The organism is Streptomyces bluensis, assembly GCF_014650715.1.
GTDB classification, from domain to species: Bacteria; Actinomycetota; Actinomycetes; order Streptomycetales; family Streptomycetaceae; genus Streptomyces; species Streptomyces bluensis.
Map to the genome: position 1 here is coordinate 172,081 of NZ_BMVM01000013.1, position 57,671 is coordinate 229,751.

Sequence of the window (57,671 nt, forward strand, 5' to 3'; positions counted from 1 at the left end):
CGGACCGTGCTCGGCAAGCTCTCCGACATCGGCGGCCGGATCATCTCCAAGGCCGCGCTGGACAAGTACGGCGCCGACATCGGCAAGCATCTGGTGGGCACCGGGCCGTTCGCGTTCTCGGCCGCCACCTCCGGGCAGTCCATCACGCTGAAGGCGTTCGACGGCTTCCGGCTCGGCAAGCCGCCCATCGACCGGCTGGTGCTCCGCCAGGTCCAGGACCCCTCCACCATCGTCAGCTCCCTGCTCAGCGGCGATGTCTCGGCAACCCAGTTCGCCCCCTACTCGGCGGTCTCGCAGCTGCGCAAGGACAGCTCGGTGAAGGTGTACGACACCCCGCACAACGCCGACGCGATCATGATGATCGACGCCCGCCGGGTCCCCGAGCTGAAGGTCCGCAAGGCCATCAACCTGGCCGTCAACCGCAAGGCGATCCTCCAGCAGGCGTTCTACGGCATCGGCGCCGAGCCCAAGGGCTACGCCATCCCGCCCGCCCAGACCGGCTACGACACCGCCCTCGCCGACCTCAGCACCCAGGACACCGCGAAGGCGAAGCGGCTCGTCGAGGAGGCCGGGGCGAAGGGGCGCACCCTCCGGCTCATGGCGGCCAGCGACTCCTGGCACCCCAAGGCGGCCCAGATCATCGCCCAGAACCTCAGCGACGTCGGCTTCAAGGTCGAGACCACCTCGGTGGACCCGGCGACGTACTTCAGCCGGCTCCTCGACGCGAACGACGACTACCACGACCTGATGATCTGGGAGCGCAACACCTACGTGCCGGACCCCGACGACATGGTCGGCGCGATGGCCAACCCCACCAGCATCTACGGCTCCAAGCTCTCCGGCATGGACACCCTGAAGGGCTCCGCCTCTCTGGCCGACGACCTCTTCGCGGCGAAGAACCTCACCGACGCCAAGAAGCGCGCCGCCGCCTACACGAGGATCCAGCGCAGATGGGCCGAGGAGTACATGGTCCTGTCGATGCTGGCCTGCTTCAGCAACCTGGTGGTCAGCGGCTCGAACGTGAAGGGTATGAACACCGACGCCCTGGCCAACCACCGCTGTTACCTGGAGAAGGCCGGTGTCTGAGACGGGGGCCGCGGTGGACGCCGCACCGGCACGGGCTGCGGCACCCGCGCCCGCGGCCCGCGCGTCGGGCCCGCCGCCCGGCGCGTCCCGCCGACGAATCCTCGGGGCGCTGCGCGGGCGCAGGGTGGCCCGGTCCTGGCCCGCGCTGCTGGCCTGGCTGCTGCTGGCGGGGCTGCTGCTGGTCGCTCTGCTCGGGCCGCTGCTCGTCCAGGCCGATCCGCTGCGGCAGACCTCCTCAGAGCTGCTGGCGCCCGGCTCGCCGGGACATCCTCTGGGTACCGACGACCTTGGCCGGGACGAGCTGGCCAGGCTGGTGCACGGTGCCCGGCCGCTGCTGCTGGTGTCCTTCACGGCCACCGCGCTCGCGGCCTGCGTCGGCGCGCTGGTAGGGCTGGTCGCCGGGTACGCGGGCGGCGTCGTGGAGCAGGTGCTGATGCGGCTGGTCGACCTGGCGCTGGCCTTCCCCTCCGTCCTGCTGGTGATCCTCCTGGTGGCGGCGGCCGGGCCGGGCACGGTCAGTCTGATCCTGGGCATCGGGATCTCCCTCGCGCCGGGGCTCGCCCGGCTGGCCCGCACCCTCACCGCGCGGGAGGCCGCCAAGGACTACGTCGTCGCCTGCCGGCTCGGCGGCACGGGCGCGCCGCGCATCCTGGTCCGCGAGGTGCTGCCCAACATCGGCGGTCCGCTGCTCGCCCAGGTCGTCATGACGCTGTCGATCGCGGCCGGCTTCGCGGCGGGCCTGTCCTACCTCGGTCTGGGCATCCAGCCGCCGCAACCGGACTGGGGGTACATGGTGCAGGCCGGGCAGGAGTTCCTGTTCTCGGCTCCTCGGCTGGTGGTGCTGCCGGCCACGCTCACCCTGCTGTTCGTCGTGGCGTGCAACTTCGTCGGCGACGACCTGCGCGACGCCCTCGATCCCAGGGGGACGGCATGAGTGCGGTCACCGGCGTCCTGACCCGGTTGCGGCTGCCCCGGCCGCCGGGTGCGGCCGGGGTGTTCCTGCGCCGGCTGGCCGTGATCCCCGTGGTGCTGTTCGCGCTGGCCTCCCTGGTGTTCGTGGCGATACGGCTGCTGCCGGGCTCCCCCGCGACCTCCCTCGCGGGAGGCGGCAACACCGCCTCGGCCGAGGAGTTCAGCGCCAACGAGGAGCGGGTCGCCAAGGCGCTCGGGCTCGACGAGCCGCTGCTCACCCAGTACGGGGACTTCCTGAACGACCTGGTGCATCTGCGGCTCGGCACCTCGTTCTACGGCTCCAACAGCGTCCTCGGCCTGCTGGGCGACGCGCTGCCCGCGACCGTGGAACTCACCCTCGCGGCCATGACGGTCGCCGTGCTGCTCGGCGTCGTCACCGGCGTGGTCGCCGCGCTACGCAGGGGCAGTTGGGTCGACACCTCCACGCGGGCCGTGGCCACCGTCAGCTTCTCGCTGCCCTGGTTCGCGCTCGGGGTACTGGCCATCGTCGTGTTCGGCGTGTGGCTGCGCTGGCTGCCCGTGCTGGGCCGGCTGCCCAGTGCCCTGGACTACCGGCCCACGACCGGCTTCGTCCTGCTGGACGCGATCCTTCAGGACCGGCCCGAGCTGGTCTGGCCGTGGATCCAGCACCTGATCCTGCCCACCGTCACGCTCGCGCTGTCGATGGCCGGCTTCATCACCCGGATCGTGCGCGCCTCCGTGCTGGAGGTTCTCGGCGACGACTTCGTGCGGACCGCCCGGATGAAGGGCCTCGGCGAGGGCGCCGTGGTGCGCCGGCACGTGCTGCGCAACGCGTGGCTGCCGATCGTCACCGTCCTGGGCCTCCAGTTCGGCTCCCTGCTGGGCGGCTCGGTGGTCTCCGAGACGGTCTTCTCCTACCCGGGCGTGGGACGCCTGCTCGTGCAGGCCGTGCTCCAGCGCGACTACCCCGTCGTGCAGGGCGCGGCACTCGCCATCGCCCTGCTGTTCACCCTCGTCAACCACGCGGTCGACCTGCTGTGCACGGTCCTCGACCCGCGCCTACGCAAAGGATGATCCGGATGGACATCGTGCTGGTCCACGGTGCCGGCGGACGGCCCACGACGTGGTCGGCGGTGCAGCCGCTGCTCGCCGCCCGCGGCCACCGGCTGTTCACGGTCACCAACCCGATGACCTCCCTCGCGGACGACATCGCCCAGACCGCCGCCGCGCTTCAGGAGACGAGCGGTCCTGTGCTACTCGCCGGTCACTCGTACGGCGGCGCGGTCATCAGCAACGTGGGGCGCGACCCGCGGGTCAAGGGGCTGGTGTACATCGCCGCGTTCGGTCCCGACGAGGGCGAGACCGTCAACGAGATCGTCGAGCGCTACGAGCCCGCGGAGATCTCCAAGTACATGCGGCGCGGCCCGAACGGCGACTGGAAGTCCGAGCCGAGCCCGGAGTTCTGGGCGGAGATCGGCCCGGACCTGTCGGCCGAGCAGCGGGCGGTCGTCGAGGCCGAGGGCCGGCGCGCCGAGAACCTGATCTTCACCCAGGCGACCGGTGTCCCGGCGTGGCGGTCCCTGCCCAGCTGGTACCTGGTCGCCGACGACGACCGCACCCTGCGCCCGGAGGTCCAGAACTTCATGGCGGAGCGGATGAAGGCCACCGTCGAGCATGTGCCGGGCAGCCACTACACCACGCTGGTGTGGCCGGAGCGGGTCGCCGACCTGATCCACCGGGCCGCGCTGGCGGTGGGCGGTGCCGTATGACCGCGGCGGAGGCGGTGCTCGAAGTCCGCGACCTGACAGTGCAGTTCGACGTGCCCGCGGGGCGGCTGCCGGCCGTGGACGGGGTGGACCTGACGCTGCGCACGGGCGAGATCCTCGCCCTGGTCGGCGAGTCGGGGTCGGGCAAGTCGGCGCTGTCGATGAGCCTGGTCGGCCTCAACCGCGGGCCGCGTACCCATGTCGGCGGATCGGTGTCGTTCCGGGGCCGGGAGTTGGTGGGCGCGCCGGAGCGCGAGCTGCGCGAGGTGCGCGGCAAGGACGTGGCGGTCGTCTTCCAGGACGCGCTGGCCGCGCTCAATCCGCTGCACCGGGCGGGTGCGCAGGTCGCGGAGACGATCCGCGCCCACGCCGACGTGCCGCGCGCCACGGCCGCGAGCCGGGCGGTGGAGCTGCTCGGCGAGGTCGGGATCGCGGGCCCGGCGCGGGCTGCGCGCGCCTATCCGCACCAGCTCTCCGGCGGTATGCGCCAGCGGGTGATGATCGCGATGGGGCTGGCCAACGACCCGGCCGTGCTGATCGCCGACGAGCCGACCACGGCGCTCGACGTGACCATCCAGGCACAGGTGCTGACGCTGCTGAAGCAGGTGCAGCGCGAGCACGGCACGTCGGTGCTGCTGATCACCCACGACCTGGGGGTGGTGGCCGAGGTCGCGGACCGGGTGGCGGTGATGTACGCGGGCCGGATCGTGGAGCAGGGCACGCGCGACGAGGTGCTGTTCGACCCTCAGCACCCCTACACCATGGGCCTGCTGGGCTCGGTGCCCCCGCTGGACGGGCCGGTTCCCGAGCGGCTGCCGGCCATCCCGGGCAGCCCGCCGAGCGGCGTCGAACGTCCGTCCGGCTGTGGTTTCCAGCCGCGGTGCTCGTTCGCGCACGACGGCTGCGGGGAACGCCCCGCGCTGCGGCGGCGGTACGGCGGCACGGCCCACCTGGACGCCTGTGTGCTGCCGGAGAAGGCCAGGACGCGGGCCCGCGCGGCGGGAGCCGCCGTATGAGCGACGTACTGCTGAGCACGCGCGGACTGCGGGTCGAGTACAGCGGCCGGGCCGGCGGGCGGGTCCGGGCGCTGCGCGATGTCGACCTCGACATCGCGCAGGGCGAGACGCTGGGCCTGGTCGGCGAGTCGGGATGTGGCAAGTCGACGTTGGGGAGGGCACTGCTGCGGGTCGTGGAGCCGTCGGCGGGCCGGATCGACTTCCTCGGCGCCGACCTGACCCGGCTGCGCGGCCGGCGGCTGCGGCGGACCAGGGCCGAGCTGCAGATGGTGTTCCAGGACCCGTTCGGCTCGCTCAACCCGCGCCGCCGGGTCGCCGACATCGTCGCCGAGCCCCTGCTGCGCGCCCGGGGCGCGAGCCGGGCCGAGGCGGACCGTGCCGTGGCCGGGCTGCTCGACCTGGTCGGGCTCGGGGCGGAGGCGGGCGGGCGCAAGCCGCACGAGTTCTCCGGCGGGCAGCGCCAGCGCATCGGCATCGCACGGGCCCTGGCGTCCTCGCCGCGGTTCGTGGTGGCGGACGAGGCGGTCTCGGCGCTGGACGTGTCGATCCAGGCGCAGGTGCTGAACCTGCTGTCGGACCTGGTGCGCGACCGGGGGCTGACGATGCTGTTCATCTCGCACGACCTGGGCGTCGTACGGCACATCGCGGACCGGGTCGCCGTGATGTACCTCGGGGAGATCATCGAGATCGCCTCCCGGGACGACTTCTTCGCCGGACCCGCACATCCGTACAGCAGCGCCCTGCTGGCCAGCGTGCCGGCGCTGCGCCCCGGCCCGCCGAACGAACGGCAGCCGCCGCAGGGCGAGTTGCCCGATCCGGCGAACCCGCCGGAGGGGTGTCTGTTCCGCACCCGCTGCGCGTTCGCCACCGACCTGTGCCGCACCCGGCACCCCGAACTGCGCGAGACCGCCCCGGGCCGGAGCGTGCGCTGCCATCTGCCCCTCGACACCGTGAGTGAGGACCCGCATTGATCATCGACGCCTACAACACCACGCAGGACGTGCGCGGGCGCTCCGACTACCTGACCGGGGCGCGCAAGGGCGAGGCGCCGCCGCCGTACAAGCCCTTCGAGCCGCGCCGCATCCTCGACCGGATGGACGCCGCCGGGGTGGACATGGCGATGGTGTGTTCGCTCGCCCAGCGCATCGAGAACGACTTCATCGCCTCCCTGGTGGCCGCGCACCCCGACCGGTTCTTCGGCTTCGGTCAGGTGCTGCCGCAGGCCGACGACGCGATTGAGGAGATCGACCGGATCGCGGACGCTGGCCTGGTGGGGCTGAAGCTGCACCCGAGCCTGCACGGTTATCACGTGGCCGATCACGGGCTGCTGGACCCGGTGTTCGAGGCCTGCGCCAGGCGCGGGCTGATGGTGCTCGTCAACGCGCTCGACGACGCGTTCTGCGCGCCGCTGGCCATCGAGGAGATCGCCCGCGACCACCCGGGAGTGCCGACGATCATCGCGCACATGGGCGCCGTGTGGAACGTGCCCGAGGCGATCATCGTGGCCGAACGGCAGCCGCACGTCTACCTGGAGACGTCCGCGACGCTGATGAGCGATGTGAAACGGGCGTACGCGCGGCTCGGGCCCCGGCAGATCCTCATGGGCAGCGAGTGGCCGGGGTCGGACTTCGATCTGGAGCGCATGAAGATCGCCAAGGCGGTCGAGGACGAGAAGGACCGGGCACTGATCGAGGGCGGCAACATGGCCCGGCTGCTGGGGCTGAGCGCATGACCCCGGCATCCGTGGCCGTTCCGCCGGAGATGAGCGACGGCGACGCCGAACTGCTGTCGGTGGCACAGGCGTTGCTGGACCGGGTCGGGCAGGCCGAGCGGCACGAGGTCGCCACCGCGCTGCGCACCGCCGACGGCCGGATCCACACCGGCGTCCATGTCGAGGGCTCCTGCCGGCGCAGTTCGGTCTGCGCCGAAGGCGTCGCCCTGGGCACCGCGCGGGGCGCGCTCGCGCCCGGTGCGCCGCTGGAGGTGACGTCGGTGGTGTCCGTGCAGATCAAGCCCGCCGGACAGTTCCGGATCATCGCCCCGTGCGGGGTGTGCCGCGAACTCATCAGCGACTACTGCCCGGACGCCACCGTGTGGATCACGACCGTCGACGGCGACCGGCCCGTGGCGGCACGTGCCCTGGACCTGCTGCCGGAGAAGAGCCGGCGCCGCTGGTGACCGGCCCGAGCCCCACAGATCCCCCCGAGGAGAGGAGAGACATGTCATCCGTCATCACCGGGCCGAACGGCCTGCGCGTGCCCACCGGACTCGATGTGCCCGCGCTCGCGGCGCAGTTCGGCGGCACCGGTGCGCCGTTGCCGTGGGAGGAGCTGACCTGGCAGGAGGCCGAGGCCACAGTCACCGGACGGGACGCGGTCATCATCCCGGTGGGCGCCACCGAACAGCACGGCCCGCACCTGCCGCTCGCCGTGGACACCCGGATCTGTGAGGCGGTCGCCCTGGGCGTCTCCGCCCTCACCGGTGTGCCGGTCCTGCCGCCGCTGAGCTTCGGGGTGTCCGCCTCGCACGGCGGCTTCGCCGGGACGGTGGCGCTGCGCCCCGAGACGCTGATCGCCGTCGTCGAGGACGTGATCGACTCTCTGTACGACAGCGGAGTACGGCAGTTCGTCCTGCTCAACGGCCACATCTGGAACAACGGCGCTCTCGACGTGTCGGCCGAGAAGCTGAGGGTGCGTCACCGGGACGCCCGAGTAAGGGCGTTGGGGTACGTGACCATGTACCCGGGTCCGGAGGTCGACGGCCATGTCACCTACGGCCGCGCGCTGATGCACGCCAACTACTTCGAGACCTCGGTGATGCTGCACCTGGCGCCCGAACTGGTGCGGATGGAACGGGCCACCTCCCACGTCGACGTCGACTCCTTCTGGGACTACCGCATGGACCAGGTCAGCGAGACCGGTGTGTGGGGCAGGGACGTGACCGAGGCGAACGCCGCGCACGGCCGGGCGGAGTTCGACCGCTGTGTCCTCACCACCGCCCGCGCGGTCTCGGCGGCCGTGCGCGAGCCCTGGCCCAGCGCGGCCCACCGGCCCGGCACGCCCGCCTGACCCCTGACCCAACACGGCACACCGGCCCGACGCACCCGCCTGACCCCTGACCCGGCGCGGCCCACCGGTCCGGCACAGCCGCCGGTCCCCTCGCCCAGCACGGTCCACCCGGCCCAGGATCCCGCCCGGTCGGGGCGACCGCCGCGCTGCCGCCGCCGCCCTCGTTCCGGCCCGGCACCACGCCGGTTGCGGCCTGGTGGCGGAACGAACGACAAGGAGAACACCTTGGACCCCAGCATCACCCTCCCCCACCTGCCGGAGTGCGAGCCCATGCTCATCGGCGGCGACTGGACCACGGGCGCCTCGACCCCGCGGATCCCGGTCCTCGACCCCGCCACCGGCAAGCGGCTGACCACCGTCGCCCAGGCCGGCGCCGCGGACGTGGACGCCGCGGTGTCCGCCGCGGCAGCCGCGCACCGCGACGGCCGCTGGCGGAACCTGCCGCCGCGGCAGCGCCGGGACGTGCTGCTGCGGCTCGCGGACCTGGTGGAGCGGGACGCCGAGGCGCTGGCGGTGCTGGACACCGTGGACAACGGCAAGGCGATCGAGCGGGCCCGCGGTGACGTGGAGCTGGGCCTCCAGGCGATCCGGCACTTCGCGGGCACGCCCACCCGGCTGACCGGCACGGTGCACCCGGCCGGGCCCGGCCGGCACGTGTACAGCGTGCGGGAGCCGGTCGGCGTGGTGGCCGCCGTACTGCCCTGGAACTTCCCCTTCATGATCGCCGCCTGGAAGCTCGCCCCGGCCCTGGCGGCGGGCTGCACCGTCGTGGTCAAGCCCGCCGAGCAGACCCCGCTGACCGCGCTGCGGCTGGCCGCGCTGTGCCTGGAGGCAGGTGTACCGGAGGGCGTCGTCAACGTGCTGACGGGCGACGGGAGCACCGGGGCGGAGCTGGTCGCGCATCCCGGGGTCGCCAAGGTCTCGTTCACGGGGTCCACCGACGTCGGCCGGCTGATCATGGCCGCGGCGGCTCCGTCGGTGAAGCGGCTCACCCTCGAACTGGGCGGCAAGTCCGCCAACATCGTGTTCGCGGACGCCGACCTGGACGCGGCCGCACCGGCCGCCGTGCGGGCGGTGTTCGGGCACTCCGGGCAGATGTGCACGGCGGGCAGCAGGCTGCTGGTACAACGCTCGGTACTCAAGGACTTCCTCGACCGGATGCTGCCGGCCGTGGAGGCCCTGCGGATCGGCCCCGGTCTGTCGGGCGGGATCAACATCGGTCCACTCGTTTCGCAGGAGCAGTTCGACCGCGTCACCGGTTACGTGGAACTCGGCCGTGCCGAAGGCGCGCGGGTGGCCGTCGGCGGCGATCCCCTGCCCGGACCGGGTTGGTTCGTGCGGCCCACGGTGTTCACAGAGGTCGCCCCGGACATGCGGATCGCCCGGGAGGAGATCTTCGGCCCGGTCGCCGCCGTCATGCCCTTCGACACCGAGGAGGAGGCGATCGCGCTGGCCAACGACAGCGACTACGGGCTCGCGGCAGGCGTGTGGACCACCGATCTCGGCCGTGCGCACCGCGCGGCGTCGGCGCTCCAGGCGGGCACCGTGTGGGTCAACACCTACAACGAGTTCGACCCCGCCGTGGCATTCGGCGGTATCAAGCAGTCAGGTCTGGGCAGGGATCTCGGCGACGCGGCCGTCGACGGGTTCACCGAGCTCAAGAGCATCACGATCGCGCTGTGAGCGCCCCCGTGACGGCCACCTCGCCGCCCCCCACCGCCCTGGACGTGGCCGCCGAGCGGGCCCGTACCCCGGGCTGCGCCACCGGCCACCACTTCAACGCCGCCGGCGCCGCCCTGCTCGCCACCGACACGGTGGAGGCGGTCATCGGCCATCTGCGCGCCGAGAGTCTGCACGGCGGCTACGAGGCGGCCAAGCTCGCCGCCGACGACCTGACGGCCGTTTATGCGCGCACCGCCGCCCTGCTCGGCGTCCAGGCGGACGAGGTCGCCCTGGTCGAGAGCGCGACCGCGGGCTGGCAACGCGCCGTCGCGGCGCTGCGGCTGCGGCCCGGCGACCGGGTGCTCGCCGCCCGCTCCAGCTACGTGAGCAGCGCCCTGCACCTGCTGGCCGCCGAGCGCGAGACCGGCGTCCGGGTCGAGGTGCTGCCCAACGGTCCCGACGGAGCCACGGAGCTGGAGGCCCTGGAGCAGGCACTGCGCGCCGGACCGGCCGCCCTGGTCACCGCGGCACACGTGCCGACCTCCTCCGGACTGGTCGAGCCGGCCGCCGGCATCGGCGCGCTGGCCGGCGCCCACGGGGTGCCGTTCCTGCTCGACGCCACCCAGTCGCTGGGCCAGCTGCCCGTCGACATGGCCGCCCTGGGCTGCGATCTGCTGATCGGCACCGGGCGCAAGTTCCTGCGCGCCCCGCGCGGCACCGGCCTGCTGGCCGTGCGCCGCCCCCTGCTGGAGACTCTGGCCCCGCAGGCGCCGGACGTGCGCGGGGCCCGCTGGACGGCCGAGCGGAGCTGGGAACTGCACCCGGACGCCCGACGGTTCGAGCTGTGGGAGGCCGCCCACGCGCTGCGGCTCGGACTGGGCTCGGCGCTGGACGACCTGCACGCGCTCGGCCCCGGGACCGTCTACACGCACCTGGCCGCGCTCGCGGCGGCATTGCGTGAGCGTCTCGGCGCGCTCCCCGGCGTACGGGTCACCGATCCTCCGGCGGCGGGCGGCGCCATCGTCACCTTCGTGGTGGACGGCCTCGACGCGAGCGAGGTGCAACGGCAACTGGCCAAGCGGCGGGTCCATTTGGTCGCCGTACCGGCCGATCACGGCCGCTGGGACATGGACCCGCGCGGCCTGACGCAGGTGGTGCGGGCCTCGGTGCACGTCTACACCAACGACGCCGACCTGGAAGCCCTGGTCGAGGCCGTGGCGGAGATCGCGTCCGGCGCACACGGCACGGGGCAGGCGGCATCGGCACCGGCGCCCGTGTCGGCGGCGGCTCCGGCGGGCTCCCCGGCCCCCGGCCCGGCAGGGCGCCCCGCCGTACGCCGTCATGACGCGGTGGTCGTCGGGCTCGGTGTGCACGGCAGCGCGGCGCTGCGGCAGCTGGCCGAGCGCGGGCTCGATGTGCTGGGTCTCGATCAGTTCGCGGTGGGCCACGACCTCGGTTCCTCGCACGGCGCCACCCGGATGATCCGCCGCGCCTATCCGCACCCCGACTGGGACGGGCTGGTCGACACCGCCTACCGTGCCTGGGCCGAGCTGGAGGAGGCGTCGAGGACGCGGCTGGTCGAGGTGACCGGCGGCTTGTACGCCGCGCCGGACATACGCTCCGATCCGCTGCGGGGCCCCGGTTGCCGTGAAGTGGGTCCTGAGGAGGCGGCCCGGATCTTCCCCGGGCTGCGGCTGCCCGAGGGGTTCACGGCGGTCCACGACCCGGCCGCCGGGATCATCGACGCCCGCGCGACTCTGCGCGCCCAACTCGCCCTCGCCGAACGGGCCGGGGCCCGGATCGCCGACCGGACGCCGGTCACCGGCTGGCGGCCGGACGGCGACGGGGTCGTCATCCGCACGGCGGACTCGGAGGTGCGCGCCCGTCGGCTGGTCCTGTGCGCCGGGCCCTGGACGTCGTACCAAGTGCCGTCGCTGGCATCTCATCTGACGGTCACCCGGATCGTGAACGCCTACTTCGCCGCCGACTCGCGGGGGCCGCTGGGGCCGGGCGGACTGGGGAGTTTCTCGGTCGACCTGCCGGAGGGGCTGCTGTACGGCTTTCCGGCTGCCGACGGCCGTGGTCTCAAGGCAGGGCTCGACTCGGGCCCGGCATGGGACCCACAGGCCGCCAGGCCCCCCGCCACTGACGACGAACTCGCCCTGCTGGCGAGCGCGGTGGCGCGGGTGCTGCCCGGCGCGGGCCCGGTGACCGAGAGCCTGACGTGCCTGTACACGATGACCGCGGACCGGCGTTTCCTCGTCGGTGAGGTGCCCGGTGTGCCGCAGGCCCTGGTGGCCTCCGCCTGCTCGGGGCACGGCTTCAAGTTCGGTCCGGCGATCGGCGCGGCCCTGGCCGACCTGGTGTGCGGACTCCCCCGTCCGGATCTGGGCTTCCTGTCCCCGGCCCGGCCGGCCCCCGGTGGTGCCCGGTGAGAGCCGCCACCGGGGCGCCCGGGGGCGGTTCAGCCGCGGAACACGGTCTGGGAGCGCCTTTCGTACCAGGCCGTCAGGTGTTCGCCCGCGCTGACGACGTGCTCGCGCATCGCCTCCTGCGCCCGGTCCCCGTCCCGGTCGGTCAACGCGGCCACGATGGCGTCGTGCTGACGGATATTCAGCTGCCGGTGGCGTTCGTCGTCCGTCAGGGCCAGCGAGGACACGTTGCGCGGGAAACTCTCGTTGATCCGGTCGATCATGCGGCTGAGCCAGGGGTTGTCGGCCGCCCGGCAGACCACCGTGTGGAAGCAGTCGTTGGCCTCCGTCGTGGCGAACGGGCCGCCGGTCCGGGTGGCCGCCCCCTCGGCCGCCGCGCGCAGCACGTCGTTGTGGCGGCGCAGTTCGGCGAGTTGCCTCTCGGTGATCCGGTCGGCGGCGCGCCGGGCGGCCAGGCCCTCCAGCTCCGCGCGGACCTCGTACGCGTGCCGTACCTCCCACGGCGCCGGCACCCGGACCACCGCGCCGCGGTGCGGCTGCATCTCGATCAGTCCGCCGTTCTGGAGCTGGCGCAGCGCCTCGCGCACCGGGGTGCGGCTGACGCCGTACTCGGCGGCCAGCGCCGCCTGGCGCAGCGGTTGGCCGATGGGCAGCTCCCCGTTCATGATCCGGCTGCGGATGCGGGCAGCGATGCCGTCGACGAGGGCGCCTTGGTCGGTCTGGGGCGTCATCGGAGTGGGTCTCACCCTTCTCGGGGGCTGACGAGGGCCGCGCACGGGTGGAGCAGTCCGCCACGCGGCCGCCGTCCACCGTCCGGCGGAATTGGATCCATTCAAAAGATACCCGTATCCAATGGGAGTGTGTCATGAACCTGGACGTCACCAAGGCGATCGATGTCTCCGTACCCATCCACCCCGGCATGCTGCACTGGGGCCGCAGGCCCGAAGTGGAGGTCGTCGAGTCGCGCACGGCCGGCGACCCGTCCAACGTCAGCCGCTGGCGCATCGGCGCCCACACCGGGACCCACATCGACGCCCCGGCCCACTTCGTCGACGGCGGTAAAACCGTCGACCGGCTGGACCTGTCGGCCCTGAACGGAACCGCCCGGGTGCTCGACCTCACCCACGTCAAGGAGCAGATCACCGCCGCCGACCTGGACGCCGCCGGGCTCGGCACCGAGGAGCGGGTGCTGCTGCGTACCAGCAACTCTCAGGGCGTGCTGCGCAGCCCGTGGAAGGCACGGCAGTGGGTCGGTCTGGCCCCGGACGGCGCGGAGCGGCTGATCGAGGCCGGGGTGCGCACGGCCGGCATCGACTACCTGAGCATCGAGGCGGTCGACTACACCACGCACTGGGAGACACATCAGCTGCTGTGCGGGGCGGACGTGCTGATCCTCGAAGTGGTCGACCTGCTGCACACCCCGGCGGGCGTCTACGACATGCTGTCGCTGCCCGTGCCGCTCCAGGGCGCCGAGGCGGCCCCCTCGCGCACCCTGTTGGTGCCCCGGGACGAGGCGTGAGCCCCGGCCACGGGCTGGTCCTCGCCGCTCCGCACCGGGCGGCGCTCGACGCGGCCGGACGTGCGGCCCGGCGCGGCGGCAACGCCGTCGACGCGGCGCTTGCCGCTGCCGCCGCGCTGACCGTCGTCTACCCCCACCAGTGCTCTCTGGGCGGCGACCTGATCGCCCTGGTGCACACGCCCGACGGCACCGTGCGGGCCGTGCTCTCGGTGGGTGCGGCGTCCCGCGACGTCGATGTAGAGGCGCTGCGCGCCGCGGACCCGCGCATGCCCGCGCAGGGCCCGCAGACCGTGACCGTGCCCGGTGTGGTGGCGGGCTGGGCGGCGCTGGCGGAGGCGTACGGCACGCCGGGCGCGCTGCCCGCCGCACTGAGGGACGCCGCCGCCCTCGCCCGGGAGGGGGCGACGGTGTCCGCCGGGCTGGCGCGCGCCATGGGGGACCATGCCGAGCGGATCACGGCCGACCCGGGCCTGTCCGCGCTGCTGACCGGTCCCGACGACCGCCCGCTGGGCGAGGGTGACCCGCTCCCGCAGCCGCGACTGGCGCATGTGCTCGACGAACTCGCCGACGACCCCTGGTCGTTCTACCGCGGCGCGGTCTCCGAGGCACTCGCCGCCGGGCTGCGCCGCCTCGGCAGTCCGCTCGGCGCCGCCGACCTGGCCGCCCACCGGGCGGAGTCCGCCGAGCCGTTGAGCGTCGAGCCGGCGGGCACCCGCTGGTGGGTCGCTCCCCCGCCCAGCCAGGGCGCCGTCCTGCCCACGCTGTTGTCGGCGGCGGTCGACGCGGCGGGCCTGCCCGGACCGGAGCGCACCCGGCTGCTCACCGACCGCTGCCGGGACGCCTCGGCCGCCCGGGACCGGCTGCTCGGCGACCCGCGCGGGCAGCGGCTCGACCTGGAGGGGCTGCTGAACCCGGCTCCCCTGGCGGGCGCGGAGCCTCCGAAGCCGGCGTTCCGGCCCTCCGGGGACACCGTCGCGGTGACCGCCGTGGACTCCTCGGGCCTGGCGGTGTCGCTGATCCAGAGCGTGTACCAGACCTTCGGCTCCGGATTGTGCGACCCCGAGACCGGGATCGTCCTGCACAACCGGGGCTCGGCGTTCAGCCTGCTGCCCGGCCACCCCGGCGTCCTGCGGCCGGGCGCGCGTCCGCCGCACACCCTGTGCCCGGTGATCGGCCGGTCCGACGCCCTGCTGCTGGCGGCGGGCTGCCAGGGAGGCCGGGCCCAGCCGCAGATCCTCGCCCAGACCCTGCCCCGGCTCGCCGACCCGGCCGCCGATCCCGTGGCCGAACTGGAGCACCCGCGCTGGGTGATCGGCGCCCGTGACATCGGTTTCGAGGAGCAGACCCTGCTCGCCGAGCCGGGCTCCCTCACCACGGCGACGGACGCGCCGCCCCTGGGACTTCCGGTCGTGGTCACGGCCGGGCCCACCGATCTGGCGGGCCACACCCAGGTGGTGCGTCTGCTCCGGGACGGGCGCCTGGACGGCGCCTCCGACCCGCGCGCCGACGGCGGCACCGTACGCCACACACCCGGCACTTCGCCGGGCGGCGCGGACCGCCGTACGGGCGCGCCCGGAGACGCCCCGGAAGCGCCCCACCACGACCCCGCCGACCACGCACCCGCTCCCACCCGCACCACCCTGGAAGGACACCGCCCGTGAGCACCCTCGCCCCCCGGTCGGCCGCCGCCCCGGCACCGCACCCCCTGGATCCGCTGACGGCCGCCGAACTCGCCCTCGCCGTCAAGGTCCTGCGGACCGACCCCCGGATCACCGAGGACGCCCGGTTCTGGGGCCTGTCCCTCGACGAGCACCACGCGCGCACGGCCGGGCCCGATGACGCGCGGCGTGCGCGCGCCGTGGTGATCTGTCCCTCGGCACACCTCGCGTACGAGGTCGATCTCGAACTCGGCGAGAAGCCGCGGTCGACGGCCTGGCGCGAACTGGACGTGCGCAGCCCCGGCTGCTCCTCGGAGGAGGCCCGGCAGGCCGCCGCCGCGTGCCGGGCGGACCCGCGGTTCCGGGAGGCGCTGGCGCTGCGCGGCATCCACGACGTGTCGCTGGTGATGGTCGACCCGGAGTCGATCGGCGGCTTCGAGCCGCCCGAGTACCCGGGACGGCGGCTGACCTGGGGCAGCGTGTGGCACCGCACCTCCGAGGACGACAACGGCTATGCGCGGCCCGTGCAGGGTGTCGTGCCGATCATCGACATGGAGTCGATGGAGGTGCTGTACGTCGAGGACCACGGGATCGTGCCGCTGTCGCAGGAGTCCGGGGTGTTCGCGGCGGGAACCGTGCCCGAGCGGGCGGGGCTGCGGCCTCTGGAGGTGGTCCAGCCCGAGGGGCCGAGCTTCACGGTCACCGGTCAGCGCGTCGAATGGCAGGGCTGGTCGGTACGGGTCGGCTTCACCCACCGCGAGGGGCTGGTGCTGCACGACCTGACCTTCGACGCGGGCGGGCGGGGACCGCGCCAGGTGATCCGCCGGGCCTCGGTCAACGAGATGTACGTGCCGTACTTCGACACCGCCTCCACGCAGTACCGCAAGAACTTCTTCGACTGGGGCGAGTACGGCGCCGGCCCGCTCACCAACTCCCTCGCCCTGGGCTGTGACTGCCTGGGTGTCATCCACTACTTCGACGCGGCCGTCCTCGGCGGCGACGGCGTGCCCCGGGTCATCCCGAACGCGATCTGCATGCACGAGGAGGACGACGGGATCCTCTGGAAGCACCACGACGGCCGCACCGGCCGCACGGAGGTTCGGCGCTCCCGCCGGCTGATCATCTCGGCGTTCGCCACGGTCGCCAACTACGACTACGGCTTCTACTGGTCTCTGTACCAGGACGGCTCGATCATGCTGGAGATCAAGATGACCGGCATCCTCTCCGCCACCGGCGTCACGGAGGACGAGGAGACGCCGTACGCGCGCCGGGTCGCCCCCAACGTCGCGGTCACCAACCACCAGCACTTCTTCGCCGTACGGCTGGACATGGCGGTGGACGGGACGGCGAACCGGCTGGTCGAGGTCACCGCGGAGCACGAGCCCGACCCCGCACTCGACCCGTACGGCAACGCGGCGCGGACCGTACTGCGGCCGATCCTCAGCGAGGTGGAGGGCGGGCGGTGCACGGACGCCTCCCGGGCCCTGCACTGGCGGGTGGAGAGCACCGAGGCCCGTAACCGGATGGGCGAGCCGACGGCGTACCGGGTGCATGTGGAGAACACGGCGGTGCTGCCGGTGCGCCCGGACAGCGTGTGCGCGCGACGGGCCCCCTTCGTCGCGAAGCAACTGTGGGCGACCGAGTACGACCCGGCGCGGCGGTTCGTGGCGGGCGAGTACCCGAACCAGGCGGAGCCGGGCGCGGACGGCGTGCACCGCTGGCAGGAGGAGGACCGGTCGCTGGACGGCACGGAGCTGGTGCTGTGGGCGACGGTCGGCTCGCACCACTTCCCGCGTCCCGAGGAGTGGCCCGTGATGCCGGTGGCCCGGGCCCGGCTGCGGCTGGAGCCGGACGGCTTCTTCGACCGCAACCCCGCGCTGGACGTGCCCGCTCCGGTGTCCTGCCACTCACCGGCGCCCAGGGCGGACGCCGACGGCGGGCACTGCTGCGGATGACGGCCGCGCGGGAACCGCTCCCGGCGGGTCCGTCGCTCGGGGGCGTCGCGGTCCTGGCCGCGACGGCCGCCGTCGCGGTGGCGGGCGGCGGACACGGTGGCCACGCGGCGCATGCCGCGGACGCGACGGCGGCCCTCGGCACGCTCGGCGCGGCTGTCGCCGTCACGGTGGCGTTCGCCTGGCCCGCGCTGCGGGTCACGCTGGCGCCCGGGGCGCGGCGGCTGACCGGCCCTTCGGTGCTCGCCGCCGGGGCCGCCGCGTGCGCACTGGGCATCCCGCTCCTGCTGGCGCGGGCGCCGGGCGCGGTGGACGCCCATGTATGGGCGATGATCCGCTTCGAGTTGCTGGCGGCTGTGGGGCCGGGGCTGCTCGCGTACGTCGTCCGCGCGACCGGCGCGACCGCGGTGTGCGGCCGTCGCGACGCGTGCGTGGGGGCCGTCGTATGGACGGTGTCCGCGTACGCCTGGCACCTGCCGCCGCTGCACGCGCCGGGCGGGCCGGCGGCCGAGGCCGCGCGGTCGTTCGCCTGGGTGACGGCGGGCCTGCTGCTGTGGGTCCCGGCAGCCTCCCGCCGGGGGCCGTTCCTCGTGGCGCATCTCGCCGTGCTGCCACTGACGGTCCTGATGGCGGCGACGGGGCAGGGCGCGGCGGGCGCGCTGATGGCGAGCGCGGACGCGGCCATGGCGGTCTGCCTGCTGAGCGGCCGCCGTTACACCCACGTAAATATTGGATCCAATCCATTGGGTTATGGATCCTCCGCCCGCTACCGTGACCGAGACAGAGAGGCGTCCCATGCGCGAGGAAGAGAACGTACGGCTCACCAGGACCGGCCCGGGCACGCCCGGCGGGGACTGGATGCGCCGCTACTGGCAGCCCGTCGCCCTGAGCGAGGAACTCGACGGCGTACGGCCCCTGGTGGCCCCGAAGGTGCTGGGGCAGGACCTGGTCCTGTTCCGGGACGAGCAAGGTGAACTCGGCCTGGTCGACCGGGGCTGCCCGCACCGGGGGGCCGATCTGGCGCTGGGCCGGCTGGAGGACGGCGGTCTGCGCTGCTGCTTCCACGGCTGGCTCTTCGGCCGGGACGGCGCCTGTCTGGACACCCCGGCCGAGCCGGCCGGCAGCGGCCTCGCCGCCCGGGTCCGCCTCGGCAGCTACCCGGTCCGCGAGATCAACGGCGTGATCTGGGGCTACCTCGGCCCGGGCGAGCCGCCCGAACTGCCCGCACTGGACTGCTTCCAGGCGCCCGCCGGCCACTCGTTCGCCTGGAAGGGCCTGCTGGAGTGCAACTGGCTCCAGGCCCTGGAGGTCGGCATCGACCCGGCCCACGCCTCCTACCTGCACCGCTTCTTCCAGGACGAGGACCCCTCGGAGAGCTACGGCAAACAGTTCCGGGCCGCATCCCGGGGCACCGACCTGCCGATGACGAAGATCCTGCGCGAATACGGCCGCCCCGGCATCGATGCCGTCCGCACGCCGTACGGCATCCGCATCACCGCCCTGCGCACCCTGGACGGCACCGACGCCTCGGGCCGCCCGATGGACGGTAGCCGCACCCATGTCCGCGTCACCCATCAGGTCTTCCCGCACGGCTTCCACATCCCGCTCGACGCCGAGACCGCGATCACCCAGTGGCATGTGCCGATCGACGACACGTCCTGCTACTGGTACGCGCAGTTCACCAGTGTCGGCGGCCCGGTCGACCGGGAGGAGATGCGCCGCCAGCGGATCGGCGCGGTCACGCTGCCCGACTACCGGCCCCGCTTCGGCCGCTCCAACAACTACGGCTACGACCCCGTAGAACAGCTCACGACCACGTACACCGGGCTCGGCACCGACATCAACGTGCACGACCAGTGGGCGGTGGAGGGCCAGGGCGCGATCCAGGACCGCACCCGCGAGCACCTGGGCCGCTCCGACAAGGCGATCGTGATGTACCGGCGGATGCTGGGCGAGGCGATGGCCGCCGTCGAGCGCGGCGAGGACCCGCCGCTGGTGCTGCCCGCCGAACAGGCGGCCGAACTGCGCGGACCGGTCGCCTTGGACGGCATCGGCCCCACCGAGGGCTGGGCGGAGCACTGGGCGGCCGTGACCGCGAAACAGCGCGCGGACAGCGGCTGGGCACAGCCCGTCGGAACGGACGGCTGAGCGGCGTGGGATTCATCGAACGCCACGCGGGGTGGACGGCCGGCCAGTCGGCCGCCGCCGAGGAGATCCGCGACCGCGCCGGGAGCGGCGGGCTGAAGGTGGTGCGGCTGGTCTTCGCCGACCAGCACGGGCTGCTGCGCGGGAAGACCGTCACCGCGTCCGAGGTGGCGACCGTGCTGCGGGACGGCACCGGCATCGCCTCCTCGCTGCTGGCCAAGGACACCTCGGGCCGTACCGTGTTCCCGCTGTTCACCAAGGAGACGCCGCTCGGGCTGCCCGAACTGCGCGGCGCCGCGGACATGGTGATGGTCCCCGACCCGCTCACCTTCCGGATGCTGCCGTGGTCGCCGGGTACCGGCTGGCTGCTGTGCGACCTGCGCTTCACCTCCGGCGCCCCGGTTCCCCTGTGCACGCGCGGGCTGCTGCGCTCGGTCCTCGACCAGACCGGCGGCCTCACCTACCGCACCGGACTGGAGGTGGAGTTCCACCTGTTCCGGCTCGACGACCCGAGGCTGGGCGCCGCCGACCTCGGCCAGCCCGGCGCGGCGCCCGAGGTGGGCATGCTCAACCACGGCTACCAGTACCTGAGCGAGCTGCGCTACGACGAGCTCGACCCGGTGCTCGACGTGCTGCGCGCCCACATCGAGGAGCTGGGCCTGCCGCTGCGCAGCCTGGAGGTCGAGTTCGGGCCGAGCCAGGTGGAGATCACGCTGCGGCCCGCCGACGGGCTGGACACCGCGGACGCGATGGTGCTGCTGCGCAGCACCGTCAAGCAGGTCGCCGCCCGGCACGGCCACCACGCGACCTTCATGTGCCGTCCCCATCTGCCCGGGGTGTTCTCCAGCGGCTGGCATCTGCACCAGAGCGTGCTGCGGGACGGCGTCGGCGTCTTCGCCCCGGAGCCCGGGGCCGCCGCGGCGGACGGGACGGGGCTGTCGCCGTACGGCTCCGCGTTCCTGGGCGGCCTGCTGCGCCACGCCCGGGCCACGAGCGCGTTCTCCACACCCACACTCAACGGTTTCAAGCGTTTCCGTTCGCTGTCGCTGGCGCCCGACCGCGCGGTGTGGGGGCGCGACAACCGGGGCGCGATGGTGCGCGTCCTGGGCGACGACCCCTCGGCCACCCGGCTGGAGAACCGGATCGGTGAGCCGGCCGCGAACCCCTACCTCTATCTCGCGTCCCAGCTCGCGGCCGGGCTGGACGGCGTGGCGGGCGGCCTGGACCCGGGCCCGGCCGCCGACGAACCGTACGCGACCCGGGCGGAGCCGCTGCCGCGCTCGCTGGGCGAGGCCCTCGACGCGCTGGAGGCCGACCAGGTGCTCGGGGACCGCCTGGGCAAGGACTTCGTGGCCTACTACACGAGCGTCAAGCGCGCCGAGATCGCCCGCTTCGCCCAGGAGGTCACCGACTGGGAACAACGGGAGTACTTCCGTGTCTTCTGACCTGCGTGCACCGGCTTCCGTGCGGCTTCTGGTCCGGCAGGCCCGCTGGATCGCCGAGGACGTCGTGGAGCTGCGGCTGACCCGTCGGACCGACGGGCCGCTGCCGCCGTGGCAGCCCGGCGCCCATGTGGACCTGACCCTGCCGTCCGGGCTGCGCCGGTCGTACTCCCTGTGCGGCGATCCGGGCGACCGGGCGGCGTGGACCGTCGCGGTGCACCTCGCGCCGGACGGCCGGGGCGGCTCCCGGGAGATACACGAAACGGCGCTCGTGGGAAAGGAGTTGACGGTCGACGGGCCGGTCAACCGGTTCCCGCTGGTCCCGGCCCCCGGGTATCTGCTGTTGGCCGGCGGCATCGGGGTCACCCCGCTGCTGCCCATGGCCCGGGCGCTGGCGGCCGGCGGCCTGCCGTGGCGGCTCGTCCTGGGCGCCCGGGAACGTTCGCGGCTCGCCTACGCCCAGGAGCTGACCACCCTCGGTGGGGACCGGGTCCGGCTGGTGCCGCAGGACGAGGCGGGCCTGCCCGACCTCGCCGCCGAACTCGCCGCCACCCCGCCCGACCACGTGGTGTACGCCTGCGGTCCGGCGGCGATGCTGGAGTCGGTGACTGGACTGTGCCGCGCCTCCGTGCCGCCGCGCCCGCTGCACATCGAGAGGTTCGGCCCCGCGTCCGGGGCCGAAGCCGGGGCGGGGGCCGCGGCCGGGGCGCCGCAGGGCCGGTTCGATGTGGTCCTGTGCCGGTCGGGGCTGCGTCTGACGGTGCCCCCGGACAGGTCGTTGCTGGACGTCGTACGGGAACGCGTGCCGGACGTGCCCTACTCGTGCGAGGAAGGCTACTGCGGCAGTTGCGAGACGCCGGTGCTGGCCGGGGCACCCGACCACCGCGACTCGGTGATCGGACCGGACGAGCGCGCAGCCGCCACGACGATGATGATCTGTGTCAGCCGCTCCGCCTCGCCGGTCCTCGAACTCGACCTGTGACCATGCCTCTGGCCGGCCCTCAGGGACGGCCCTCAGGGAGGAGAACCATGACCCGGCACGGTGTACGGCGCGTCCTGCCGCTTCTGCTCGGCTGGGAGGAACTGCCCAAGGCGGTGTCGGTGCACGGCGCCCCGCACGGTGAACGCGTGCGCGAACCCGTACCGGCGGTCCTGCTGGAGTGCGAGGACGGGTGGCTGCTGCTGGACACCGGGTTCAACACCGCCCTGCTGCGGGACCCCGCCCTGCGTCGGCGCTACTACCCATCCCCCTCCTACCAGCCGGAACTGCCCGGTCCCGGTGAGCCCCTGGAGGAGGCGCTGGCCGCGGTCGGCGTCACTCTGGACGATGTCTCGGCGGTCGCCATCAGCCATCTGCACGCCGACCACGCCGGCGGGCTGAAGCACTTCGCCGGACGGGTGCCCGTGCACATCCAGCGGGCCGAGCTGGAGTACGGGCTGTCAGGGCGGCCCGAGGTGGAGCGCAACACGATCTTCCGGACGGACTTCGACGATCCTCGCATCGACTGGCGGCTCGCGGACGGCGACCATGAGATCGCGCCGGGGGTCACGGCCGTACTGACCGCCGGGCACACCCCGGGCCACCAGAGCTTCGTGGTGGACCTCGCCGGGGGCCGCGGTTTCGTGTTCGCCTGCGACGCTGCCGACCTGACGGAGAACATCACCGGAGAGCGGTCCGCCGGCACCGCGATCGGGGTGACCCCGGAGGCGACCGCGGGGCCCATCCGGCGCCTCAAGCGGCTGGCTGAGGAGAAGGGGTACGAGCTGGTCCCGGGCCACGACCCGGTCGTCTGGCCGGAGTTGATCCGGCGGCTGTCCGGGGCTCGATGAGCACGGTGAGGATCACGGGACCGCCGGGCGAGGTACCCGACCGGGCACAAGCCGTTTGTGAAGGTCAGCACCCATAGGTGCGTACTTCGTATGCCTTGACGCCCACTGCCCGGCTCCGGTCGCTGCTGCTCATGCCCTAAGGGTAGGCGCTGCCCGGAGTACACCCGGCCCGCGGCCTCCCGGCCGCAGGCCCGGCTGTCAGCGTGGCCGTCCGACCGGCAGCGTGACGGTCGCCGGCCTCAGGCCGGAGGCCTTGGCGGTGAGGGTGAGGCGGCCAGGTCGCTTCGCGGGTCGCAGGATGGCGAGCGCCTTGCCGTGCCAGGTGTGACGGCGCGGCTGCCGGAAGCTGTCGACGTTGTGGGGGTTGCCGTTGCCGACTCCGGCGAGCTCCCCCGCGCCGGTGACCTCGAACGTCACCTCAAGCGTCGCGTCGGGGACCGGGCGGCCGTGCCGGTCGATGACCTCGACGAGTACGTGCGCGAGGTCGTCCCGGCCGGTGGTGAGGTCCGTGACGTCGGGGACGAGCCGCAGCGCGGCAGGGGCACCCACCGTGGTGAGGGTCTTCCGGCCGATCTCCCTGCCGTTCCGGCTGGCGACGGCCGTCAGCTCGCCGGGTTCGTACGGCACGGTGAAGGTGGCCACGGACCGCTCGGGAGCCCTCGCGGCGCCGCCCGGGACCGCCTTGCCGCCCAGCAGCAGCCGCGCGCTGTCTCCCGGTGTGCAGACGTGCACGGTCATCGGCGTGCCGGGCTCCACGTCCCAGGTCCAGCTCTCCAGTTCGTCGTAGTAGCCCCACCAGAGCGCCACCTGCTCGGTGCCCGGCGGGGTCGGGCGCTCCACCAGCAGTTCCACGGGGCTGCGGCCGGTCACCGCCGCCCGCCAGTGGCTCTGCGGCTTGCGCTGCCCGATCAGGTCGAAGTCCCCGCAGTTCGCCTGGAAGTACGGGTACGGGTAGCCGAAGCCGCCCCAGGTGTGGTGCAGTTCGCGGGAGATCGACCAGCCCGGCATGACGCTCTGGTCGCCGATGGTCTCAGCCGTTCCGACGGGCGGGATCGCCGTCTTGCCGATGCCGGCTTCGCCGAGGTAGTCCCAGGCGGCCCAGATCCATGTGCCGGTGGCCCAGGTGTGCTCGGCGGCGAACGTGATGTCCTGGTGGATCGTCGCCGGGAACGTCTCGTTGTGCGTCATCGCCTTGTCGGGGTGGGCTTCGTGCATCGGGCCGTAGGTCTTGCCGTTGGCGTTGTAGTGCACGTCGCCGACGTCGACGTAGTCCCAGGACGGGTCGTTCGCCGAGTGGGTCGAGCCGCCGCCGAGGGTGATCGGCCGGGTCCTGTCGAGGGAGCGGAGCGCCTGGGCCATCTCGGCTCCCCGGTGGCCGTTCGTGTGGTCGGTGATCTCGTTGCCCAGCGACCACATCACCACGCTCGGGTGGTTGCGGTCCCGGAGCACCGTGCCTCTCAGGTCCCGTTCCCACCACTCGGCGAAGTGCACGGAGTAGTCCTGGGGGTTCTTGCCGGTGTCCCAGACGTCGAAGATCTCGTCCATCACCAGCATGCCCAGCCGGTCGCAGGCATCGAGCAGTGCGGGTGTCGGCGGGTTGTGGGCGGTACGGATCGAGTTGAAGCCGGCCTCCTTGAGGATCTCGACCCGGCGTTCCTCGGAGCGGTCGAGCGCGACGGCGCCCAGCGGGCCGTGGTCGTGGTGGACGTTGCCGCCCATGATCTCGACCGGCTCTCCGTTGAGCAGGAAGCCGGCCTCGCCGTTCCACACCAGTGAGCGGATCCCGAAGGTGGTGGTGAGCGTGTCCACCGCCCTGCCGCCGACCAGCACCTCCGTGTGGGCGGAGTAGAGGTTCGGCGCGTCCATGGACCACAGCTCGGGCCGTCTGATCGGGAGGTCGAGCCGTGCGGTTGCCGTCGTGCCGGGCGCGAGGTCCTGCGCGGGCTTCCGGGCCGTCGCCACGACACGGCCACGCGGGTCGCGCACGCTGACGCGCACGGACGCCGACGAGGGGTGCTCGCCCAGGTTGGCGAGGGACACCTCCACGCGCGCCACCGACCGTCGCTCGCCCACCACGGGGGTGCTCACCTGGACGCCCCACAGCGGGATCCGCACCGGCCCCGTCGTCGTCAGCCAGGTGTGCCGGTAGATGCCCGAACCCGAGTACCAGCGGCTGTTGCGGCCGGTGTTGTCGACCCGCACGGCGAGGACGTTGGTCCCCCCGCGCTTCACGTGCGGGGTCAGGTCGTACGCGAAGGACGTGTAGCCGTAGGGGTGGAAGCCCACGGGGACGCCATTGAGCCAGATGTCCGCGTTCTGGTACACGCCGTCGAACCGCAGCTCGTGGTGGAGGTCGCCTTCACCGTCCGTGTCCGGCAGGGTGAAGTGCTTGCGGTACCAGCCGATCCCGCCGACCGTGTAGCCGGTCGAGCCCCCGCCCTCGCTGTTCTCCGGGTCGAACGGGCCGATCACCGGAGGCGGGCCGGGCTCGGCCGGCGGCTCCTTGGGGACGAGCAGCGACGGGTCGCTGGTGGCTCCTCCGTCGGGAGCGGGGGCGTGGGGCAGGTCCTCGATGCTCCAGTCATGGGGAAGGTCGAGCGACCGCCACGAGCCGTCGTCGAACGCCGGGTCCTGCGCACCGGTCGCTTCGCCGCGGAAGAAGCGCCATCCCTCGTCGAACGACCGTTCCCTGGGCGTCCCGCCCGCGGAGGGCGACTCGGTGCCGTCCGCGGCGGTCGCGGGGCCGGCGTCGAGCGCCGGCGAACCCGCGCCCACCGCGCCCACCGCGCCCAGTTGCAGTGCCTGACGCCGCGTCACGCCGCCTGACGGTCGCTGCTCCCGCATCGCCATCTCTTCCGCCCTCTCACGAGCATTCGGGATTCGGTATACCGAACATCAAACGGAATACTGAACTGGCATAGCCATGACAGAAGTAGACGCGAAGGAACCCGGCGTCAAGGTGGTGAAGCAGCCCTCGTACGCCCCAGCAGCCCTCAGCTCGCCGTGCGGCGGATGCGCCCGCTGTAGCGCTTCTCCAGTTCCAGGTTGCCCTCGAAGCCGCCGGGCACGTTGGCCGAGACGTACACCGGCGGGCGCTCACCGGTGGCGAGCAGCCGCGCGGCGGCCTCGGCGACGGCCATCTGGACCAGCATCACGCCGGTCAGGGTGGACAGCGCGCAGACGGCGCCGCCGCCCGGGAGTCCGAGGAGGGCGTCGCCGCGCGGGGCGGCGTTGTCCAGGACGACGTCGGCGATGTCGGCGAGCTTGCGGCCACTGGGGTGGGAGGCGGGGACAGCGCGGGTGTGGGCCAGCGAGGTGACGGCCAGGACGCGGTGCCCCTGGTCCTTGGCGTGCAGCGCCATGTCGACGATCACGTTGTTGACGCCCGAGTTCGACACGATGACGAACAGGTCGCCGGCCTGCGGCGCGGCGAGGTCGTAGAGCCGGGCGGCCACTCCGGACCGGCGCTCCAGCAGGGGGTCGTCCAGCACGGTCGGGTCGTCCCCGCCGTAGAGGACGAGGTCGGCGATGGACAGCCGGTTGGTGGGGACGAGCCCGCCGGCACGACCCGCGACCTCCAGGACGACGGCCTGGGAATGTCCGGTGCCGAAGGCCTGGACGACTCCCCCCGAGCGCACACAGTCGGCGATCAGCTCCGCGGCCTGCCGCACCTCGTCCCGGGCGGACACGGCGATGCGGTCGAGAACGGCCAGGCTCGCACGCGCGAAACCCTCGGCGCTGACGGAGTCCACGGAGTCGACGGGCACGGGACACTCCCCACCGGTGGATTGAACCACCTCAACTACACTCGGTGAATCACTGAATCATACGTGTCGCAGCTTGAGCAACGGAGCGATACCAGCTTCGAAGCCCCTCCCTCGATTACGGTCCTGAATTTCAAACTGCCATGCAGCTGGTGGCTGGTACATTCCTCACCATCAGCACACACATCACCACGCACCACTCAGCACCAAGGAGACCGGGTTCCGCATGCCCTCGACGGACGTCACCACTCTGATCCGTACCGAGCTGCCCCGCCTGGCCGGCTCCCTGCGGAAGGTGGGCGAGCTGATCCTGGAGGATCCGGCCGCCGTCACCCATGTATCGGCCGCGGAACTGGGCCGCCGCACCGGCACCTCGCAGGCCACGGTCACCCGTTTCTGTCGCGCCGTGGGGCTCGACTCCTACCAGCACCTGCTGATCGAGCTGGCCCAGGAGCGCGGCCGCGGCGAGGTCTCCGACTGGGGTACGGCCGAGATCGGCCCCGACATCTCCCCCGACGACGACCTCGAACGGGTCGTCCAGGTCGTCGGCAGCGCGGATCTGCGCGCAATCCAGCAGACGATCGACCGCATCGACCTCGACGCCGTGGAGCGCGCGGCGCAGGCGATCGCCCGGGCCCGCCGCATCGACGTCTACGGCGTCGGCGGCAGCGGGGCCGTGGCTCAGGAGACCGAGACCCGGCTGTTCCGGATCGGCTGCACGGTGCGCGCCTGGACCGAGGTGCACGCCGCGGCCACCTCCGCCGCGCTGCTCACCCCGGCCGACGTCGCCCTCGGCATCTCGCACTCGGGGGCCACCCGGGAAACCATCGAGCCGTTCGAGCTGGCGAAGGAGCGGGGCGCCACCACGGTGGCGATCACCGCCGACCCGCGTTCACCGCTCGCCAAGGCCGCCGACATCCGGCTCATCTCCACCTCCTCGGAGACCCGTTTCCCCACCGGCATCATCGGCGCCCGGCACTCCGTGCTGGTGCTGATCGACTGCCTCTACGTCCGGATCGCCCAGCTCTCCTACCAGCGGACGAGCACCTCGCTGGCCCTGACGGACCACATCGCCGGACAGCACGCCGTGAAATCCCGCCGTGCACGGTGACCATGAAGCTGCATGGGTGAACCACCGAATGAACGCGAAGATGGTTGTTTGAACCATCTCTCGGTGCCACGATGAGGCTCCGCCGAGCATCCTCGTAGGAGCCTCATGCGTGTCACCGCTGTCGAGTCGACCGAGCTCTTCGCCGGAACCATCGAGCAGCCGCGTCAGGTGGTGGCCGTCGAGCTGAGTCACACCCCGGGCCGGACCGTCCGGCTCACCGTGGACGGCCCGGGTCTCACCGGTACCTCGGAGACCACCGTGGGCGAGGGCGGCACGGTACGCGCCGAGATACCCGTGACCACCGGCCTCCCCGTCGGCGGCCGTTGCCCGATCACGGTGACGGCCGCGGACGGAGACGAACGGGACCGGCACACCGGCGAGTTCACGGTCGCCGAACCCGGCTGGACCATGTTCATGGTCAGCCACTTCCACTACGACCCCGTCTGGTGGAACACCCAGGCCGCCTACACCGAGACCTGGGACGTCGCCGACGACCCGGCCACCAGCGGGCTCCCGGCCCGCACCTTCGACTCGCGCGGCCAGTCCGGCATGAGCCTGGTCCGCGCCCACTGCGATCTGGCGCGGCGCGACCCGGCGTACACGTTCGTGCTCGCGGAGGTCGACTACCTCAAGCCGTACTGGGACGCCTTCCCCGAGGAGCGGGCCTTCCTGCGCCAGTTGCTGCGCACCGGCCGCGTCGAGATCATGGGCGGCACCTACAACGAGCCCAACACCAACCTGACCGGTGCCGAGGCGACCGTACGCAACGCCGTGTACGGGGACGGCTTCCAGCGGGCGATCCTCGGGGCCTCGCCCGAAACCGCCTGGCAGCTGGACGCGTTCGGGCACGACCCGCAGTTCCCGGGGCTCATGGCGGACGCGGGGCTTTCCTCCAGCTCGTGGGCGCGGGGGCCGTTCCACCAGTGGGGGCCCACCCTCTCCGTGTTCGGCGAGGAGCCGCGCGATCCGAACAGGATGCAGTTCCCCGCCGAGTTCAGCTGGATCGCCCCGTCCGGGCGGGGCCTGCTGACCGCGTACATGGTCAACCACTACGGCGCGGGCTGGGCCATCGACAACGCGCCGACCCTGCCCGAGGCCGAGGCGGCCGCGTACAAGCTGTTCCAGGGCCTCAAGCAGGTCGCGCTCACCCGCAACGTGCTGCTCCCGGTCGGCGGGGACTACGCGCCGCCGTGCCGCTGGGTGATGGACATCCACCGCGACTGGAACGCCCGCTACGTCTGGCCTCGCTTCATCAGTGCCGTACCGCGCGACTTCTTCGCCGCCGTGCGGGCCGAGCTGGAGGCCGAGGGGCGCAGGGCCTCGCCCCAGACGCGGGACATGAACCCCGTCTACACGGGCAAGGACGTCTCGTACATCGACACCAAGCAGGCCCAGCGCCACGGCGAGGCGCTGCTCGCCGACGCCGAGGCCTGGGCGACGCTCGCGTCCCTCGTCACAGGTCACCCGTATCCGGACGCCGCGCTCGACAAGGCGTGGCGGCAGCTGATCTACGGCGCCCACCACGACGCCATCACCGGCTCGGAGTCCGATCAGGTCTACATCGATCTGCTCACCGGCTGGCGGGAGTTGTACGACCTGGCCGAGACCGTGCACGCCGACGCCACCCAGGCCCTCGCCGACCATGTCGCCCCGCCGCCCGGCGGCACCCCCGACCTCGTCGTCCTCAACTCCTCGACCTGGCCGCGGCGGGACGTGGTCACCGTCGAGGACCGGGGCCTGGTCCCGCTCGACGAGGACTCCGGCCGCCCCCTGCCCGCCGTGCGCGACGAGGACGGCCGGCTCCGTGTCGTCGTGCCGGACGTGCCCGGCCTCGGCCTCAAAGCCCTTCCCCTGGCCGAGAGTTCGGTGTCCGGGTGGACGCCGCGCGACGGTACGACGATCCGCAACGCGTTCTACGAGGTGACCGTCGACCCCGCGCGCGGCGGCGCCGTCAGCGGCCTGCGCGCGCTCCGCGACGGCGGGCGCGAACTGCTGCACCCCGGGGACGTCGGCAACGAGCTCGTCGTCCAGGAGGAGTATCCGAGGCATCCGCGCTTCGGCGAGGGGCCCTGGCACCTGACGCCGACCGGCACCACCGTGGCTCGCAGCCGCGATGTGACGGCTTCCGTGACAGTGGAACATTCCCCGGCCGGGTCCCGCATCACCGTCACCGGCGACCTCGGGCTGTTCCGGTACACCCAGCGGCTGTGCCTGTGGCAGGGCGTCGACCGGCTGGACGTGACGACCACCATCGACGGGTACGACGGCGCCGACCGGCTCATCCGGGTGCGGTGGCCGTCCTCCGTCCGGGGCGGGCTGCCGGTGCACGAGGTGGCCGACGCGGTCATCGGGCGCGGGTTCGGGTTCGTGGAGGTCGACAGCGAGCGGTTCCCGTGGACGCTCGACAACCCGGCCCACACGTGGTTCGGTCTCGGCTCCACCGCGCGGGTGGCGGTGCACGACGAGTCCGGCGCGTTCCTCGGACACCGGTCCATCGGTGTCGCCGAGCTGGTGTACGCGAACTGGGACGACGCCGGGGAACTCGGCACCCCGCTCGCGGCCGCTCTCGTGCGCGCCGGGGTCACGGCGACGTCGACCATCGCCGGGGGGCAGCGCTACGGCGACCTCGAAGTCGACTCCAACCTCCCCGACCTCCGCATCGCCGTCGGCGCACCCGAACGCAACCCCCTGGTCGCCGAGGCCCTCGGCCGGCACCCGGCGGCGGGGCGGGAGCTGAAGCGGCAACTGGCCGAGCGGGGTGTGGCGGCGGTGTGGGTCGCGCCACGGGCCGGTTTGCGGGAGGAGTGGGTGCCGGGCGCCGATCTGCGCGACCTGGAGCGGTTGCCGCTGCTCGTGGTGGCGGGCGCCCGCCCCGAGGACGACGCGAAGGCGGTCGAGGCGCTGATCGCCGACCTCGACGACGCGACCGTGACGGCCACGGCGGCGGGCGGCGGCGAGGCGCTGCCGCCGGGCGACGCCTGGGACGGGCGCAGCTTCGCCGTCCTCAACCGGGGCACGCCCGGCTGCGTGGTCACGACCGCCGGCGACCTCTGCATGTCCCTGATGCGCTCCTGCACCGGCTGGCCGTCGGGCATCTGGGTCGACCCGCCGCGCCGCACCGCCCCGGACGGCTCGGGCTTCCAGCTCCAGCGCTGGTCGCACACCTTCGAGTACGCCGTCGTCGCGGGCGGGGGCGACTGGCGGGAGCTCGGACTGCCCGCGCGCGGACACGAGTTCAACCATCCGCTGACCGCACGGCTGCGGACGGACGGTGAGGGGCCCCGGACGCCCGCGCGGGTGCCGAGGACGACCACCCTGCTGGGCCTGGAACCCGCCGGTGAGGTCCTCCTCGACGCCCTCAAACCCGTCGGCTCCCCGCTCGCCCGGGGCAGCGTGGCGCCCGCCGACCCGGCGCGCGGGATCGTCGTACGGATGCACGAGGTGAACGGGCGGCGGGTGCGGGCGCGCGTGACCGGGCCGTACGCGTGGACGGAGGGTGCCCGCGCCGATGTCCTGGAAAGGCCCGGGGAGCCCCTCGTCCCGGGCGAGGGGGGCGGCCTCGAAACGGACCTGGCCGGCTTCGAGGTCGCCACCGTCCTGGCCACGCCCGACCGCGCGCAGCCCCCCGCCACGCCCGACCACGCGCAGCCCTCCACCGGGCCCGACCGTCCACAGCCCACCGGGCCCGACCGTCCACAGCTCTCCACCGGGCCCGGAGTCGCCGCCCGTGAACCCGCCCAGCCGGTCCACACCCGCTACTGGCTGCACAACTCCGGTCCCGCCCCGCGCGGCAACCTGCCGGTGGCCGTGTACGTGTCGCCGACGGCGCTCACCGCGTCCGACGGCCACCCGGTCACCGCGACGGTCCGGGTGAGCTCGGAGCTCACCGACGCGCCGGTGTCCGGCACGGTGGCCCTCGCGGTACCTCCCGGCTGGTCCGTCGAGCCGGCCGAGGTGCCGTACGCGCTGGGCCCCGGCGGGTTCACCCTCGCCGAGGTGACCGTCACGCCCCCGCCCGGGGCCGCGCCCGGCCGGCACTGGCTCGCCGCTCACCTGGAGTACGGCGGTCAGACGTACGAGGACGTCGTCGCGCTCGACGTTCCGGGTGCCGTACCGGAGGGCGAACCGGACGGGCGTACCGGGCCCACCCTCGTGACCCGGCTCGGCACCGGGCGCGTCACCGTGCGGCGGGGTGAGCGCGTCCGGGTCCCGGTGACCGTACGGAACACCACCCGGGGGCCCGTCAACGGCACGCTGTGGGCCGTGTCGTCGTGGGGCACGTGGGCGGGTGTGACTCCCGGCTGCCAGGGGTTCACGGTGGCCGCCGGGGAGCGGGCCGAGTGCGTGATCGAGGTGGACGGCGGCGCGGTGCCTGAGGGCTCGTACTGGCTGATGGCGAAGGTGGCGTGGCACGGCAACGTCGCCTACACGGAGACCGTCGTGCTGGAGGTGACGCCGTGAAGGGGCCCACCGCGGCGCACGTCCCCCCACACGCCCACCCGCGAACGGACCCTCCCGAAGGCGCCGCCGCCCTCGTCCACGGCGAGGCCATCCCCCGTACCCGGGTGGACGCCTTCCTGAAGGCCGTCCCCGCACGCGACCGTGAGACGCGCCCCGAGGCCCTCGCCCGGGCCGAGCGGCAGCGGCGGCGCTGGGCGACGCAGGTGGTGGTCGCGGACGAGCTGGCCCGACGCGCCTGCGTCGCCCGGGGGTTGGAGGCAGCGGAGGAGGTGTCGCCGTCCCAGGTGCTCGCCGTGGCGGAGGCGGACGTCGCCGACCTGGGCAGCATCGTCGCGGCGGTGCTCGCCCACTCCCCCGCCGCACGCGCCCTGCTGGACGGATTCGAGGAGGAGCAGGAGATCCCCGAGGCCGCGGCACGGGACTACTACGACCGCAACCGCGACCGCTTCCTCACCTCTCAGGCCCTGCGGCGGGGTGTCGACCCCTTCGACGAGCCGGCGCCGGCCGACCTGCTGCCGTACGAGCGGGCCCGTGAGGGCATCGAGCGGGAGCTGCGACGGGCGGCGGGACATCGGGCCTTTTTCGCCTGGCTCGATCAGGCTCGCATCGGCGTGGTGTACACCCCCGGGCACGAACACCCCGGCGACCCCGCGCACCCGGACCACGAGCACCGGCACTGACCGGGAGTTGCCCGGAGTTGGCCGCCACGCGGCCGGAACCGAAACGCAACACGGAACCCCATTGACCTCCGATGAATTCTGGTCCACCTTTTCATCAACTGAAGCCGAAGTTGGTGAATTGAACCAGCAGTGACGTGAACCAGCAGCGAGTGCACGACCTGGCCGCAGGAGGGCAACGACCATGCGCACAAGAAGACTCACCGGATCCCTGACCTGTCTCGTCGTCCTGTCCTTGACGGCCGCGGGCTGCGGCCTCTCGGGCGGCGACGCCGGAGACGGGGAAGCCACCGTGGGCAACTGCACGGTCGACCAGGGCAACGTCGGCTCCGGCAAGCTCTCCGGCGACATCAAGGGCAGCATCACCTTCCAGACGACGAACTTGAAGAAAGACTTCGGGGAGTTCTTCAACGGAGTGATCCAGGACTTCGAGAAGGCCAACCCCGGCACCTCGGTCAAATGGATCGACGACCCCGGCGACGCCGCGACGTTCACCCAGCGCAACGTCGCCGACGCCCAGGCCTGCACCCTGCCCGACGTGCTCAATCTCAACTCCGAGACCGCGACCGCCCTCACCAAGCACGACTACCTGCTCAACCTGGGCGTCAAGGACCCCTCCTCCGCCGAGCCGTTCGTCCCGGCGTTCTGGAAGTCCAGCACCATGAAGGACTCCACGGGCGCGTCCGTGCACACGGTGTTCCCCTGGTACACCGGCGGCGTCCTGCTGACGTACAACACCGACCTGCTGAAGAAGGCCGGAATCGACCCGGACAAGCCGCCGACGACCATGTTCGGGCTGTTCGCCGACTACGAGAAGATCGCCAAGTCGGCCAAGGGCGAGTACTACGCGACGATGGCCAACCCGATCTGGCGGATACCGGCCGACTGGGACCAGATGGACATCAGGACGCTGTCCGCCGACGGCAGGTCCGCCACCTTCGCCGAGGACCCGAGGACCACCGAGTGGGTCGCCTGGATGGCGAAGCTGTACCAAGGGGGCGCCATGCCGAAGGACTCGCTGTCCTCCAGCAACGACCCCTCCACGCCGTACAGCCAGGGCCAGGTCGCCTACGGTTCGACGAACCCGAGTTTCGTGCGCTTCGTGAAGCAGAACAGCCCGTCGGTCTACGCCAGGACCGGCGTCGGCCGGCAGCCCCTCGACAAGCTCGGCCACACCACCGGTGCCCCGCAGTACATCGGGGTCAGCTCGACGAGCAAGAACGCCGCCACGGCGCTCGCGTTCGCCAAGTTCCTCACCAACGCCGAGAACCAGACGGCCTGGTGCAAGAACCCGAACGTCGTGATCTTCCCGACGACCACCTCCTCCCTGGACGACCCGTTCTTCCAGAACGCGACCGGCGACGACCCCTTCTCCCAGGCGCGCAAGCTCGTCGCCGAGCAGCTCAAGACCGCCACCGCCTACCAGACCAACCTCTCCCCGGCGGTGCAGAAGGCCATCGTGTCGCAGGTGCAGCTGGCCATGCAGGGCAAGAAGAGCCCCGAGCAGGCGGTGAAGGACGCCCAGGACAAGGCGAACGACCTGCTGAAGCAGGGCAGCTGACCGTGGTGGCCGACACCGCGAAGCCGGTGGCCGTGCCCGGTGCGCAGGCCGCGCGCCCCGGATCGGGCACGGCCCCGTCCCGTCTACGCCGAGCGGGCCGCGCCCTCAGGCCCGGTCCCGCTCCCGGCGCCAACGGCGCGGCGCTGTACCGCCGCTGGTGGCAGCCCTGGCTGTGGACCGCCCCCGCCATCGTCTGCGCGGCGGTCTTCGGTGTGTTCCCGTTCCTCAACACGCTGGTGCTGTCGTTCACCGATGCCAAGCCGCTCGGCGGCGCCGCGGGCTTTGTCGGCTGGTCCAACTACACACGGATGCTGGACGACCCCGACTTCTGGCTGGCGACCCGCAACAGCCTGCTGTACGCGCTGATCGTGGTGCCGCTGATGGTGCTGCTGCCGCTGCTGCTCGCCGTCCTGGTGGAGAAGCAGCTGCCCGGCATCGGGTTCTTCCGGTCGGCCTTCTACACCCCGGTCCTCGCCTCCAGCGTGGTGGTGGGGCTGAGCTGGCAGTGGCTGCTCGCCGACGAGGGGCTGATCAACACCTCGCTGGAGAAGGCCCGTCTGATCGAGGACGCCATCCCGTTCCTGTCCGACTCGTGGCTGATCCTGTTCTCCGCGATGGGCCTGACCCTGTGGAAGGGACTCGGCTGGTACATGATCTTCTACCTGGCCGCGCTGGGGAACGTGCCCAGGGAACTGCACGAGGCGGCGGCCATGGACGGAGCCGGCGCGGCCCGGCGCTTCTGGCACATCACGGTGCCGGGCGTCCGGCAGGCCATGATGCTGGTCGGCACGCTCACCGGCATCGGCTCGCTGCGGGTGTTCACCGAGATCTACATGCTCGGCAGCCCCACCGGTGGCCCCGGCGGCGCGGACCGCACCCTGCCCTTCTACATCCGCGACGTCGGCCTCGACCCCCTCACCGGCAACGCCGGTTACGGATCGGCGGTCAGTGTGGCCCTGTTCCTGCTGACGCTGGGGCTGACCCTGCTGGCGCAGCGCCTGACGAAGGAGGACGAGTCATGACGACGGCCGTGCCCAAGCCCCGGCGCCTGCGCCTGCGCCTGCCGCCCCGGCGCCCGATGCCCCGGCGTCTCATGCCCCGCTGGCGGGACTACGGCCGCCCCCGTGAACTCGTCCTGCGCTATCTGCTGCTGCTCTTCGTGCTCGGCATCACCGTGGGGCCGCTGCTCTGGCAGTTCCTGGCGTCGCTGAAGGGCACCGGCGAGGACGTCTTCGGGGAGAACGCCTCACTGCTGCCGCACGACCCGACCCTGCGGGCCTACCGGGAGGTCTTCGAGCAGGTGCCGGTGGCCACGTACATCTGGAACAGCCTGTTCGTGGTCGTCCTGTCGGTCACCAGCCAGCTGCTGTTCTCCACCACGGCCGGCTACATGCTCTCCAAGCCGGCGTGGAAGGGCCGCAGGGCGGTGTGGGTCCTGCTGGCCGCCTCCATGATGTTCCCCTTCGAGTCGATCATGGTGTCGCTGTTCCTGAGCATCCGTGACCTCGGCCTGGTCGACAGCCTGGTGGGCGTGTGGCTGCCCGTGTTCGTCGGTGCCATCAACGTCCTGCTGATGCGCGGTGCGTTCCTGGCGGTGCCGCGCGAGATCGAGGACTCGGCGATGATCGACGGTGCGGGCGAGTGGCAGCGGTTCAGGCACCTGTATCTGCCGTCCGCGTGGGGCGCGATCCTGGTGGTCGTCATCAACACGTTCATCGCCGCCTGGGACGACTTCCTCTGGCCGCTGATCGTGCTGCGCTCCGAGGCCAACATGACGCTGACGCTGGGTCTTTCCCGGCTGCAGAGCTCGTCGTTCGGTTACGACCAGCGGGTGGTCATGGCCGGGTCGGTGATCTCCATCGTTCCGGTGCTGGTGCTGTTCTTCCTCACGCAGCGGTGGTTCTACAAGGGTGTCTCGGCGGGCGCCGTGAAGCTCTGACCGTCGGTCCGCAGCACGACGGGTACGGCCCTCAGCGCGGCCCGCGACGACGCGGCGACCCGGATCTCCAGGGTGCCGGGCAGCACGGCCGTCTCCAGGTCGGCGCCGACCTGGGCCAGCCGGCCGGCGCCGAGGGGGAAGGTGACCGTGCGGCGCTCCCCCGGCTCCAGGCCGACGCTGCGGAAGTCCCGCAGTTCGAGGGTGCGCGGCCACACCGGGGTCAGCAGACGGCGGATGTAGAGCTGGGCGACGGTACGGCCGCGGCGCCGCCCGGTGTTGGTGATGTCGACCTCGACGGTGTCCTCGGCGGCGTCCTCGGCGAGACGCGGCGGGCCGTACGCGAAGGCCGTGTACGTCAGCCCGTGCCCGAAGGAGTAGAGCGGCTCGGCACTCTCGTCGACGTACGACCCGTACTCGGTGTCCTTGTGGTTGTAGTGGACGGGCAGCTGGCCCACCGAGCGCGGCACGGAGACGGGGAGCCGTCCGCCGGGTTCGGCGTGCCCGAGCAGTACCTCGGCGATCGCGTCGCCGCCCCACGGGCCGGGGTACCAGGCGGTGAGCAGGGCCGCCGCCCGGTCCGCCGCCTCGGGAACGGCGTGCGGGCGGCCCTGGACCAGGACGACCACGGTGGGGGTGCCGGTGGCCGTGACGGCGTCCAGCAGCGCGTGCTGGGCCCGGCCGAGTCGTAGTCCGGCGAGGTCCATGCCCTCGCCGGAGGTCATCTCCGGGACGGGGGTGCGCGCGGCTCCGTTGGCGGCGAAGTCCGTGTCCGGGGTACGGGCGCTGCTGCCGCCCAGGACGAGGACGGCCAGGTCGGCGGCGCTCGCCGCGGCGACGGCCTCGGGGACGCCCGAGGCGTCGTCGCCGGTGAGGGCGCAGCCGCGGGCGTGACGGATCGCGATGTCCGGCGGGGCGAGGCGGCGCAGTCCGTCGAGGACGCTGCTGCCGGTGCCGGGGCGCTGCGGGGCGGAGTAGTCGCCGAGTTGGTGGGCGGTCGTGGCGGCGTGCGGGCCGAGGACCGCGATGCGGGCGACCGTGGGCCGGACCGGCAGCACGCGGCCGTCGTCGTGGAGGAGGGTGACCGCGCCGCGCGCCAGGGCGGTGCTCAGGGCGCGCCCACGGTCGGCGGCGGGCGCGGGGACCGGCCGGTCGGCGCAGTACGGGCGGTCGAAGAGCCCGAGGCGGAACTTCAGGCGCAGCACCCGGGCGACGGCGGCGTCCAGGGCGTCCTCACCGACGAGTCCGCGCTCGACCGCCTCCTGAAGGTGGGTGAAGCCCTCGTCCCACAGGCTCAGGTCGACGCCCGCGCTCAGGGCGAGGGCTCCGGCGGACACCTTGTCACCGGTGATCCGGGCCAGCCGGTCCACGGCGAGCCCGTCGGCCATGACGATCCCCCGGAAACCCCAGCGCTCGCGGAGCAGCCCGTGCAGCAGGGCGCGGTTGCCGGAGCAGGGCATGCCGTCGACCTCGTTGTACGCGGCCATGACGGCGGCGGCGCCGGCCCGGACTCCGGCGCGGGCGGCCGGGAGGTGTATCTCGTGCAGTTCCCGGAGCCCGAGCTCCGACTCGGCGGAGTTGCGGCCACCGACCGTGGCGCCCTGCCCGGCGAAGTGCTTGAGCACGACGGGGGCCTTGTCGTCGGCGAAGAGACCGTCCCGCGTGTGACCTGTCTCCGCCCCTGTCTCCCCTTGCATGCCCCGCACCAGTGCTTCCGTGAGCCGGGCGGCCAGGTACGGGTCCTCCGCGAAGCACTCCTCGGTACGGCCCCAGCGCGGGTCGCGGGCGATGTCCAGCGCGGAGACCAGGGCCACATGGCCGCCGCGGGCGCGCAGTTCGGCGGCGGCGTGGGCGGCGGCGTGTTCGTACAGCTCGGGGTCCCAGGTCGCGCCGACGGTCAGGTTGACGGGCAGGGCGGTGCCGTCCAGGGCCATATGGCCGTGCGGGACCTCCTCGACGAACAGGGCCGGGATGCCGAGGCGGCTGGACGCCACGACGTGACGCTGCACCAGGTCGGCGAGGGCCGCGCCGTGCGCCGCGTCCGCTCCGGTGGTGTGGTCGACGCCGGACCAGGCGTCGGCGCGGAAGAGTCCGTACAGGGCGCCGAGCCCGGCGAAGCGCTCGGTCTCGGCGTGCAGCGCCTCGGTGAGCTCGAACTCGCCGTCGGGCGTGCGGCGGTAGGCGTCCCAGCCGTACATGCGCTGGTTGAGCTGGCCGGCCTTCTCGCGCAGCGTCATGCGGGGCAGGAGGTCACGGACGCGGGTGTCGACCGGCGCCGTGGGGTCGCGGTAGAGAGGGCGGGCTTTCTGCTGGGTGCCGCCCATCAGCCGTGGCCCTCGTGTGCGAGCCGGGCGAGGGCCACGGCACCCGGGCAGCCGTCCGGCACCTGGTCGAGGGTCAGGCCGAGGGCCCGGAGGCGGCTGGTCAGGGGGGCGGTCAGCGGGCCTTCGGGGCCGAGCAGTCCGCCGGTGGCGACGATCCGCTCGCCGGGCCGGGGTTCCAACGCGCGGACGGTGTCGGTCAGTTGGCCGGCCGCCTCGTCGAGGATCGCCCCGGCGACGGCGTCGTCGCGCCGTGCGGCCTCGGCCACCAGGGGCGCGAGCCGGGCGAGCCGGACCGGCGGCTGCGCCATCACGGCCGGCAGCAGGTGCATGCGGAAGGCCTCGCGCTGGGCTCGGGACCATTTCCCCGAGGCGGCGCCGTCCTTTTCGTGGCGCGGGGCGTTGGTCCCGTACGGCAGGACGTCGGCCTCGTAGGGCAGAGCCTCCTCCGGCAGCCCCAGCGCACGCCCGACCGCCGCGGCCAGTGCCGTGGGCCGGCCGCGCCCGTCCGCCATGCGCAGCGCGGCCCGCACCGCGCTGCGGCCGATCCAGAAGCCGCTGCCGTCGTCGCCGAGGAGCCAGCCGTCGCCGTCCACGGTGGCGGCGCAGCGGCGTTCCGCGATCCGGGCCGCGACCGCGCCCGTGCCCGCCACGAGGGCGAGGCCGTCGGCGGGGGCGCCGGGCGCGGAGGCGAACGCGGCCTCGATGTCGCTGTGGATCCCGACCGTTTCGGTGGCGATGCCCAGTCCGCCGAGCGCGGCGGTCAGCGCGGCCAGCGCGTTGAGGCGCCCGGGCTCGTCCGGGGAGGCTCCCGTGGCGCCCGCGAAGCCGCCGGCCACGGCCACGACCCTGCCGCGCGCCCGCTCCGGCACCGCCCGGCCGACGGACTCGGCGAGCTGCTCGGTGAGCTGCGGCACGGGGACGGTCAGGGCGTTGCCGGGACCCGCGACACCCTCGCCCAGCGGGCGCCCGTCCCCGGCGGTCGCCAGGACGGCGCGGGTGCGCGTGCCGCCCGCGTCCAGACCGACCACGAGATCCTGGTTCAATTCATTGCTCATCGCCGACTATGGTGGTTCATACATTCGTCGAGGACAAGACCGACGCACCGTCGGCGAGGAGGACCCCATCCGTACTCCCCCCGCGCCCGCACCGTCCCCGGCACCGCCCCTGCGGTTCGGCGTCAACTACACCCCGCGCCGCGGCTGGTTCCACTCCTGGCACGACTTCGACGAGGGACACGCCCGCGAGGACCTGGCGCAGTTGGCCGCGCTGGGCCTGGACCACGTCCGGGTGTTCCACCTCTGGCCGCTCCTGCAACCCAACCGCACGTTGATCCGCGGCGCGGCCGTCGACCAGCTGGTACGGCTCGTCGACCTGGCGGGTGAGGCGGGCCTCGACGTCCTGGTGGACGGCGTGCAGGGCCACCTGTCGAGCTTCGACTTCTACCCGGAGTGGACCCGCAGCTGGCACCACCGCAACGTGTTCACCGACCTCGACGCCATAGAGGCCCAGGCACGGCTGCTCCGGACCCTCGGCCGGGCCCTCGCCGACCGCCCCCACCTCATCGGCCTCCAGCTCGGCAACGAGCTCAACAACCTGGTCGAGCACAACCCGGTGACGCCCGGGCAGGTGGACCACTATCTGGACACCCTCCTCGCCGCCGCCCGCGACGGCCTGCGCGGCGCCGCACCCGGCCACCTGGTCACGCACTCCGCGTTCGACGCGGTCTGGTACGGCGACGACCACCCGTTCACCCCGGAGGCCTCCGCCCGCAAGGGCGACCTGACCACCGTCCACCCCTGGGTCTTCTCCGGCGACTGCGCCCGCCGCTACGGTCCGCTCTCCCCACAGGTGCTGCACCTCGCCGAGTACGGCGTGGAGCTCGCCAAGGCGTACGCGGTGGACGTGGACCGGCCGGTCTGGGTCCAGGAGACGGGGGCGCCCGAGCCGCACATCCCCGCGGCGGACGCCCCGCAGTTCGCGCGGGCGACCGTGCTGAACGCGGCCGGGTGCGCCGGGCTGTGGGGCGTGACGTGGTGGTGCTCCCACGACGTGGACCGCTCCCTGGCCGACTACCCGGAACTGGAGTACACCCTGGGCCTGTTCGACTCCTCCGGCCGGGCCAAGCCGATCGCCGCGGCCCTCGCCGACACGATCGCCGGACTGCGCGCCGAGCCTCCTTCTCCCGAGCCCCGCGCCGCCGCCCTGGTCCTGGACTGCGCACCGGGCACGCGGTCCGTCTCCGGTCCGGGCGGCGCGTACTTCGAGACGTGGATGCGTCTGCGCGCCGAGGGCGCCCGCCCCGCCGTGGTCCTCGCCGAGCGCGCGGACGACGCCGGGTACCTCGCGACCCGGGGGATCACGGAGTTCGTGGAGTCCGGATGACGCTCAGTCACCCATGGCCGGCTGACGCTCAGTGCCCCGTAGCCGGACGACGCTCAGCGGGAGAGGCGCTCAACCGGAGGACGCTCACCCGCCCGTGAGTACCTCCGCGACCGCCCGCAGGTTCACGCGTCCCCGCCCGTACGAGCAGACGTGACTCTCCTCGTCCTCCGGCTCCGGCAGTCCCGTCGCCACCCGCACCGCGTCCGGCCGCCCCGCCAGCAGCGCGTCACGGAGCCGATGCTGCCAGGGGTGCAGCCCCGCGTCGTAGGTGGCGACCACCAGCGGCGACGCCTCGGCGCGCCGCAGCACCTCGGCGACGAGCCCCGCCGGGTCCGCGGGCTCCCCGGTGACCGCCGTCCCCGTGGCCGTGGGGTCGAGCGCGCGCACCTCGGTCAGCAGGTCCTCGCCGCCCCAGTTGAGCGCGGGATGCGGGGGCGGGAACAGGTCGACGACATGGGCGCCCCGCACGGGCCCCGGCAGCACCCGGCCGCGTACGGCGCGACGCGCCGCCTCCAGCCCGGCGCCCGCGTCCCACGGGCCGCTCACCCTCGGGGTGGCGTACCGGCGGGCCAGCCGCCGGACCCGTCCCGCGGCCTCCAGGACACGCTCCGCCGGGAGGTCACCGGCCCGGAGCGCCTGGAGCACCGCGTCCCGGCAGGCGAGGGTGACGTCCAGGTCCGCCACCGCGACGATGACCTGGTCGGCACCGGCGGCGAGGGCGAGCCGCGCTCCGGCGGCCTCTCCGTAGCGGTCGGAGATCGCCTTCATCTCCAGGGCGTCGCTGACGAGGACACCGTCGAACCCGAGGTCGCCGCGGAGCAGTTCGCCCAGGACGCGCGGGCTGAGGGTGGCGGGCCGGCCGGGGTCCAGCGCCGGGTAGACCACGTGCGCGCTCATGAGCATCGGCACACCCGCGGCGACGGCCGCCCGGAACGGCTCGATGTCGGCGGCGAGTTCGTCGTACGGGCGGGGGTCGACGGCCATGCCGTGGTGGCTGTCGGTGTCGGTGCCGCCGTGCCCGGGGAAGTGCTTGGCGCAGGAGGCGACACCGCGCGCCTCGGTGGCGGTGATCCAGGCGCGCAGCTGGCGGGAGACGAGCGCGGGATCGGCTCCGAAGGAGCGGGTGCGCACGATCGGGTTGCGCGGCTGGTGCTGAAGGTCGGCGACGGGGGCGTACGAGGCGGTCATGCCGAGCGAGGACAGGTGCCCGGCGAGCGCGTCGGCGCAGCGCGCGGTCAGCTCGGTGTCGTCGACCACGCCGAGTGCGAGGTTGCCGGGGACCTCGGGTGCGCCCGCCCTCACCAGGTGTCCGATGCCGCCGCCCTCGTTGTCGATGGCCACGAGCAGGTCGGGGCGCAGTTCCCGCAGCCGCTCGGTGAGGCCGCGGAGCTGGTCGGCGTCGCGCACGTTGCGGGTGAAGAGGATGACCCCGCCGAGTCCTCGCTCGATGAGCCGCTTCAGGGCGTCGGGGACCGCCGTGGTGCCCTCGAACCCGGCGACGAGGCAGCGATGGGCGGCCTCGTCCAGGTCGGCCGGCAGGTCCGGACGGTCGTGCGCATGCTCGGGGTGGGCCACAATCCTCGATGATAAGAGTCACCAGCTCAAGCCGACAAGATGAATCATTCAACCGCCATCAGCCGCCCAGTCAAGCGCGCATGCGCCACAGCCGACCACCCTCCGCGGAATTCGCAACTCGCCGGTAGCAGGGGGGCGGTGTGCGACGCGTCGGCCCAACCCCCTACTCTCCCTTGGGTCTTCAAGGATGGTCGGCGCGCACCATCTCAGCCAAGAAACGTCGAGGACCCCACCGTGACAGTTCCCCCCACACCTTCCTCCTCCCCTGCCCACCGGGCGAAGTCCCGGGTGACCCGGCGCACCGTGATCGGTGCCGCGAGCGCGATCACGGCCGCAGCCGTGATCACACCGACCGTGATGGCCGCGACGGACGACTCCGACGACGCCACCACCGACACCGGCGACACCAAGGCCGGCACGACCTCGGAGACGTTCCCCAGGACCCGCGCCAAGGCGGCCACGGGCGAGGCCCCCGTCGAGGCGGCGTTCCCCATCGGCTACGTCGGCGTGCGCTGGGAGGGCACCTCCGCCGTGTCCGGCGGCGGCATCCGGCTGCGCGACGCGGACGGCGGCCAGGGCACCTGGCAGGACTTCAGCGCCAGCGGCTGCTCGGAGACCAACGGCGGCGCCCTGCTGATCTCCACCGACAAGGCCTCCGGCTACGAACTGAAGGCGCCCGACGGGTCCACCAAGCTGCGCTCGCTGGCCCTCGACACCCAGCAGGGGCCGGGACGCAAGGTCGCCGTGCCCTCGGACACGACCCGCGTCCGGGGTGTCGCCTATCTGTCGCGGGCGGCCTGGGGCGCGGACGAGAGCCTGCGCTTCAAGCCGGACGGCACGGAGAACACACCGCCCGCGTACTACCCGTTCCAGACCATCGCGGTCCACCACACCGCCACGGTCAACGACGACCCGGACCCCGCGGCCACCGTGCGCGCGATCTACCAGCTCCACGCCATCACCAACGACTGGGGCGACATCGGCTACCACTTCCTCATCGACGAGGCGGGCAACGTCTACGAGGGCCGCTACTCGGGTGACGACGGCATGCCCGCGCACGACGGGGACGGCAAGCTGGTCACCGGATTCCACTCCGTCGGCTACAACATCGGCAACCTCGGCATCGCCCTGATCGGCACCCTGACGGAGCAGGGCCCGACGGACGCCGCCCGCGCGTCGCTGACCCGGCTGGTCCGCGCGCTGACGCGGCTCCACGGCGTCGACCCGAAGGCCACGGTCACGTACACCAACCCGGTCAACGGCAACGTGAAGGAGGTCCCGCAGATCACCGGCCACCGGGACTGGTTCGACACGGAGTGCCCGGGCCAGACGATGTACGACGAGCTCGACCGGCTCCGCGACGAGGCGGCCCGCGGCTGACCCCGCACGGCCCCTCACTGCCCGGAGGATGCCGGGTCCGCGTTCCACGGCGGGCCCGGCCCTTGGCCGACGCCCGCTGACCTGGCAGGATCGCGCGCATGTTTCAGGCACTCCACCGCGGCGGCGCCCACCGCGTGCTGTCGGCCTCGACGGCCGCGCTCGTGGTCATCGGGCTGCTGACATGGTGGCTGTGGCCGAGCGAGGCACCGCCGACCGGGACGATCACGATCAGCACGGGACCGCAGAGCGGCGTCTACCACGACTACGGTCAGCGGTTGCGCACGGCCATCGCCAAGGACATGCCGGGTCTGAAGGTGGAGTTGCTGACGAGCGACGGCTCCCAGCAGAACGTCTCACGGGTGGCCACCGGAGAGGCCGACCTCTCCATCGCCGCGGCCGACGCGGTCGAGTCGTACCAGGCACCCGGGCGCGGCAGGCTGCGCGGACTGGCCCGTCTGTACGACGACTACGTACAGGTCGTCGTCCCACACTCGTCGGACATCGAGAAGATCTCGGACCTCAAGGGCAAGCGGGTGGGCGTGGGAGGAGAGGAATCCGGGGTGCGCCTGATCGCGACCCGGGTGCTCAGGGCAGCGGGGCTGAACCCCACAACAGACATCATTCCGCAGAAAGACAGCATAGGGACGGCCCCGGACCGGCTGCGGAAGGGCGAGATCGACGCCTTCTTCTGGTCGGGCGGCCTGCCCACAGGCGGTCTGGTCGACCTCGCCCGGGTGTACGACTACCGGTTCATCCCGATCAGCGGCGACCTCGTCACCGACCTGCACGCCCAGGGCCAGACCTCCCGCCACTACCGGTCCTCGGTGATGCCCGGCGACGCCTACTGGACCGTCCAGCAGGGCGCTCCCGTGCAGACGCTGACCGTGGCGAACCTGCTGATCACACGCTCGGACCTCGACCCCCGTCTCACCGAATGGCTCACCCGCGTGGTCATCAAGAGCCGCGACAACATCGGCTCCCACGTCCACGCCGCCCAGCTCATGGACCTGCGCACGGCGATCTACACGGACCCTCTGCCCCTCCACAAGGGCGCCCGGCGGTACTACCGCTCGGTCAAGCCGTAGGAGCCCGGCGCACCGCCGGAAACGGACCTCAGGACGTCGGCCCCGTCCGGGGCACCGTGACGGTCACCTTCAGGCCGTGCGGCTCGTGGTGGGCGTACGCGATCGAGCCGCCGCCCGCGGCGAGGAGGGCACGGGAGATGGACAGCCCGAGGCCGGACCCCTTGATGTTCTGGTGCCCCGGGCTGCGCCAGAAACGGTCACCGATGCGCCCGAGCTCCTCGTCGCTGAGGCCGGGCCCGCCATCGGTGACGACGACCGTGGAGACCTCGCCGTTGGAGGCGACCTCCACCCCCACCGCCTGGCCCTCGGGCGTGAACTTCACCGCGTTGTCGATCACCGCGTCCAGCGCGCTGGACAGCGCGACCGGGTCGGCCCAGGCGGTGGTGGGCGGACAGGTCCCCAGCAGCCGGACGCCCTTGCTGTCGGCGACCGGTCCCCACGCGGCCACCCGCTCGGCGGCCAGCTCGCCGATGTCGGTGAGCCTGAGGTCGGCCTCGGCGTGCTCGGCCAGCGCCAGGTCCAGCAGGTCGTCGAGGACCTGGCCGAGACGCTTGCCCTCGGTGCGGACGGAAGCGATCTCCTTGTTTCCCTCCGGGAGTTCGAGTGCGAGCAGGTCGATGCGCAGCAGCAGCGCGGCGAGCGGGTTGCGCAACTGGTGCGAGGCGTCGGCCACGAAGGCGCGCTGCTGCTCCAGGACGTCCTGGACGTTGTCGGCCATCTCGTTGAAGGAGCGGGCCAGGCGCCGCAGTTCCGGCGGCCCGCCGGCGACCGCGACCCTCGACTTCAGACGGCCCGAGGCGATGGCGTGCGTGGTGGTGTCGAGGACGCGTACGGGCCTGAGGACCCAGCCGGTCAGCCGCAGCGCGGCCCCGACGGCGAGGAGCATCGCGGCGAGGAGACCCGCGGCGATGACCAGCCAGCCGTGCTGGATCTCCGACCGCATCTGTCCCGTGGGCGAGTCGGTGACGACGACGGCGACGACGTCACCGTCCCGGATGACCGGGGACGCCACGACGAGACGGTTCCGCTGCCAGGGCCACACCTGCTCCGGGTCGTGGCTGCGGCGCCCGAGGCGGGCCTCGACGAAGGCGTCACGGCCCTCGCCCTCCTCGGGCACCAGCCAGGTCTGCGGCGCGTTCGCCATGGGGTTCTCATTGCGGTCGTAGACGCCCGCCCGGATGCCGTACACGTCGTGGTAGCGCTCCAGCTCCTTCTGCAGGGTGTCGCGACGCTCGTCCGGGATGTCCACCCGCGAACCGCTGGGACGCTCGGTGACGTACTGCGCGAGCGCCGCGAACCGCGCGGTGTCGTCGATACGGTCGACGACCACCTTCTGCTGCTCCGCGGCCGCCAGGCTCACCGCCAGCGGGATACCGAGTGCGAGCAGCACGGCAGCCATGAGGACGATGAGCAGCGGAAGAAGACGAGTGCGCACGCGGGCACGCTATGACGTGGAGGTGACGAGCCGGTACCCGACTCCGCGCACGGTCTCGATCAGTGCGGGCATGCGCAGTTTGGACCGCAGGGACGCCACGTGCACCTCCAGGGTGCGCCCGGTCCCCTCCCAACTGGTCCGCCACACCTCGCTGATGATCTGCTCCCGGCGGAAGACCACCCCGGGCCGCTGGGCGAGCAGCGCGAGCAGGTCGAACTCCTTGCGCGTCAGCTGTACGACGGCACCGTCCACACTGACCTGCCGGGTCGGCAACTCGATGCGCACGGACCCGAGCCGCAGCACGCCCTCCCCGCTCACGGCGGTGTCGTCCTGGACGCTGCGCCGGCTCACGGCGTGGATGCGGGCGAGCAGCTCCCCGGTGTCGTACGGCTTGACCACGTAGTCGTCGGCGCCGAGGTTCAGGCCGTGGATCCGGGACCGTACGTCGGAACGGGCGGTGACCATGATCACAGGGGTGCTGGTGCGCTTGCGGATCTTGCCGCAGACCTCGTATCCGTCCTGGTCGGGCAGGCCGAGGTCCAGCAGGACGACGCCGAACCCATCGGCCTCGGGGACCAGTGCCTGGAGCGCCTCCTCGCCGCTGCGGGCGTGGGTGACGTCGAAGCCGTGCCGCGCCAGCACCGCGGACAGGGCGGCCGCGACGTGGTTGTCGTCCTCGACGAGGAGCAGTCTCACTCCGGCCCCCTGCGGTTCGTTCGGTCGTTACGTGCCCATGGCAGTCATGCCGATGACGGAGGACCGCGTCAAGTGTGTTCCGCGCGGCGTTACCCAGCCGGTACGCTCCCCCGCCCGGCCACTACGGGGAGTACCGGTCTGCGACCCGATCGTTATGCTCAATTCTCGCTCAGATGTAATGACGCTGATCGGCACCGGTCACTACTGTCTCCGCAACCGAGGAGGACGGAGCCAGAAAGCGATGACCGAAGTATCGGTGGCCAAGGACGTTGTGGCCGGGACGAGCGACTTGGTCGTCCTGAAGAGCGTCAACAAGCACTTCGGCGCGTTGCACGTGCTCCAGGACATCGATCTGACCATCGCCACGGGTGAGGTCGTCGTGGTGATCGGGCCCTCCGGGTCCGGCAAGTCCACCCTGTGCCGCACCATCAACCGCCTGGAGGGCGTCGACTCCGGCGAGATCCTGATCGACGGCAAGCCGCTGCCCGCGGAGGGCAAGGAGCTCGCCCGGCTCCGTGCCGACGTCGGCATGGTGTTCCAGTCCTTCAACCTCTTCGCGCACAAGACGGTGCTCGAAAACGTGATGCTGGGACAGCTCAAGGTCCGCAAGACCGACAAGCAGAAGGCCGAGGAGAAGGCACGCGCCCTGCTCGACCGGGTCGGTGTGGGCACGCAGGCGGACAAGTACCCGGCGCAGCTCTCGGGCGGCCAGCAGCAGCGCGTCGCGATCGCCCGGGCACTGGCGATGGACCCGAAGGTCATGCTCTTCGACGAGCCGACCTCGGCCCTCGACCCCGAGATGATCAACGAGGTCCTGGAAGTCATGCAGCAGCTCGCCCGCGACGGCATGACCATGGTGGTCGTCACCCACGAGATGGGCTTTGCCCGTTCGGCCGCCAACCGGGTGGTCTTCATGGCCGACGGCCGCATCGTCGAAGAGGCCGTGCCGGACCAGTTCTTCAGCAACCCCCGCAGCGACCGGGCCAAGGACTTCCTGTCGAAGATCCTTCACCACTGAGGACCCAGTGAGGGCCCAGTGAGGCCCAACGAGGGCCAATGAGGGTCCTTGAAAGCCCGTTGAGGGCCTTCGAAGACCCTTTGAGGGACCTGACCGAGGACCTGAACCCAGGCCCCCGGCGGCCCGCGTCACCCGCATCCGACGGCCTGCGCCCCACCGCACCGACGGCCCGCATCTCTTCACCACGCAAAGGACGTCCATCATGAAGCTCCGCAAGGTCACCGCCGCCTCGGCCACCGTCTTCGCCCTCGCCCTGACCGCCACCGCGTGTGGCTCCTCCGACAGCGGCGACAGCGGCGACGGCGGCGGCAAGAAGATCACCGTCGGCATCAAGTACGACCAGCCGGGCATCGGCCTGAAGAAGCCCGACGGCTCGTTCTCGGGCTTCGACGTCGATGTCGCCACCTACGTGGCCAAGGAACTCGGTTACGCCGCGAAGGACATCGAGTTCAAGGAAACGCCGAGCGCCGACCGCGAGAACGCGCTGCAGCGCGGTGATGTCGACTTCATCGCGGCCTCCTACTCGATCACCGACGAGCGCAAGGCGAAGGTCGACTTCGCCGGCCCGTACCTGCTGGCCCACCAGGACCTGCTGGTCCGTGCCGACGAGAAGGGCATCAGCGAGGGCGCCGACCTCAACGGCAAGAAGCTGTGTTCGGTCACCGGCTCGACCTCCGCGCAGAACGTCCAGAAGGAGATCGCTCCGAAGGCCCAGCTGCAGAACGTCAGCACGTACTCCGAGTGCCTCGACGGGCTCGCGAGCGGCGCGGTCGACGCGCTGACCACGGACGACTCGATCCTCGCGGGCTACGCGGCCCAGGACCAGTACAAGGGCAAGTTCAAGCTGGCCGGCCTCAAGCTGAGCAACGAGAACTACGGCATCGGTGTCAAGAAGGGCGACACCGCGATGGTCGACAAGATCAACAAGGCCCTGGAGAAGATGGAGAGCGACGGCTCCTGGGAGAAGGCGGTCGAGGCCAACTTCGGCCCGGCGAACTACAAGAACGAGCCCGCCCCGAAGATCGGCGAGATCGTCAAGTAAGGCAGGAATCGGCGGTGGGCCGCTCGGCGGACCGGCCCACCGCCGCCCTCGGCACACGCGGAAGCGCGGGAGATCGTGTTCGACTTTCTTGAAGGCTACGACGTCCTAGGGGCGTTCTGGACGACAGTGCAGCTGACACTGCTCTCGGCCGTCGGCTCCCTGGTCTGGGGCACGATCCTGGCCGGTATGCGGGTCAGCCCCGTGCCGCTGATGCGCGGCTTCGGCACGGCCTACGTCAACATCGTGCGGAACATCCCGCTCACCGTCATCATCGTGTTCACCTCGCTGGGCCTCGCCAATGTCTTCGGGGTCACCCTGGGCGCGTCCGGCGACTTCGCCACGATGTTTTTCCGGCTCGCCGTGCTGGGGCTGAGCGCCTACACCGCGACCTTCGTGTGCGAGGCGCTGCGCTCCGGCATCAACACGGTGCCCGTCGGCCAGGCGGAGGCGGCCCGCGCCATCGGGCTCAGCTTCACCCAGGTGCTCACCCTCATCGTGCTCCCGCAGGCGTTCCGTACGGTGATCGGTCCGCTGGCCAACGTCCTGATCGCGTTGACCAAGAACACCACGGTCGCGGCCGCCATCGGTGTGGCGGAGGCCGCGGCCCTGATGAAGACAATGATCGAGAACGAGGCACAGCTGCTGCTCATCGCCACGATCTTCGCCCTGGGCTTCGTGGTGCTGACGCTGCCGACCGGTCTCCTCCTCGGCTGGCTGAGCAAGCGACTGGCGGTGAAGCGATGAGCTCCGTTCTCTACGACACTCCGGGCCCTCGCGCGAAACAGCGCAACATCCTCTACACGGTGGTCTTCGCCGTCCTGCTGGTGCTGCTGCTCTGGTGGGTCTGGCAGACCATGTCCGACAAGGGCCAGCTCGACTGGGCCAAGTGGAGCCCGTTCACGGAGTCGCAGGCGTGGACGACGTATCTGCTGCCCGGCCTCGGCAACACGCTCAAGGCGGCGGCCCTGGCGATGGTGATCGCGCTGCCGCTTGGCGCGGTCCTCGGCATAGCCCGGCTGTCGGACCACCGGTGGGTGCGCGTCCCGGCCGGTGTGATCGTCGAGTTCTTCCGCGCCATCCCGGTCCTGCTGCTGATGGTCTTCGCCAACCAGTTCTACTCGGAGTCCACCCAGATCAGCAGCGACGAGCGGCCGCTGTACGCGGTGGTCACGGGTCTCGTCCTCTACAACGCCTCGGTCCTCGCCGAAATCGTCCGCGCCGGCATCCTGTCGCTGCCCAAGGGCCAGACGGAAGCCGCCCAGGCGATCGGCCTGCGCAAGACGCAGGTCATGTCGTCGATCCTGCTGCCCCAGGCCGTCACCGTGATGCTGCCGGCGATCGTCAGCCAGCTCGTCGTGATCGTGAAGGACACGGCGCTCGGCGGCGCGATGCTGAACTTCACCGAGCTGCTCAACGCCCGCAAGACGCTGGCGGCGAACTACGCGAACGTCATCCCCAGCTTCATCGTCGTGGCGGTCATCTTCATCGTCCTGAACTTCATCCTGACCAGCTTGGCCAGCTGGCTGGAGGACAGGCTGCGGCGCGGCAAGAAGTCGACCGGAGCGGTCCTTCCGACGGCGGCGGTCGCGGGCACGGCGGCGACCGGCGCGGGCGGTGCAGGCGGCGGCGTCATCGGGGTCGGCGGCGACGTCGGAAGGGAAACCTGAACGGCGTCGGCACCTCGAACAACTGACGGCATGTGAGCAATCGGAGGCAGTGGCGCGCGCGCCACTGCCTCCGTCACTTGACGCAAACACCGGCAGTGGGTTGCATACGTTCTGTGATCGTGCACGCCGCTCCATCTGGCTGTTCCCCAACATCTCTCAGGACACCTCTCCGGGCAGGGGGCACCGCGCCGTGGATCCGGTGATCATCGTCGGAGCGGGGCCCGTCGGCCTCACGCTCGCCCTCGCCCTCGCGCGCCAGGAGGTCCCGTCCGTGGTCCTCGACGAGGGCCCCGGCAAGGACGAACAGCGGCTCGCGCGCACGGTCGTCCTGCGCGAGGACACGGCCGCGCTCCTGACACGGCTGACCGGGTTCCCGCCCACCGACGCGGGACTCGTCTGGTCCGGATGGCGTTCCATGCGCCGTCGGCAGGTGACGCGGAACGTCCGCTTCGACGACGTGCCCGGCAAGGCCGCGTCCGCGGGTACCGCCGCCGGTACCGCCGGTGCCACCGAGGACGTTCCCGATGCCTCCGGCGGACCGGCCCCGCTGCATATCGCCCAGCACGTGCTGACGGGCGCGCTGCGCGCCGCCCTCGCGAACGAGCGGCTGGTCAAGGTGGCCGTGGAGAACCGCCTCGACGCGATCGAGCAGGAGGCGTCGGGCGTCACGGCCCACACCCGCGGCCCCAAGGGCACCTGGTGGCGGGGCAGCTACCTCATCGGCTGCGACGGTCCGCGCTCGACGGTGCGCAAGCTCCAGGACATCCGTTTCCCCGGGCGTACCGCCGTGGAGCGGCACGCGGTGGCGGCGCTGCGGACGGAACTCCCGTGGTCCGCAGAAGCGTTGCTGCACAGGGCACCGCCGTGGCGGACGTCCGGGCCCTGGGCCGGGGAGATCACCGCCCGCCCCCTCCCCGACGCCGTGTGGCGTCTGGACTGGCTGCTGCCCCCGGGCAAGGACCTGGTCACCCCCGACCTACTGGTGGCGCGCATCCGGGAGACCCTCGCGGGCTGGAACTCCGGCTCGACCCCTCCGTACGACCTGCTGGACACCGGAGTCCACACCATTCACCACCGACTCGCCCGCCGCTGGCGGGCCGGCCGGGTCTTCCTCGCCGGAGACGCCGCGCATCTGCTGGGCGCACTCGGCACCCATGGCCTCGACGAGGGCCTGCGGGACGCCGACAACCTCGCCTGGAAGCTGGCGCTGGCCTGGCACCACGGCCCCCACGAGGCGCTGCTCGACAGCTACCAGGCGGAGCGGCGCGGGCTCGTCGCCGCCCGGCTGCGCGCCGCCGACCAGGCTCTGCCGCTGCTGCGCGGCGGCAAGGGCCTGCGGTCGTACGTTCCCGGCTCGTCCCGCGGCCATGACGCGCTGCTCGCGGACGGCCACCTGGGGCGCGGCACGCTGGGCTCGCCCGGAGGGTACGCCGGTTCACCGCTCGCGCCTCCACCCACCGAGTCGGAGACCGCCGTCGAGACGCCCCCGGGTTCCCAGGTCGTCGACGTGCGGGTGACCGCCGAGGACGGCACCTTCGTCCGGCTGCGGGACCGGCTCGGGCGCGGGGCGCTGCTGGTGCTGCTGATCGCGCCGGGCACGGGGGTGTGGGAGCGCAGGCACTGGGTGAGCGCCGGGATCATGCCGCGGCTCGCTGCCGCCGTGACCGCGCTGCCGCGCCCCGCCGAACTGCTGGTCGCCGAGAGCTACCCGGGCGCGGCCGCGCACACGGTCCTGCTGATCCGACCGGACGGCCACCTGGTCACCGCGCTGAGCGGGGTGCGCCCGGCGGACCTGTACGCGGCGGCGGAGGCGGCACTGGGCGGCCCGACCGGGCCGGAGGCGGCCGCAGAAGCCGGAGCGGGAACGGGAGCAGGAACGGGAGCAGGAACTGGAGCAGGAACTGGAGGAGGAGGAGCGGGGGCGGAGGCCGGCTGAGCCGTCGGGCCGACCTCACGGTCACCGTGAGGTCCACATGATGACGGTGAGTTGACCCGTCTCCGCGACCATGGTGTACTCCCGATCGTGACCGACACCTGTGTGCGCCTGTGGCGGAGAGTCCATATGGACCTCGTCCGCTATGCGGGCTGCGTGTGTCATCCGTCCTGCTGATTCGCCTCTCTGTTTTTCCTCCGCGCGCCCCCTCGGCTACGCGCTTTCACGCGAACGCTCATCAGCTCCTAGGACGGTACTCGTGTCCGCATCCCGCACCGCGCCCTCCCCTGCCCCCGCTTCCGCCGTCCCCGCACCGACCCAGGCTGAACTGCTCGACTTCGCTCGCCGTACGGCCGCCGACGTGGAGCTGATCGCCACCCTCCCCCTCGACCCCGAAGGGCGCACCTGGGTCCGTCTCAACGGTCCCGGCGGCAGCGAGGCCTGGCTGATCGGCTGGCCGCCCGGCACCGGAACCGGCTGGCACGACCACGCCGACTCCGTGGGCGCCTTCGTCACCGCCGCCGGTGAGCTGACGGAGAACTCACTCACCGCCCGCCTGCCCACGGACGGCTGGAAGACCCTGGAACTCACCGAAGACGTCGACCGCGTACGGCAGTTGCCTGCCGGCAAGGGCAGGTCGTTCGGCCGCCACCACGTGCACGAGGTGCTCAACGAGTCCACCGAGCAGCACGCGATCTCCGTCCACGCCTACTACCCTCCCCTGCCCCGGATCCGCCGCTACAGCCGTACGGGTCCGGTCCTGCGCCTGGAGCAGGTCGAGCGCCCGGAGGACTGGCAGTGAACCCCACCGAGGGCGACCTGGCCGCCAAACGCCCAGCCGAACAACCCGTCGAACGTCCCGTAGGGATCGACGAGTTGCTGGAGCGCGTCCGCCAGGAGCTCGACCGGGTCGGACCGAAGGACGCGTACGACGCCGCCCAGGCCGGCGAGGCTCTTCTGGTCGACATCCGCTACGCCGCCCTGCGCGACCGCGACGGCCTCATACCCGGCGCCCTGGTCGTCGAACGCAACGAACTGGAGTGGCGGCTCGACCCGCAGGGCAGCCACCGCGCCCCCGAAGCCACGAGCCACGACCTCCGCATCGTGGTCATCTGCAACGAGGGCTACGCCTCCAGCCTCGCCGCCGCGTCCCTGCGCCAGCTGGGGCTGCACCGGGCGACCGACCTGGCGGGCGGCTTCCAGGCGTGGAGAGCGGCGGGGTTGCCGGTGACGCCCCGAGAGCCGGAGTCCTGAGGCCCCGGCTTCCGGTGACGTCCGCCCCCGGTCAGAACCCGTCGTCCCCCAACCCCTCCGTGTCCTCCCCCTCTTCCTCCAGTGCCTGGCGGACCACCCGGAGGGCCATACCCTCCGGATACCCCTTGCGGGCGAGCATGCCCGCGAGGCGCCGAAGGCGTTTCTCGCGGTCGAGACCACGCGTGGCGCGCAGCTTGCGGGCGACGAGCTCGCGCGCCGTGGCCTCCTCCTGCTCGGAGTCGAGCTGGGCGACGGCATCGTCGATGAGCGCCGAGTCCACCCCCTTGGTCCTCAACTCCCGGGCGAGGGCCCGCCGGGCCAGCCCTCGGCCGTGGTGCCGGGACTCCACCCAGGCGTCCGCGAACGCGCTGTCGTTGATCAGGCCGACCTCCTCGAACCGCGACAGCACCTCGTCCGCCACATCCTCGGGGATCTCCCGTTTGCGCAGCGCGTCCGCGAGCTGCTTCCGCGTGCGCGGGGTCCCGGTGAGCAGGCGCAGACAGATCGCTCGCGCCTGCTCAGCCGGGTCCCCTCGGGACTCCCCCTTCCCGGCCCTCGACAAGCGAGGGGAGCCTCCGTCCTGTGGATCACCGGACGACTCACCGGTGCCCTGTCCGCGGCGCCCACGGCCACGCATGCCGCGCGGACCGTCGCCACCACGAGGACGGCCCCCGCCAGGGGGACGATCGGCGCCGTGGGGACGATCGCCGCCGTGGGCAGCACCGCCGTCCAACCAGCTGTCGTGCCCGTCCGGCCGGCCCTCACCGTACGGGTCCGCACCATACGGATCCTCGCCGTACAACCCGCCTTCGGCGGCGCCTGCCCCACCCCTGAGCCCCTCGTCCTCAGGGGTGATCGGGTAGGTGTACTCCGCCCCGTCCGTTCGCCACGCTTTTGAGTCAGGCACGGTGCCGGTCAGCTCTTGGAGGTCGCGGCCTTGGACTTGGTGGCCTTGGCCGTCGGTGCGGGCGCCGTCTTCGCGGTCTCGTCCGCGGCCGTGGCGGAGATCGCCGCGTCCGTGCCCGGCTCAGCGGCGGGCTCCTCCGGCCGGACCCCGACGCCCAGCTTCTCCTTGATCTTCTTCTCGATCTCGTTGGCGAGGTCGGGGTTGTCCTTCAGGAAGTTGCGCGCGTTCTCCTTGCCCTGGCCGAGCTGGTCGCCCTCGTACGTGTACCAGGCGCCTGCCTTGCGGACGAAGCCGTGCTCCACGCCCATGTCGATCAGACCGCCCTCGCGGCTGATGCCCTGGCCGTAGAGGATGTCGAACTCGGCCTGCTTGAAGGGCGGCGCGACCTTGTTCTTGACGACCTTGCAGCGGGTGCGGTTGCCGACCGCCTCCGTGCCGTCCTTCAGGGTCTCGATGCGGCGGATGTCGATGCGCACCGAGGCGTAGAACTTCAGTGCCCGGCCACCGGTCGTGGTTTCCGGGGAGCCGAACATGACGCCGATCTTCTCGCGGAGCTGGTTGATGAAGATCGCGGTGGTCTTGGACTGGTTGAGCGCGCTGGTGATCTTCCGCAGGGCCTGGCTCATCAGACGGGCCTGCAGACCCACGTGCGAGTCGCCCATCTCGCCCTCGATCTCCGCGCGGGGGACGAGCGCGGCGACGGAGTCGATGACGATCAGGTCGAGGGCTCCGGAGCGGACCAGCATGTCCACGATCTCCAGCGCCTGCTCGCCGTTGTCCGGCTGGGACAGGATCAGGTTGTCGATGTCGACGCCGAGCTTCTTCGCGTACTCGGGGTCGAGGGCGTGCTCCGCGTCCACGAAGGCGACCTGACCTCCGGCCTTCTGCGCGTTCGCCACCGCGTGCAGGGTCAGGGTCGTCTTACCGGAGGACTCCGGGCCGTAGATCTCCACGACACGGCCGCGCGGCAGACCGCCCACGCCGAGGGCCACGTCGAGGGCGGTCGACCCGGTCGAGATGACCTCGATGGGCTCCTTCGACCGCTCGCCCATGCGCATGACCGCGCCCTTGCCGAATTGCCGTTCAATCTGTGCGAGCGCGGCGTCGAGCGCCTTCTCGCGGTCGGTTCCTGCCATGGGTTCCACCCGGTTTGCTTGATTCGATCGCTTCACGTCAAAGACGCTAACGCCTGCCACTGACAATGCGCCCCGACGCCCGTCCTGCCTGTGGATAACTCGGTCCCGCCGGACCCCTATAAGAATAGATGTTCGATTTTGGTGTCAAGCGCACCCACACGAGCGCCAGGGCGCGTTCACTGTCCAGTAGCACGGGTCCGACGGACCCCCGTCAGGAGCCGTTCTCCGGCTCCGGTTCCAGCTTCCGCCCCGGTTCCAGCTTCCGCTCCGGCTCCCGCTTCGGTTCGAGCAGTCGGCGCACGCGGGCGAGGATGTTCCCCGGAGTCCGCTTGCGGTGGCCGTGCACCCGGGGGTCGTCCGTGACGTCGTACCGCCTCACATACGCCCCGAGGAACGCCTGCAGCGTGGCGACCGCGGGAATGGCGATCAGCGCGCCGACCGCGCCGAGGAGCGCGGTGCCCGCGATGACCGACCCAAAGGCAACCGCCGGGTGGACGTCCACGGTCTTGGCGGTCAGCTTGGGCTGCAGCACGTAGTTCTCGAACTGCTGGTAGATCACGACGAAGATCAGCACCCACAGCGCGTACCACGGGTTGACCGTGAAGGCGATCAGCATCGGCAGGGCACCCGCGAGGTAGGTGCCGATGGTGGGGATGAACTGGGAGACCAGGCCGACCCAGACGGCGAGCACGGGGGCGTAGTTCACCCCGAGGTACTCCAGCAGGATGTAGTGGGCTATCCCGGAGATCAGCGCCATCAGGCCGCGCGAGTACAGATAGCCACCGGTCTTGTCGACGGCGATCTCCCACGCGCGCAGCACCTCGGCCTGCCTCGCGGGTGGCAGCACGGAGCACAGGGCACGCCGCAGCCGGGGCCCGTCGGCGGCGAAGTAGAACGAGAACAGTGCGATCGTCAGCAGCCGGAAGAGACCGCCGAGGACCTGCGTGGAGACGTCCAGGACTCCGGTGGCGCTGTTCTGCACGTACCTCTGCAGCCAGTCGGAGCGGAGCAGGCCCTCCTGGATGTCCACCCGCTTCAGTTCGGTGTGGAACGTCGTGTTGATCCAGCTGATGACGGAATCGAGGTACTCGGGGAAGCCCTCGATCATCCGGATGATCTGGCCCGCGAGCATCGAGCCGAGCAGCGTGACGAATCCGGCGGCCACGACCAGCACGCCGAAGAAGACGAGGAAGGTGGCAAAGCCCCTGCGCAGGCCCTTCGAGGCCATCCAGCTGACCGCGGGCTCGATGGCGAGCGCGAGGAAGAACGCGATGAGGACGTTGAGCAGCAGCCCGATGAGCTGGTGGAACGCCCAGTTGCCCAGCTGGAACACGGCGACGAGCGAGAGCGCCAGCACCATGGCGCGCGGCAGCCAGCGCGGCATGCGCGCCTGCCCCGCGTCGGCACCGGACGGGGGCCGCGCGGGCGGTGTGGTGCCGAGCGGGGATGCCTGCTGGTCGACCTCTGCGGTCTCGTCTGTGGGAGCCACGGACCCAAGTCTCACCCACGCCGACGACAATCGGTCCCCACCCCCGCGTCCTCGCGCCGTGATCGGCGTCCAGCCCGACGCTTTCGGGCAGGTCAGCGCCGTTCGTCAGGAACATCCATCGTGGTGCACACCACGCGCCACACGTCCTTGGCCTCCCAGCCGGCGTCGAGCGCCTCGTGCACGGTCCGTCCGCCGAGTTCGGACATCACGTGGTCGCGCGCGAACGTGTCGGCGTAGCCCTCGCCGAAGTGATCCGCCATCCGCTGCCAGAAGACCGTCAACCGCATGCCCCCAGTATCCCGCCCCAGGGGGTGGGCCGTGCCGGGACG

General features: G+C 72.3%; 47 protein-coding genes (1 of these 47 running past the window's edge). 35 read left to right on the forward strand and 12 right to left on the reverse strand.

The features are described 5' to 3' along the window. The 11 genes from IE262_RS28250 to solA form a co-directional block, all read left to right on the forward strand. Positions 1-1,086 carry the 3' portion of an ABC transporter substrate-binding protein gene (locus IE262_RS28250; protein WP_189877637.1) on the forward strand. 594 nt of this gene lie to the left of the window's left edge, so 1,086 of the gene's 1,680 nt are visible here — the last part of the coding sequence; the start codon falls outside the window, past its left edge; the stop codon is at positions 1,084-1,086. Continuing rightward, a complete protein-coding gene (locus IE262_RS28255; protein WP_229877539.1) occupies positions 1,079-2,020 on the forward strand; it encodes an ABC transporter permease in 942 nt (313 codons plus the stop codon). Before IE262_RS28250 ends, IE262_RS28255 begins: the two co-directional genes overlap by 8 nt. Continuing rightward, positions 2,017-3,093 carry an ABC transporter permease gene (locus tag IE262_RS28260; protein WP_166681778.1) on the forward strand — a complete coding sequence of 359 codons (1,077 nt, stop codon included), beginning with the start codon at positions 2,017-2,019 and terminating at the stop codon, positions 3,091-3,093. The genes IE262_RS28255 and IE262_RS28260 overlap by 4 nt, the downstream gene beginning before the upstream one ends. A gap of 5 nt (positions 3,094-3,098) precedes the next feature. Then, positions 3,099-3,788: an alpha/beta fold hydrolase gene (locus IE262_RS28265; RefSeq protein WP_134041205.1), complete on the forward strand. Its 690-nt coding sequence runs from the start codon at positions 3,099-3,101 to the stop codon at positions 3,786-3,788. After that, positions 3,785-4,801, forward strand: a complete 1,017-nt coding sequence (locus IE262_RS28270) for an ABC transporter ATP-binding protein (protein ID WP_134041207.1) — start codon at positions 3,785-3,787, stop codon at positions 4,799-4,801. Before IE262_RS28265 ends, IE262_RS28270 begins: the two co-directional genes overlap by 4 nt. Continuing rightward, the gene (locus IE262_RS28275; protein WP_189877639.1) at positions 4,798-5,772 is read left to right on the forward strand and encodes an ABC transporter ATP-binding protein; all 975 of its coding nucleotides are present in this window, start codon (positions 4,798-4,800) and stop codon (positions 5,770-5,772) included. The genes IE262_RS28270 and IE262_RS28275 overlap by 4 nt, the downstream gene beginning before the upstream one ends. Further along, entirely contained in the window at positions 5,769-6,533 is a 765-nt protein-coding gene (locus IE262_RS28280; RefSeq protein WP_134041211.1) for an amidohydrolase family protein, read from the forward strand. Before IE262_RS28275 ends, IE262_RS28280 begins: the two co-directional genes overlap by 4 nt. After that, positions 6,530-6,979 (forward strand): cytidine/deoxycytidylate deaminase family protein, encoded by a 450-nt coding sequence (locus tag IE262_RS28285; protein WP_189877641.1) that lies wholly within the window; start codon positions 6,530-6,532, stop codon positions 6,977-6,979. The genes IE262_RS28280 and IE262_RS28285 overlap by 4 nt, the downstream gene beginning before the upstream one ends. A gap of 41 nt (positions 6,980-7,020) precedes the next feature. Continuing rightward, positions 7,021-7,869, forward strand: coding sequence for a creatininase family protein (locus IE262_RS28290; protein WP_134041215.1), 849 nt, complete (start codon positions 7,021-7,023; stop codon positions 7,867-7,869). 225 nt (positions 7,870-8,094) lie between these two features. Then, a complete protein-coding gene (locus IE262_RS28295; protein WP_229877540.1) occupies positions 8,095-9,552 on the forward strand; it encodes an aldehyde dehydrogenase family protein in 1,458 nt (485 codons plus the stop codon). Further along, a complete protein-coding gene (solA, locus tag IE262_RS28300; protein WP_189877643.1) occupies positions 9,549-11,966 on the forward strand; it encodes an N-methyl-L-tryptophan oxidase in 2,418 nt (805 codons plus the stop codon). The genes IE262_RS28295 and solA overlap by 4 nt, the downstream gene beginning before the upstream one ends. Before the next feature lie 29 nt (positions 11,967-11,995). Here solA and IE262_RS28305 read toward each other — a convergent pair whose 3' ends face one another. Next, complete coding sequence (locus tag IE262_RS28305) at positions 11,996-12,694, reverse strand: GntR family transcriptional regulator (protein ID WP_189877644.1); 699 nt, start codon at positions 12,692-12,694, stop codon at positions 11,996-11,998. Between the two features lie 134 nt (positions 12,695-12,828). On the opposite strand from IE262_RS28305, the gene IE262_RS28310 reads away from it, so the two are divergent. The 7 genes from IE262_RS28310 (at position 12,829) to IE262_RS28340 (ending at position 22,509) form a co-directional block, all read left to right on the forward strand. Continuing rightward, on the forward strand, positions 12,829-13,482 hold the full coding sequence (locus IE262_RS28310; RefSeq protein ID WP_134041221.1) for a cyclase family protein: 654 nt from the start codon (positions 12,829-12,831) through the stop codon (positions 13,480-13,482). After that, positions 13,479-15,143: a gamma-glutamyltransferase gene (locus IE262_RS28315; protein WP_229877541.1), complete on the forward strand. Its 1,665-nt coding sequence runs from the start codon at positions 13,479-13,481 to the stop codon at positions 15,141-15,143. The genes IE262_RS28310 and IE262_RS28315 overlap by 4 nt, the downstream gene beginning before the upstream one ends. After that, on the forward strand, positions 15,140-17,095 hold the full coding sequence (locus IE262_RS28320) for a primary-amine oxidase (RefSeq protein ID WP_189877646.1): 1,956 nt from the start codon (positions 15,140-15,142) through the stop codon (positions 17,093-17,095). The genes IE262_RS28315 and IE262_RS28320 overlap by 4 nt, the downstream gene beginning before the upstream one ends. 792 nt (positions 17,096-17,887) lie before the next feature. Then, complete coding sequence (locus tag IE262_RS28325) at positions 17,888-19,240, forward strand: aromatic ring-hydroxylating dioxygenase subunit alpha (RefSeq protein ID WP_189877648.1); 1,353 nt, start codon at positions 17,888-17,890, stop codon at positions 19,238-19,240. Between the two features lie 5 nt (positions 19,241-19,245). Continuing rightward, positions 19,246-20,682, forward strand: coding sequence for a glutamine synthetase family protein (locus tag IE262_RS28330; RefSeq protein ID WP_189877650.1), 1,437 nt, complete (start codon positions 19,246-19,248; stop codon positions 20,680-20,682). Continuing rightward, on the forward strand, positions 20,672-21,661 hold the full coding sequence (locus IE262_RS28335) for a PDR/VanB family oxidoreductase (protein WP_189877652.1): 990 nt from the start codon (positions 20,672-20,674) through the stop codon (positions 21,659-21,661). The genes IE262_RS28330 and IE262_RS28335 overlap by 11 nt, the downstream gene beginning before the upstream one ends. A 47-nt stretch (positions 21,662-21,708) precedes the next feature. Then, entirely contained in the window at positions 21,709-22,509 is an 801-nt protein-coding gene (locus tag IE262_RS28340; protein ID WP_189877654.1) for an N-acyl homoserine lactonase family protein, read from the forward strand. Positions 22,510-22,707: 198 nt separating this feature from the next. Here IE262_RS28340 and IE262_RS28345 read toward each other — a convergent pair whose 3' ends face one another. Together IE262_RS28345 and IE262_RS28350 are read right to left on the reverse strand one after the other, a co-directional pair. Further along, positions 22,708-25,326, reverse strand: a complete 2,619-nt coding sequence (locus IE262_RS28345; RefSeq protein ID WP_229877542.1) for a glycoside hydrolase family 2 TIM barrel-domain containing protein — start codon at positions 25,324-25,326, stop codon at positions 22,708-22,710. 176 nt (positions 25,327-25,502) lie between these two features. Next, positions 25,503-26,276 carry a sugar isomerase domain-containing protein gene (locus IE262_RS28350; RefSeq protein WP_189877658.1) on the reverse strand — a complete coding sequence of 258 codons (774 nt, stop codon included), beginning with the start codon at positions 26,274-26,276 and terminating at the stop codon, positions 25,503-25,505. 223 nt (positions 26,277-26,499) lie between these two features. On the opposite strand from IE262_RS28350, the gene IE262_RS28355 reads away from it, so the two are divergent. The 6 genes from IE262_RS28355 to IE262_RS28380 all read left to right on the forward strand — a co-directional run bounded on the left by IE262_RS28355 (position 26,500) and on the right by IE262_RS28380 (position 36,022). Then, entirely contained in the window at positions 26,500-27,384 is an 885-nt protein-coding gene (locus tag IE262_RS28355) for a MurR/RpiR family transcriptional regulator (RefSeq protein WP_134041237.1), read from the forward strand. A 105-nt stretch (positions 27,385-27,489) separates the two neighbouring features. Then, a complete protein-coding gene (locus IE262_RS28360; RefSeq protein ID WP_189877659.1) occupies positions 27,490-31,845 on the forward strand; it encodes a glycoside hydrolase family 38 N-terminal domain-containing protein in 4,356 nt (1,451 codons plus the stop codon). Further along, positions 31,842-32,525: a peptidyl-prolyl cis-trans isomerase gene (locus tag IE262_RS28365; protein WP_373305161.1), complete on the forward strand. Its 684-nt coding sequence runs from the start codon at positions 31,842-31,844 to the stop codon at positions 32,523-32,525. The genes IE262_RS28360 and IE262_RS28365 overlap by 4 nt, the downstream gene beginning before the upstream one ends. 181 nt (positions 32,526-32,706) lie before the next feature. Next, entirely contained in the window at positions 32,707-34,083 is a 1,377-nt protein-coding gene (locus IE262_RS28370; protein WP_189877661.1) for an extracellular solute-binding protein, read from the forward strand. Positions 34,084-34,085: 2 nt separating this feature from the next. Then, positions 34,086-35,105, forward strand: a complete 1,020-nt coding sequence (locus IE262_RS28375; RefSeq protein ID WP_373305162.1) for a carbohydrate ABC transporter permease — start codon at positions 34,086-34,088, stop codon at positions 35,103-35,105. Further along, complete coding sequence (locus IE262_RS28380) at positions 35,102-36,022, forward strand: carbohydrate ABC transporter permease (RefSeq protein WP_373305163.1); 921 nt, start codon at positions 35,102-35,104, stop codon at positions 36,020-36,022. Before IE262_RS28375 ends, IE262_RS28380 begins: the two co-directional genes overlap by 4 nt. Here the strand turns inward: IE262_RS28380 and IE262_RS28385 are convergent. Continuing rightward, positions 35,986-38,343, reverse strand: a complete 2,358-nt coding sequence (locus IE262_RS28385; protein WP_189877663.1) for a glycoside hydrolase family 3 N-terminal domain-containing protein — start codon at positions 38,341-38,343, stop codon at positions 35,986-35,988. The genes IE262_RS28380 and IE262_RS28385 overlap by 37 nt on opposite strands. Then, positions 38,343-39,398 (reverse strand): N-acetylglucosamine kinase, encoded by a 1,056-nt coding sequence (locus tag IE262_RS28390; RefSeq protein ID WP_134041247.1) that lies wholly within the window; start codon positions 39,396-39,398, stop codon positions 38,343-38,345. The genes IE262_RS28385 and IE262_RS28390 overlap by 1 nt, the downstream gene beginning before the upstream one ends. Positions 39,399-39,465: 67 nt before the next feature. Between IE262_RS28390 and IE262_RS28395 the strand changes: the two genes are divergently transcribed. Beyond that, a complete protein-coding gene (locus IE262_RS28395) occupies positions 39,466-40,725 on the forward strand; it encodes a glycoside hydrolase 5 family protein (protein WP_189877727.1) in 1,260 nt (419 codons plus the stop codon). A gap of 84 nt (positions 40,726-40,809) precedes the next feature. Here the strand turns inward: IE262_RS28395 and IE262_RS28400 are convergent, their stop codons facing one another. Continuing rightward, positions 40,810-42,300 (reverse strand): glycoside hydrolase family 3 N-terminal domain-containing protein, encoded by a 1,491-nt coding sequence (locus IE262_RS28400; RefSeq protein WP_189877665.1) that lies wholly within the window; start codon positions 42,298-42,300, stop codon positions 40,810-40,812. Between the two features lie 234 nt (positions 42,301-42,534). Here IE262_RS28400 and IE262_RS28405 point away from each other — a divergent pair, with 234 nt between their 5' ends. Both IE262_RS28405 and IE262_RS28410 read left to right on the forward strand, forming a co-directional pair. Then, on the forward strand, positions 42,535-43,680 hold the full coding sequence (locus IE262_RS28405) for a peptidoglycan recognition protein family protein (protein ID WP_229877543.1): 1,146 nt from the start codon (positions 42,535-42,537) through the stop codon (positions 43,678-43,680). 98 nt (positions 43,681-43,778) lie between these two features. Beyond that, positions 43,779-44,765, forward strand: a complete 987-nt coding sequence (locus IE262_RS28410; RefSeq protein ID WP_134041253.1) for a TAXI family TRAP transporter solute-binding subunit — start codon at positions 43,779-43,781, stop codon at positions 44,763-44,765. A 28-nt stretch (positions 44,766-44,793) separates the two neighbouring features. On the opposite strand, the gene IE262_RS28415 is transcribed toward IE262_RS28410, so the two are convergent. Next, the gene (locus IE262_RS28415) at positions 44,794-46,200 is read right to left on the reverse strand and encodes a sensor histidine kinase (RefSeq protein WP_189877669.1); all 1,407 of its coding nucleotides are present in this window, start codon (positions 46,198-46,200) and stop codon (positions 44,794-44,796) included. A 9-nt stretch (positions 46,201-46,209) separates the two neighbouring features. Beyond that, positions 46,210-46,896: a response regulator transcription factor gene (locus tag IE262_RS28420; RefSeq protein ID WP_134041258.1), complete on the reverse strand. Its 687-nt coding sequence runs from the start codon at positions 46,894-46,896 to the stop codon at positions 46,210-46,212. Between the two features lie 241 nt (positions 46,897-47,137). Here IE262_RS28420 and IE262_RS28425 point away from each other — a divergent pair, with 241 nt between their 5' ends. The 8 genes from IE262_RS28425 to IE262_RS28455 all read left to right on the forward strand — a co-directional run bounded on the left by IE262_RS28425 (position 47,138) and on the right by IE262_RS28455 (position 53,810). After that, positions 47,138-47,914: an amino acid ABC transporter ATP-binding protein gene (locus tag IE262_RS28425; RefSeq protein WP_134041260.1), complete on the forward strand. Its 777-nt coding sequence runs from the start codon at positions 47,138-47,140 to the stop codon at positions 47,912-47,914. 202 nt (positions 47,915-48,116) lie between these two features. Further along, positions 48,117-48,956, forward strand: a complete 840-nt coding sequence (locus IE262_RS28430; RefSeq protein ID WP_134041262.1) for a glutamate ABC transporter substrate-binding protein — start codon at positions 48,117-48,119, stop codon at positions 48,954-48,956. A 75-nt stretch (positions 48,957-49,031) separates the two neighbouring features. Next, the gene (locus IE262_RS28435; RefSeq protein WP_134041264.1) at positions 49,032-49,700 is read left to right on the forward strand and encodes an amino acid ABC transporter permease; all 669 of its coding nucleotides are present in this window, start codon (positions 49,032-49,034) and stop codon (positions 49,698-49,700) included. Then, positions 49,697-50,623, forward strand: a complete 927-nt coding sequence (locus IE262_RS28440; RefSeq protein ID WP_189877671.1) for an amino acid ABC transporter permease — start codon at positions 49,697-49,699, stop codon at positions 50,621-50,623. Before IE262_RS28435 ends, IE262_RS28440 begins: the two co-directional genes overlap by 4 nt. Positions 50,624-50,813: 190 nt before the next feature. Continuing rightward, complete coding sequence (locus tag IE262_RS28445; protein WP_189877673.1) at positions 50,814-52,559, forward strand: FAD-dependent monooxygenase; 1,746 nt, start codon at positions 50,814-50,816, stop codon at positions 52,557-52,559. Between the two features lie 102 nt (positions 52,560-52,661). Then, the gene (locus tag IE262_RS40615) at positions 52,662-52,733 is read left to right on the forward strand and encodes a putative leader peptide (protein ID WP_327084869.1); all 72 of its coding nucleotides are present in this window, start codon (positions 52,662-52,664) and stop codon (positions 52,731-52,733) included. Positions 52,734-52,815: 82 nt separating this feature from the next. Further along, positions 52,816-53,358 (forward strand): cupin domain-containing protein, encoded by a 543-nt coding sequence (locus IE262_RS28450; protein ID WP_134041270.1) that lies wholly within the window; start codon positions 52,816-52,818, stop codon positions 53,356-53,358. Next, complete coding sequence (locus tag IE262_RS28455) at positions 53,355-53,810, forward strand: rhodanese-like domain-containing protein (RefSeq protein WP_229877544.1); 456 nt, start codon at positions 53,355-53,357, stop codon at positions 53,808-53,810. The genes IE262_RS28450 and IE262_RS28455 overlap by 4 nt, the downstream gene beginning before the upstream one ends. Before the next feature lie 31 nt (positions 53,811-53,841). On the opposite strand, the gene recX is transcribed toward IE262_RS28455, so the two are convergent. From recX to IE262_RS28475, 4 genes are all read right to left on the reverse strand, one after another. Next, positions 53,842-54,717: a recombination regulator RecX gene (gene recX, locus IE262_RS28460; protein WP_373305164.1), complete on the reverse strand. Its 876-nt coding sequence runs from the start codon at positions 54,715-54,717 to the stop codon at positions 53,842-53,844. An 8-nt stretch (positions 54,718-54,725) separates the two neighbouring features. After that, the gene (recA, locus tag IE262_RS28465; RefSeq protein ID WP_134041271.1) at positions 54,726-55,853 is read right to left on the reverse strand and encodes a recombinase RecA; all 1,128 of its coding nucleotides are present in this window, start codon (positions 55,851-55,853) and stop codon (positions 54,726-54,728) included. Between the two features lie 211 nt (positions 55,854-56,064). Beyond that, entirely contained in the window at positions 56,065-57,342 is a 1,278-nt protein-coding gene (locus IE262_RS28470) for an AI-2E family transporter (RefSeq protein ID WP_189877675.1), read from the reverse strand. Between the two features lie 92 nt (positions 57,343-57,434). Beyond that, positions 57,435-57,629 (reverse strand): DUF3046 domain-containing protein, encoded by a 195-nt coding sequence (locus tag IE262_RS28475; RefSeq protein WP_134041276.1) that lies wholly within the window; start codon positions 57,627-57,629, stop codon positions 57,435-57,437. Positions 57,630-57,671 lie beyond the last annotated feature (42 nt).

Bases quoted from the DNA above. Each gene is read 5' to 3' on its own strand.
- IE262_RS28260 (WP_166681778.1), top strand. From the start codon at position 2,017: ATGAGTGCGGTCACCGGCGTCCTGACCCGGTTGCGGCTGCCCCGGCCG.
- IE262_RS28265 (WP_134041205.1), top strand. From the start codon at position 3,099: ATGGACATCGTGCTGGTCCACGGTGCCGGCGGACGGCCCACGACGTGG.
- IE262_RS28270 (WP_134041207.1), top strand. From the start codon at position 3,785: ATGACCGCGGCGGAGGCGGTGCTCGAAGTCCGCGACCTGACAGTGCAG.
- IE262_RS28275 (WP_189877639.1), top strand. From the start codon at position 4,798: ATGAGCGACGTACTGCTGAGCACGCGCGGACTGCGGGTCGAGTACAGC.
- IE262_RS28285 (WP_189877641.1), top strand. From the start codon at position 6,530: ATGACCCCGGCATCCGTGGCCGTTCCGCCGGAGATGAGCGACGGCGAC.
- IE262_RS28290 (WP_134041215.1), top strand. From the start codon at position 7,021: ATGTCATCCGTCATCACCGGGCCGAACGGCCTGCGCGTGCCCACCGGA.
- IE262_RS28305 (WP_189877644.1), bottom strand. From the start codon at position 12,694: ATGACGCCCCAGACCGACCAAGGCGCCCTCGTCGACGGCATCGCTGCC.
- IE262_RS28310 (WP_134041221.1), top strand. From the start codon at position 12,829: ATGAACCTGGACGTCACCAAGGCGATCGATGTCTCCGTACCCATCCAC.
- IE262_RS28325 (WP_189877648.1), top strand. From the start codon at position 17,888: ATGCGCGAGGAAGAGAACGTACGGCTCACCAGGACCGGCCCGGGCACG.
- IE262_RS28340 (WP_189877654.1), top strand. From the start codon at position 21,709: ATGACCCGGCACGGTGTACGGCGCGTCCTGCCGCTTCTGCTCGGCTGG.
- IE262_RS28355 (WP_134041237.1), top strand. From the start codon at position 26,500: ATGCCCTCGACGGACGTCACCACTCTGATCCGTACCGAGCTGCCCCGC.
- IE262_RS28360 (WP_189877659.1), top strand. From the start codon at position 27,490: ATGCGTGTCACCGCTGTCGAGTCGACCGAGCTCTTCGCCGGAACCATC.
- IE262_RS28370 (WP_189877661.1), top strand. From the start codon at position 32,707: ATGCGCACAAGAAGACTCACCGGATCCCTGACCTGTCTCGTCGTCCTG.
- IE262_RS28380 (WP_373305163.1), top strand. From the start codon at position 35,102: ATGACGACGGCCGTGCCCAAGCCCCGGCGCCTGCGCCTGCGCCTGCCG.
- IE262_RS28385 (WP_189877663.1), bottom strand. From the start codon at position 38,343: ATGGGCGGCACCCAGCAGAAAGCCCGCCCTCTCTACCGCGACCCCACG.
- IE262_RS28390 (WP_134041247.1), bottom strand. From the start codon at position 39,398: ATGAGCAATGAATTGAACCAGGATCTCGTGGTCGGTCTGGACGCGGGC.
- IE262_RS28410 (WP_134041253.1), top strand. From the start codon at position 43,779: ATGTTTCAGGCACTCCACCGCGGCGGCGCCCACCGCGTGCTGTCGGCC.
- IE262_RS28425 (WP_134041260.1), top strand. From the start codon at position 47,138: ATGACCGAAGTATCGGTGGCCAAGGACGTTGTGGCCGGGACGAGCGAC.
- IE262_RS28430 (WP_134041262.1), top strand. From the start codon at position 48,117: ATGAAGCTCCGCAAGGTCACCGCCGCCTCGGCCACCGTCTTCGCCCTC.
- IE262_RS28440 (WP_189877671.1), top strand. From the start codon at position 49,697: ATGAGCTCCGTTCTCTACGACACTCCGGGCCCTCGCGCGAAACAGCGC.
- recA (WP_134041271.1), bottom strand. From the start codon at position 55,853: ATGGCAGGAACCGACCGCGAGAAGGCGCTCGACGCCGCGCTCGCACAG.
- IE262_RS28475 (WP_134041276.1), bottom strand. From the start codon at position 57,629: ATGCGGTTGACGGTCTTCTGGCAGCGGATGGCGGATCACTTCGGCGAG.